The 57671-nt window shown below is 41.8% G+C and carries 51 protein-coding genes and 2 pseudogenes (1 of these 53 running past the window's edge); 25 read left to right on the forward strand and 28 right to left on the reverse strand.

Annotation, left to right across the window (positions count from 1 at the left end):
- Positions 1-194: 194 nt before the first annotated feature.
- On the reverse strand, positions 195-1352 hold the full coding sequence (gene queA / locus V7K46_RS10080) for a tRNA preQ1(34) S-adenosylmethionine ribosyltransferase-isomerase QueA (RefSeq protein ID WP_442939823.1): 1158 nt from the start codon (positions 1350-1352) through the stop codon (positions 195-197).
- A 272-nt stretch (positions 1353-1624) separates the two neighbouring features.
- On the opposite strand from queA, the gene V7K46_RS10085 reads away from it, so the two are divergent.
- On the forward strand, positions 1625-2014 hold the full coding sequence (locus tag V7K46_RS10085; RefSeq protein WP_012412259.1) for a hypothetical protein: 390 nt from the start codon (positions 1625-1627) through the stop codon (positions 2012-2014).
- A gap of 64 nt (positions 2015-2078) precedes the next feature.
- On the opposite strand, the gene V7K46_RS10090 is transcribed toward V7K46_RS10085, so the two are convergent.
- On the reverse strand, positions 2079-2609 hold the full coding sequence (locus tag V7K46_RS10090; RefSeq protein WP_335112633.1) for a YraN family protein: 531 nt from the start codon (positions 2607-2609) through the stop codon (positions 2079-2081).
- Between the two features lie 23 nt (positions 2610-2632).
- On the opposite strand from V7K46_RS10090, the gene V7K46_RS10095 reads away from it, so the two are divergent.
- Complete coding sequence (locus V7K46_RS10095; protein WP_442939826.1) at positions 2633-3229, forward strand: pentapeptide repeat-containing protein; 597 nt, start codon at positions 2633-2635, stop codon at positions 3227-3229.
- A 566-nt stretch (positions 3230-3795) separates the two neighbouring features.
- Positions 3796-4018, forward strand: a pseudogene (locus tag V7K46_RS10100) (Uma2 family endonuclease); the annotation flags it as partial.
- A 21-nt stretch (positions 4019-4039) separates the two neighbouring features.
- On the opposite strand, the gene V7K46_RS10105 reads toward V7K46_RS10100, so the two are convergent.
- Together V7K46_RS10105 and V7K46_RS10110 are read right to left on the reverse strand one after the other, a co-directional pair.
- On the reverse strand, positions 4040-4306 hold the full coding sequence (locus V7K46_RS10105) for a hypothetical protein (protein WP_335112635.1): 267 nt from the start codon (positions 4304-4306) through the stop codon (positions 4040-4042).
- A 45-nt stretch (positions 4307-4351) separates the two neighbouring features.
- Positions 4352-6106 carry an N-acetylmuramoyl-L-alanine amidase gene (locus V7K46_RS10110; protein ID WP_335112637.1) on the reverse strand — a complete coding sequence of 585 codons (1755 nt, stop codon included), beginning with the start codon at positions 6104-6106 and terminating at the stop codon, positions 4352-4354.
- 85 nt (positions 6107-6191) lie between these two features.
- Between V7K46_RS10110 and V7K46_RS10115 the strand changes: the two genes are divergently transcribed.
- Positions 6192-7829: a CTP synthase gene (locus V7K46_RS10115; protein ID WP_335112639.1), complete on the forward strand. Its 1638-nt coding sequence runs from the start codon at positions 6192-6194 to the stop codon at positions 7827-7829.
- A 125-nt stretch (positions 7830-7954) separates the two neighbouring features.
- On the forward strand, positions 7955-8377 hold the full coding sequence (locus tag V7K46_RS10120; protein ID WP_335112641.1) for a hypothetical protein: 423 nt from the start codon (positions 7955-7957) through the stop codon (positions 8375-8377).
- A gap of 2 nt (positions 8378-8379) precedes the next feature.
- Here V7K46_RS10120 and V7K46_RS10125 read toward each other — a convergent pair whose 3' ends face one another.
- The 4 genes from V7K46_RS10125 to V7K46_RS10140 all read right to left on the reverse strand — a co-directional run bounded on the left by V7K46_RS10125 (position 8380) and on the right by V7K46_RS10140 (position 11235).
- The gene (locus V7K46_RS10125) at positions 8380-9015 is read right to left on the reverse strand and encodes a type I restriction endonuclease subunit R (RefSeq protein ID WP_335112642.1); all 636 of its coding nucleotides are present in this window, start codon (positions 9013-9015) and stop codon (positions 8380-8382) included.
- 3 nt (positions 9016-9018) lie between these two features.
- Entirely contained in the window at positions 9019-9921 is a 903-nt protein-coding gene (locus tag V7K46_RS10130; RefSeq protein ID WP_335112643.1) for an ROK family protein, read from the reverse strand.
- An 85-nt stretch (positions 9922-10006) separates the two neighbouring features.
- Positions 10007-10216 carry a hypothetical protein gene (locus V7K46_RS10135; RefSeq protein WP_335112644.1) on the reverse strand — a complete coding sequence of 70 codons (210 nt, stop codon included), beginning with the start codon at positions 10214-10216 and terminating at the stop codon, positions 10007-10009.
- Between the two features lie 122 nt (positions 10217-10338).
- Positions 10339-11235 (reverse strand): ABC transporter permease, encoded by an 897-nt coding sequence (locus tag V7K46_RS10140; protein ID WP_335112645.1) that lies wholly within the window; start codon positions 11233-11235, stop codon positions 10339-10341.
- A 230-nt stretch (positions 11236-11465) separates the two neighbouring features.
- On the opposite strand from V7K46_RS10140, the gene V7K46_RS10145 reads away from it, so the two are divergent.
- Together V7K46_RS10145 and V7K46_RS10150 are read left to right on the forward strand one after the other, a co-directional pair.
- On the forward strand, positions 11466-11882 hold the full coding sequence (locus tag V7K46_RS10145; RefSeq protein ID WP_335112646.1) for an element excision factor XisH family protein: 417 nt from the start codon (positions 11466-11468) through the stop codon (positions 11880-11882).
- Entirely contained in the window at positions 11870-12205 is a 336-nt protein-coding gene (locus V7K46_RS10150; protein ID WP_335112647.1) for a XisI protein, read from the forward strand. The genes V7K46_RS10145 and V7K46_RS10150 overlap by 13 nt, the downstream gene beginning before the upstream one ends.
- A gap of 113 nt (positions 12206-12318) precedes the next feature.
- Here the strand turns inward: V7K46_RS10150 and trxB are convergent, their stop codons facing one another.
- Entirely contained in the window at positions 12319-13689 is a 1371-nt protein-coding gene (gene trxB / locus V7K46_RS10155) for a thioredoxin-disulfide reductase (RefSeq protein WP_335112649.1), read from the reverse strand.
- A gap of 54 nt (positions 13690-13743) precedes the next feature.
- On the opposite strand from trxB, the gene V7K46_RS10160 reads away from it, so the two are divergent.
- From V7K46_RS10160 to V7K46_RS10180, 5 genes are all read left to right on the forward strand, one after another.
- Positions 13744-13992: a hypothetical protein gene (locus tag V7K46_RS10160; RefSeq protein ID WP_442939824.1), complete on the forward strand. Its 249-nt coding sequence runs from the start codon at positions 13744-13746 to the stop codon at positions 13990-13992.
- 176 nt (positions 13993-14168) lie between these two features.
- Complete coding sequence (locus V7K46_RS10165; RefSeq protein ID WP_335112651.1) at positions 14169-14705, forward strand: type IV pilin-like G/H family protein; 537 nt, start codon at positions 14169-14171, stop codon at positions 14703-14705.
- Positions 14706-14907: 202 nt separating this feature from the next.
- Positions 14908-17079, forward strand: a complete 2172-nt coding sequence (locus V7K46_RS10170) for an O-linked N-acetylglucosamine transferase, SPINDLY family protein (protein ID WP_335112653.1) — start codon at positions 14908-14910, stop codon at positions 17077-17079.
- Between the two features lie 319 nt (positions 17080-17398).
- Positions 17399-17818, forward strand: coding sequence for a XisH family protein (locus tag V7K46_RS10175; RefSeq protein WP_335112655.1), 420 nt, complete (start codon positions 17399-17401; stop codon positions 17816-17818).
- Entirely contained in the window at positions 17806-18141 is a 336-nt protein-coding gene (locus V7K46_RS10180; protein WP_335112657.1) for a XisI protein, read from the forward strand. Before V7K46_RS10175 ends, V7K46_RS10180 begins: the two co-directional genes overlap by 13 nt.
- Positions 18142-18398: 257 nt before the next feature.
- On the opposite strand, the gene V7K46_RS10185 is transcribed toward V7K46_RS10180, so the two are convergent.
- The 3 genes from V7K46_RS10185 to V7K46_RS10195 all read right to left on the reverse strand — a co-directional run bounded on the left by V7K46_RS10185 (position 18399) and on the right by V7K46_RS10195 (position 24026).
- On the reverse strand, positions 18399-20063 hold the full coding sequence (locus tag V7K46_RS10185; protein WP_335112659.1) for an O-linked N-acetylglucosamine transferase, SPINDLY family protein: 1665 nt from the start codon (positions 20061-20063) through the stop codon (positions 18399-18401).
- Positions 20060-23449, reverse strand: a complete 3390-nt coding sequence (locus V7K46_RS10190; RefSeq protein ID WP_335112661.1) for a glycosyltransferase — start codon at positions 23447-23449, stop codon at positions 20060-20062. Before V7K46_RS10190 ends, V7K46_RS10185 begins: the two co-directional genes overlap by 4 nt.
- A 175-nt stretch (positions 23450-23624) precedes the next feature.
- Positions 23625-24026: a tetratricopeptide repeat protein gene (locus V7K46_RS10195; RefSeq protein WP_335112663.1), complete on the reverse strand. Its 402-nt coding sequence runs from the start codon at positions 24024-24026 to the stop codon at positions 23625-23627.
- A gap of 891 nt (positions 24027-24917) precedes the next feature.
- On the opposite strand from V7K46_RS10195, the gene V7K46_RS10200 reads away from it, so the two are divergent.
- Entirely contained in the window at positions 24918-25136 is a 219-nt protein-coding gene (locus V7K46_RS10200) for a DUF4327 family protein (RefSeq protein WP_012407469.1), read from the forward strand.
- A 315-nt stretch (positions 25137-25451) separates the two neighbouring features.
- Here V7K46_RS10200 and V7K46_RS10205 read toward each other — a convergent pair whose 3' ends face one another.
- The 4 genes from V7K46_RS10205 to V7K46_RS10220 all read right to left on the reverse strand — a co-directional run bounded on the left by V7K46_RS10205 (position 25452) and on the right by V7K46_RS10220 (position 31494).
- Positions 25452-26729, reverse strand: a complete 1278-nt coding sequence (locus V7K46_RS10205; protein WP_335112665.1) for a protein kinase domain-containing protein — start codon at positions 26727-26729, stop codon at positions 25452-25454.
- Between the two features lie 133 nt (positions 26730-26862).
- A complete protein-coding gene (locus V7K46_RS10210; protein WP_335112667.1) occupies positions 26863-28863 on the reverse strand; it encodes a serine/threonine phosphatase in 2001 nt (666 codons plus the stop codon).
- A 570-nt stretch (positions 28864-29433) separates the two neighbouring features.
- Positions 29434-30240 carry a basic amino acid ABC transporter substrate-binding protein gene (locus tag V7K46_RS10215; protein ID WP_335112669.1) on the reverse strand — a complete coding sequence of 269 codons (807 nt, stop codon included), beginning with the start codon at positions 30238-30240 and terminating at the stop codon, positions 29434-29436.
- 18 nt (positions 30241-30258) lie between these two features.
- A complete protein-coding gene (locus V7K46_RS10220; protein WP_335112671.1) occupies positions 30259-31494 on the reverse strand; it encodes a multidrug effflux MFS transporter in 1236 nt (411 codons plus the stop codon).
- 317 nt (positions 31495-31811) lie between these two features.
- Between V7K46_RS10220 and V7K46_RS10225 the strand changes: the two genes are divergently transcribed.
- Together V7K46_RS10225 and V7K46_RS10230 are read left to right on the forward strand one after the other, a co-directional pair.
- Positions 31812-32060 (forward strand): hypothetical protein, encoded by a 249-nt coding sequence (locus tag V7K46_RS10225; RefSeq protein WP_335112673.1) that lies wholly within the window; start codon positions 31812-31814, stop codon positions 32058-32060.
- A gap of 395 nt (positions 32061-32455) precedes the next feature.
- On the forward strand, positions 32456-33658 hold the full coding sequence (locus V7K46_RS10230) for an aminotransferase-like domain-containing protein (RefSeq protein ID WP_335112675.1): 1203 nt from the start codon (positions 32456-32458) through the stop codon (positions 33656-33658).
- Positions 33659-33882: 224 nt separating this feature from the next.
- Here V7K46_RS10230 and V7K46_RS10235 read toward each other — a convergent pair whose 3' ends face one another.
- The 4 genes from V7K46_RS10235 to V7K46_RS10250 all read right to left on the reverse strand — a co-directional run bounded on the left by V7K46_RS10235 (position 33883) and on the right by V7K46_RS10250 (position 37414).
- Positions 33883-34503 (reverse strand): J domain-containing protein, encoded by a 621-nt coding sequence (locus V7K46_RS10235; protein WP_335112677.1) that lies wholly within the window; start codon positions 34501-34503, stop codon positions 33883-33885.
- A gap of 200 nt (positions 34504-34703) precedes the next feature.
- Positions 34704-35315 (reverse strand): ATP-dependent Clp protease proteolytic subunit, encoded by a 612-nt coding sequence (locus tag V7K46_RS10240; protein WP_298920727.1) that lies wholly within the window; start codon positions 35313-35315, stop codon positions 34704-34706.
- Positions 35316-35421: 106 nt separating this feature from the next.
- Positions 35422-36084, reverse strand: coding sequence for an ATP-dependent Clp protease proteolytic subunit (locus tag V7K46_RS10245; protein ID WP_335112679.1), 663 nt, complete (start codon positions 36082-36084; stop codon positions 35422-35424).
- A gap of 457 nt (positions 36085-36541) precedes the next feature.
- Positions 36542-37414: a D-alanyl-D-alanine carboxypeptidase family protein gene (locus V7K46_RS10250; RefSeq protein WP_335112681.1), complete on the reverse strand. Its 873-nt coding sequence runs from the start codon at positions 37412-37414 to the stop codon at positions 36542-36544.
- A 621-nt stretch (positions 37415-38035) separates the two neighbouring features.
- Here V7K46_RS10250 and mnmG point away from each other — a divergent pair.
- The 3 genes from mnmG to V7K46_RS10265 all read left to right on the forward strand — a co-directional run bounded on the left by mnmG (position 38036) and on the right by V7K46_RS10265 (position 43437).
- Positions 38036-39958, forward strand: a complete 1923-nt coding sequence (mnmG, locus tag V7K46_RS10255; RefSeq protein ID WP_335112683.1) for a tRNA uridine-5-carboxymethylaminomethyl(34) synthesis enzyme MnmG — start codon at positions 38036-38038, stop codon at positions 39956-39958.
- Between the two features lie 231 nt (positions 39959-40189).
- A complete protein-coding gene (locus V7K46_RS10260) occupies positions 40190-41551 on the forward strand; it encodes a hypothetical protein (RefSeq protein WP_335112685.1) in 1362 nt (453 codons plus the stop codon).
- 908 nt (positions 41552-42459) lie between these two features.
- Complete coding sequence (locus tag V7K46_RS10265; RefSeq protein WP_335112687.1) at positions 42460-43437, forward strand: bestrophin family protein; 978 nt, start codon at positions 42460-42462, stop codon at positions 43435-43437.
- Between the two features lie 121 nt (positions 43438-43558).
- Here the strand turns inward: V7K46_RS10265 and V7K46_RS10270 are convergent, their stop codons facing one another.
- Both V7K46_RS10270 and V7K46_RS10275 read right to left on the reverse strand, forming a co-directional pair.
- Positions 43559-44179 carry a hypothetical protein gene (locus V7K46_RS10270; RefSeq protein ID WP_335112689.1) on the reverse strand — a complete coding sequence of 207 codons (621 nt, stop codon included), beginning with the start codon at positions 44177-44179 and terminating at the stop codon, positions 43559-43561.
- A gap of 266 nt (positions 44180-44445) precedes the next feature.
- On the reverse strand, positions 44446-45387 hold the full coding sequence (locus V7K46_RS10275; RefSeq protein ID WP_335112735.1) for a DNA polymerase III subunit delta': 942 nt from the start codon (positions 45385-45387) through the stop codon (positions 44446-44448).
- 415 nt (positions 45388-45802) lie between these two features.
- Between V7K46_RS10275 and V7K46_RS10280 the strand changes: the two genes are divergently transcribed.
- The gene (locus V7K46_RS10280) at positions 45803-46357 is read left to right on the forward strand and encodes a DUF411 domain-containing protein (RefSeq protein WP_335112691.1); all 555 of its coding nucleotides are present in this window, start codon (positions 45803-45805) and stop codon (positions 46355-46357) included.
- A gap of 122 nt (positions 46358-46479) precedes the next feature.
- On the opposite strand, the gene V7K46_RS10285 is transcribed toward V7K46_RS10280, so the two are convergent.
- Entirely contained in the window at positions 46480-47424 is a 945-nt protein-coding gene (locus V7K46_RS10285) for a tetratricopeptide repeat protein (RefSeq protein ID WP_335112693.1), read from the reverse strand.
- A gap of 247 nt (positions 47425-47671) precedes the next feature.
- Positions 47672-48061 (reverse strand): hypothetical protein, encoded by a 390-nt coding sequence (locus tag V7K46_RS10290; RefSeq protein ID WP_335112695.1) that lies wholly within the window; start codon positions 48059-48061, stop codon positions 47672-47674.
- Between the two features lie 226 nt (positions 48062-48287).
- On the opposite strand from V7K46_RS10290, the gene V7K46_RS10295 reads away from it, so the two are divergent.
- A complete protein-coding gene (locus V7K46_RS10295; RefSeq protein ID WP_335112697.1) occupies positions 48288-48488 on the forward strand; it encodes a hypothetical protein in 201 nt (66 codons plus the stop codon).
- Here the strand turns inward: V7K46_RS10295 and V7K46_RS10300 are convergent.
- Together V7K46_RS10300 and V7K46_RS10305 are read right to left on the reverse strand one after the other, a co-directional pair.
- Complete coding sequence (locus tag V7K46_RS10300) at positions 48437-50197, reverse strand: Rieske (2Fe-2S) protein (RefSeq protein WP_335112699.1); 1761 nt, start codon at positions 50195-50197, stop codon at positions 48437-48439. The genes V7K46_RS10295 and V7K46_RS10300 overlap by 52 nt on opposite strands.
- 423 nt (positions 50198-50620) lie before the next feature.
- Complete coding sequence (locus tag V7K46_RS10305) at positions 50621-50848, reverse strand: hypothetical protein (protein WP_335112701.1); 228 nt, start codon at positions 50846-50848, stop codon at positions 50621-50623.
- Between the two features lie 549 nt (positions 50849-51397).
- Here V7K46_RS10305 and V7K46_RS10310 point away from each other — a divergent pair.
- The 3 genes from V7K46_RS10310 (at position 51398) to metX (ending at position 55286) form a co-directional block, all read left to right on the forward strand.
- Positions 51398-52309: an SGNH/GDSL hydrolase family protein gene (locus V7K46_RS10310; protein WP_335112703.1), complete on the forward strand. Its 912-nt coding sequence runs from the start codon at positions 51398-51400 to the stop codon at positions 52307-52309.
- Between the two features lie 451 nt (positions 52310-52760).
- Positions 52761-54065, forward strand: a complete 1305-nt coding sequence (locus V7K46_RS10315) for an O-acetylhomoserine aminocarboxypropyltransferase/cysteine synthase family protein (protein WP_335112705.1) — start codon at positions 52761-52763, stop codon at positions 54063-54065.
- Between the two features lie 141 nt (positions 54066-54206).
- Positions 54207-55286 carry a homoserine O-acetyltransferase MetX gene (metX, locus tag V7K46_RS10320; RefSeq protein ID WP_335112707.1) on the forward strand — a complete coding sequence of 360 codons (1080 nt, stop codon included), beginning with the start codon at positions 54207-54209 and terminating at the stop codon, positions 55284-55286.
- Between the two features lie 310 nt (positions 55287-55596).
- On the opposite strand, the gene V7K46_RS10325 is transcribed toward metX, so the two are convergent.
- A complete protein-coding gene (locus tag V7K46_RS10325) occupies positions 55597-55794 on the reverse strand; it encodes a hypothetical protein (protein WP_335112709.1) in 198 nt (65 codons plus the stop codon).
- Between the two features lie 501 nt (positions 55795-56295).
- Here V7K46_RS10325 and V7K46_RS10330 point away from each other — a divergent pair.
- A complete protein-coding gene (locus V7K46_RS10330; protein ID WP_335112711.1) occupies positions 56296-56496 on the forward strand; it encodes a hypothetical protein in 201 nt (66 codons plus the stop codon).
- Positions 56497-56538: 42 nt separating this feature from the next.
- Positions 56539-56685, forward strand: a pseudogene (locus V7K46_RS32005) (tetratricopeptide repeat protein); the annotation flags it as partial.
- Between the two features lie 28 nt (positions 56686-56713).
- On the opposite strand, the gene V7K46_RS10335 reads toward V7K46_RS32005, so the two are convergent.
- Positions 56714-57671, reverse strand: the 3' portion of a protein-coding gene (locus V7K46_RS10335; protein WP_335112713.1) for a hydantoinase B/oxoprolinase family protein. The gene runs 605 nt beyond the window's last position; the window shows 958 of its 1563 coding nt (coding positions 606-1563); its start codon lies beyond the right edge, outside the window — the gene reads right to left on this strand; the stop codon is at positions 56714-56716.

Below are 57671 nucleotides of genomic sequence, written 5' to 3' on the forward strand. Positions count from 1 at the left end.
ACTTTCCTTAAAACTCTGCTTGCTGGAAGCATTGTCGGTTTTTCAAATGTGAAGAAATATTTCGCCAACAGCATCCATTGATACTCACGCCCCAAATCCCAATAACAGTTCAAACCTCAGGAGCATTTCTAGAAAACCTACAAATAATCGCAGTAGACGGATTAAAACTTTAGCGAACCGTATTGCCGTCACCCCTAACTTAGGACTCTTATGGCTGACGGCAAAATTAGCATGGCATCGCCGAATGAATAAAAGCGATACCGTGAAGCGATCGCTTCGTTGTATATATTCAATAACCGTTGTCTGCCAATTAGCGCACTTACTAACATCAGCAAACTGGAACGCGGTAGGTGAAAATTGGTAATCAGACCATCAACCACCCGCCATTGGTAGCCGGGATAAATAAACAAGTCTGTTTTACCACAAAATGGTTGTAAATTCCCAGATTGAGCCGCCCCTTCTAAAGCTCGTACTGCCGTTGTTCCCACAGCAATAATCCGACCGCCATCTGCTTTAGTGGCGCGGATTTGCTCTACTGTGGCAATGGGGACTTCAATCCATTCTTCATGCATGTGATGGGTAGTTACATCCTCCACTTCCACGGGGCGAAATGTGCCTACACCAACGTGCAGCGTTACAAAAGCTTGACTGATTTTGCGATCGCGCAACTTTTGTAATAATTCTGGGGTAAAATGTAGTCCTGCTGTCGGAGATGCGATCGCTCCTGGCTGTTTGGCATAAACTGTCTGATACTGATCATCAGCAGCTGACGAGGCAGTGATGTACGGTGGTAGCGGTACTTCACCAAATACCTCTAACAGTTCCACCAAAGACTTTCCCTCTGGCACATCAAATTGCAACAAACGCCCCCCGGTTGCTGTGTCTGTTTCTAGAACCGTAGCTGTGAGTTGGGGATTGGGGACTGGATAGGAATCTTCCCAATCACTAATGCCCAATTGCCTTGCTTCAAAAATAATCTTCGCTCCCTGTTTGAAGCTTTTTCCTGGCTTAACTAAAGCTAACCAACAGTTATACTGCCGTTCTTCCAACAGCAACACTTGGATTTTAGCACCAGTGGATTTATGGCCATAAAGCCGCGCTGGAATAACTTTTGTATTGTTCATAACTAACAAATCACCAGAGCGTAGCAGTGCAGGCAAATCATGAAAAATGTGGTGCAGGGGTGCTGTTTCGGTGGCTGTAGTAAGAGAATTAATCACCAGTAACCGTGAGCTATCTCTAGGAACTGCTGGGTTTTGGGCAATGAGTTCTGGAGGTAGTTTGTAGTCATAGCCAGCTACCGAGCAATCTAATTTCAAATCTTTTTCTTGTGGGTTAGAGGTGTCTTTCAAATTGGCTTGTACTAGTTTTTGGTTTATTTAGTATTTATACTCTCTTAAAAAAGCTGGTTTGAGCTTTCCCTTCTAAAGGAACTTTAAGGCATCTTCGCTCAATTTTCTCGCTAGGCTATAAGATTGATACTATTAAGTAACACGGAAAACTTAACATAAAAATTGGGTAAACCTCCCCATCTAAAAACGGGGGATTTTACCCTACCGGGAACAGGTACTGATTGACGAAGATAGATATGTAGGATTGGCTTTGATCCCAAGCACCAACAAACATGGAATACTTGTATTATCTGGCAAATGCCAGTCTAACCCTGAGGGTCGTTCAACACCTGCACGCTAGACCCCAGACACCAGTTTCTTTCGTCACCGTAATTCATCAAATTGATGGCTGGGTGGTTAGGATCAAACTCAAAGGTCAAGTCTCGCCTCAAGAAGATGGCGACTTTCGGGCTTTTCTAAATGAATTAGGAATTAGCTACGAGCCGCCAATGAGGGTACAAATGGCACTTTGGAGTTTGGAAGCGGGACAGTGCCCTGTAGACGTGATGCGTCGCTATCAAGTAGCGATCGTTTCTCATGGTAGTCCAGAGAGAGACGAAATCGAAGCCTTCCGGCAACAGTTTGTCCGGGGCTTGGGCTACTGTCCAGAAACTTTGGCGTGATCCGATCTTGGTTGTAACGCCGCTACAAAATTATTGGTAATCAAGATATTTTATCCATTACCAATTAACCATTATCAATTGAAGAGTCGAAAGCTGCCAGAATGTATTCTTGCAGCTTAAACTTATATCCGGCTGCTGATGAAGTAGCTAGAGCTTCCTGAGTTGCTGTAACCCCAGTCAGATTTTTTGATATCCTTTGACAGTAAACAATAGCAACATCAAATCGGCAAGAATAATCTGCCTTCTCAGGGCACTGGGCTAAAAATATTCCAGCTGTCCGCCAGATTTTTGCTTGCTTTTGAGGGGTGATTGCACTTCTTCCCCCTGCATCCCAACTACCTAAACTGCGAGTTTTGACTTCAACAAATGCCAGCATTGAGTGCTGAGTCCTGAGTTGTCCTACTGCTTTTCTGCTCTCCTGTTCCCCTGCTTCCCGTGTACTTCCATCATGTTGGGCGATGATATCGATTTCTCCCCAGCGGCTAGAAAAGCGGCGATGGAGAATTTCCCAACCTGTAGATTGCAACCATTGGGCTACTAGGTCTTCTCCTAAATGACCAATATCTGGATAATGAGATGGAGGAAGGTTAGCCATTGACTAAAAATATCATGAATTCTGTGAATTCTAGCTTAAGCGATACCTGCGGCGGGCTGCGCCTACGCACAGCGAGTTCTACGCTCGACTCATCCCGAACAAAACTGGGGTTGAAGCGTAAAACAGACCATCACATTTGGGCAATCATACTCAGCTTATTCCTGTGGGGAATAGTTGGCATCACTGCAACCGTAGGTTTTGCTCCAACAGCTTTGGCACTCGAATATAATAAAGAAATTTTGGTCGATACTGATTTCTCAGGACGTGATTTAACAGACTCCAGCTTTACCAAAGCTAATCTCCGCCAGAGCAACTTCAGCCACGCTAATTTGCACGGTGTCAGTTTCTTTGCAGCAAATTTGGAGTCTGCGAACTTGGAGAGATCTGACTTGACAAATGCCACTTTAGACTCAGCTCGTTTAGTTAGAGCAAATTTGACAAATGCACTATTGCAGGGTGCTTTTGCTGCTAACGCCAGATTTGATGGTGCAATCATTGACGGGGCAGATTTTACCGATACGCTGCTGCGTTCAGATGAGCAAAAAAAATTGTGCAAACTTGCCAAAGGAACTAATCCCATTACAGGACGAGATACGCGTGACACGTTATTTTGTCCTTAGTATTTTCTACCTGTACATTCGGTAGGGGCATTGGGCATTGGTTATTTCCCCTGTGCTCCTCTGCTCCCCCTACTTATAAAATAGTGATATATCTTTATGCATCTTGGGCGATTGCACTGCCATTACTCAATAAAATAGCGATCGCTCCCACTATGCCGCCTATTTTAAAAGACATCCACTTTCAAAATATAAGATTTCTAGGACTAGCCCTTTCAAGGTGACTCGAAAAATCTCGTTTTTTCTCTCTGCGCTACGGGCAGTTTGCTCAAGTCGGGAAACCCGCCCACGCAACTGCCCTCCTCTGTGCCTCTGTGGTTAAAAGTAATTTATCTAACCACACAGACGCAGAGAACACAGAGGTAAGAAGTTAAAAAGAGGTTTTTTGACTAACATTTTACCCACCTTGAAAGGGCTAGTCCTAATTTCATGTATTTCTATTCGCAATCCAAAGAATTCTGGCACTCTACAAGCACTGAAATCAAGATATAGCAAGGTGTTATACTAGCTCGTAATACCTTATGGGAAGCGTAAAGCACTACAAAAATAGCCGCAATACTTTTCAAAGCATGAGTGAAATACTTGCTGATATTGCCATACCGCCCCAATTTCCCGATCACACTCAACTACCAGAGTCTGATGGTACGTTTGTAAAAAATTTTCAAGAGCATCCCCAAACCATCATTCTCACAGACTCAATTGCTCAGGTTTTGCAACACCTGCATCCAGATGGACAGTATTGCATTGGTCAAGATTGTGGTATATTATTGGCGAGAAACTGACTTGCCTGAAGTCCAACTACAGTCCCGTGTATCACTGTGCCGTCCTAAGCAATGTACCACCAACTGCATAAACCGCATCAAAACCAATTCTTTCTCCCCAAAGTGCTGCATCGGTTTGCTTGGATCGTAATCGAAGACTCATTTCGACTAAATCATCACCAATTTCGTAATCTCCTGTTTCAACATTAATCGAGATAATTTTGCCAATGTTCTCTTGTGTCTCAACTTTGGCACGGATACTTCTTTGATAGAGTTCCTTTCCACTTCGGGCTACTTCTTGGCTACTGAGCGATCGCACTCCACCAAATACAATAAGGGCACAACACTAGTTGTACCTCAAAATTTATCTAACACTCATAAACCACTCAGCAATCCCCTGAGCGATCGCATTTGCTATCTTTTTCTGTTCCTCTGGGTTCACTATCTGCTCAAATTCATCAGGATTGCTCATAAAACCCAATTCCAGCAACACTGATGGCGCAGCCGTCGGACGTGTCAGCGCCAGGTTATCCCAAAACACACCATAGTCAGGTCTGCCGAGTTTTTTGATTACATAGTTATGTAAAAACATTGCAAGATTGTGGGCTTGGGGTTGATACCAAAAAGCGGCAAATCCCTTGGTTTTTTCGGCATCGCCATCATCGGGTAGTGAATTGTGATGTATAGAAAGAGCAATGCATGGTTCTTCTTGACTGATAATTGCCTGACGTTCTGCTAGGGAAACCTCCTTATCATCCTCCCGCGTCATCACCACCGTTGCTCCTTCTTTGACCAACTCATCGCGCAGCAACTTAGATACCACCAAATTGACATCTTTTTCTAAATATCCAGTTGGGCCACTGGCACCCGATTCTTTACCGCCATGCCCTGGATCGAGTACAATCTTGAAATTAGCTAAAGGCTTGTGTCTTGTGTTCCCGATTTTAGGCGGATGACGCAAAGCCAAAACCAGGGTTGTACCGTCGTATCTTAGCTTATATCCCCACTGTTGAGCTTTTTTGAGGTTGAAGGTGTATTTTACTTGTTCTGGAGCCACCTGTTGCCAGTCTAGGCGAGAAATTAGGGGGTCATCATCCAGGCGAATTATGTCCGTTTGGGCAGTAGTATTGTAGAGAGTGAGAGCGAGAGCTTGCTCACTTTGTTGTACGCTCACAGGTACGGGGACTTGCAAGGGGAAAACTATCTCTGTCGCACCAGGGAGTTGACGGTATCCGACACTGCGAATTATTGTCTGTGGCGGAATGGCACCAGGTAGAATGCGGGTTTCCTGACTATTAATCCAAGCGCCGTAGTCTAGGCGCAACCATTCACCTTCCCTACCTGTTACTGTTGCGCGTGTGCCTTTGGGCAGTGGTGTGAGTCGAGAATAATCGGTACTCGGGCCAGTCCGAGCAACGCCTGCGTCTGCCGTTACCTCAGAAACTGGCAACTGTGCTCTTGAGAGGATTTGAATTTTACCAGATCCTGGTTGAGTTATCGTCTTGCCATTGAGCGTCAGTTGAAACTGAGGTTGTCCCAGATCGGCGGCTGTTGCCACTGTGGTGCAACCTTTATAATTGCCTACGCTAGACTGGGCATGAGGCTGATTTTGCCCTGTCAGAGCTGCCAAATTACTTGGTAGTTGTGCCTGTTGAGGTTGGGGTGAAAGGGCAATAGTTTGATTAGCCAGGTTGACAGATACACTGGCATTGGGGGGTGCGATCGCGCTAAAACAAATTAGTTCTCCTGGTAATCTGGCAATGTCAGATGCAGGAGTCAGGGAATCTTTAGCAAAGGCTAACCCCTGTGGTAACTCAGGTACAGTGGTAAGCCTTGTCACTTTAATCTGGAGTTCTTGATTGTCGTGACGCACAGTAAAAAGATTCTCCCCCAACTGCAAGGGGAAACTAGGGGAAAAATGACCAGCCTTGCTGCGGGTAATTGGCTTACTATTGATCAAAACCTGACCATCTGGTGGTGCAGTGCCCAGAAAAAAGATTTTTTGGGCACTTGTCTGGTAGTTTGTTTGGGGAAAAATGACTATAAGAGATGGCTCGGCCAATGCTATTGAGGAGGTGAGAATACAGCCTAATATTACTAATCCTAGAAAGTTTTTCACAGGAAAATCATAGAAAACTACACCACAACAACTGTGGCACAATGACGGGATGTATTTTTAGAAGTTGTTAGAAATTCAAACGACTATGACTAAGTTTATCTTTGTAACTGGAGGCGTAGTCTCCAGTATTGGTAAAGGCATTGTAGCAGCAAGTCTAGGGCGTTTGCTCAAGTCGCGCGAATATTCCGTGTCGATTCTCAAACTTGACCCTTATATCAATATCGATCCTGGCACGATGAGTCCCTTTCAGCATGGGGAAGTATTCGTTACCCAGGATGGTGCGGAGACAGATTTGGACTTGGGGCATTACGAACGCTTCACCGATACCTCAATGTCACGATTGAATTGTGTTACTACTGGCTCGATTTACCAGGCAGTAATCAATAAAGAGCGGCGCGGAGACTACAATGGCGGTACTGTACAGGTGATTCCCCATATTACCAATGAAATAAAAGATCGGATTCTGCGAGTTGCTAAAAGTACAAATCCCTCTGTAGTGATTACAGAAATCGGCGGTACGGTGGGAGACATTGAATCACTGCCGTTTTTGGAAGCAATTCGCCAGTTCCGCAAAGAAGTGGGACGGCAGAATGTACTGTATATGCACGTAACGCTGGTGCCGTGGATTGCCTCTGCGGGTGAGATGAAAACTAAGCCAACACAGCATTCAGTTAAAGAACTGAGATCCATTGGCATTCAACCAGATATTTTAGTTTGTCGGAGCGATCGCCCCTTACCCAAGGGATTAAAGCAGAAATTGTCTGGATCTTGCGATGTGCCCGAAGAATGCGTCATCACTTCCCAAGATGCCAAAAGTATCTATGAAGTACCGCTAAATCTGGAATGGGAAGGAATGGCAGAACAAGTGCTGAAGTTGCTGCAAATGGAACAACGTAAACCAGATTTGACGCAGTGGCAAACCCTGGTAAAACGGTTACATAGTCCCAAGCACGAGGTAGAAATTGCCATCGTCGGTAAATATGTGCAGTTAAGTGATGCCTATCTATCTGTAGTGGAGGCACTGAACCATGCTGCAATTTCCACCTATGGCGAAGTGCGCCTACGTTGGGTGAACTCAGAAGATTTGGAAACTGAACCAGCCGAAAATTATCTTGCGGGTGTCGATGGCATAGTTGTGCCAGGAGGTTTTGGTATTCGGGGAGTGGATGGCAAAATTGCCGCCATTAAATATGCCCGCGATCGCCAAATTCCCTTTTTGGGTTTATGCCTGGGAATGCAATGTTCTGTAATTGAATGGGCCAGGCACGTAGGGGGATTAACAGATGCCAACAGTGCCGAATTTGACGCCTATACAACTGATCCGGTAATTAATTTATTGCCAGAACAGCACGAAGTGGTAGATTTAGGGGGTACAATGCGCTTAGGACTATATCCTTGTCGTGTTCTTCCTGATACTCTGGCTTTTAAACTTTATCAAGAAGATGTAATTTATGAACGACATCGACATCGATATGAGTTCAACAATGCTTACCGCGATCTGTTATTAAAGTCTGGCTATGTGATCAGTGGTACTTCTCCCGATGGACGCTTAGTTGAAATTATAGAATTACCCAAGCACCCATTCTTCCTTGCTTGCCAATTTCATCCAGAATTTCAATCGCGCCCCAGTACCCCTCATCCCTTGTTTAAAGGGTTTATTCAAGCAGCGATCGCTCTTTCTCTCTCGACATCTGGTAAACCAACACCATTAGAGGTGTCATAAAAATTCATAATTCATAATTATTTTTTTTAATTTTGAATTCGTGCATAGCAAAATTAACTTAAGGCTTCAGTAGACTTGGACATACAGGGTGCATCATTCGTAAATTTCGGACTTGAGGAGATGTTGTGGCGTACTGGATGAGAATCCTTTACGAGAGGAAAGAATATGTAGTGAATTTTGAGCGTGTCCATGCTTTTTGTTATGAACTGAATGGCAGGGTTACTTTTTGGTTACCCGATAGTGCAATTCCAGTAGTAATTAACCCGCAAAGTAACTTGGAAGATTATCAAAAGATTCTTGATTATTTACAATGTGTGACGGCGTTGGAAGTAGATCATGCCCACTGGGTAAAAATTATTTACGAAAAAAATGAATATGTAATTAATCTCAACTGCATCAGTTCTTTTTGTCATGAACCAAACGGCAGGATAACTTTTTGGTTGCCAGATGGTACTATCCCTATCATCATCAACCCTGTGAGTAATCCGGAATCTTATGAAAAAGTTGTGAAATACGTTAAGAAAGCGACAGGATATTCTTTGTCTTAGTATTACGAATTACGAATTACAATTAATTCTCCAAGGCGCTTCAATATACTGAGTACTTGGTGTAGTTCGGAATCACGTTCAATTGATAGGGCATAAGAGCGTGCATACCAAGGATGTTCTTGTTGAATCAATTTGATAAAAACAAATTCTCTACCGTTGATTAGTAACCCAAAAGTTGGTTGTGCAGGGTTTGGACGAGCAAGCATATAAGTGAGTGCTTGAGGTAGGGCTGTCATCACATCAAATTTACTGCTTTTAGATTCGATGACAAGTACCCAAAAACGTTTTTGGATGACAAGAACATCAATGTTTCCTTTAACGATAAAGCTCTCGTCTTCAGCAGAAATCTCAACAGAAGTCTCGGTTTCAATCTCAAAAGGAGGTTGATAAAATCCAGCTAAATCGAGTAAAGGAGATAGCACTACCATCTTTACCGCCTCTTCTGACATCAGACGGTGCTTATTCAAGTTTAAATAGTTGCTTTTCACTCGCGCGATCGCTTGCTGTTCACCATCAGTCAGAGTTGGTAAGTTTTCTGTCCATTCTGTAAAGAAATTGGTGTCTGTGGCAAGTTGCAAACCAAATTTTTCTTCTAATTCGTAAAGACTGATGTCTCTAGCTGGGATTGTTTGAACCATAATCTAAAATCCTGAATAGAGTTGCCATGCCAACTTTGCTGCACCTACTATCCCAGCAAAATTGCCTAACTCCGCTGGCAATATTTGTAAACCCGCTCGTGATAAAGGCTGCACTCGCTTCTCAATTTCTGCTTTCACTGCTGGTAAGAAAAACTCAAAGCTGCCACTTATACCACCACCAATGACGATCGCTTGCGGTGTGAGGACATAAATCAAACTTGTCAAACCAATTCCCAAATTCCTACCATATTCTTCCCAAAAAGTCAATGCTGTGGGATCTCCTTGTTGGGCAAGAACACCCAATTCGATGGGTTCCTTGAGAGTGCGGCGGCGAATTGCAGTCACACAGGCATATTGTTCCAAAGAGCCTTGATTGCCACTATTACAAATTGGCCCATCAGGATTTAATGAAATTAAACCCAATTCCCCGGCGGCTCCTTGATGTCCAATAAATAGTTTGCCATCAAGAATAATTGCGCCACCAACCCCAGTACCTAAAGTTAGCAGAATCAGATTTTGAAAGTGGCGACCGGCTCCCAGCCAAGCTTCTCCCAAAAGAGCGCAATTAGCATCGTTAGCGATCGCAGTAGGTTTGCCAGTTTTAGCTTCTAGCCAGTTTGCTAAAGGCACATCAAGCCATCCAGGTAAGTTAATGGCGATTTTGGCAATGCGTCCTGCTGCATCAGATGGGCCAGGAGTACCGACACCAATAGCAACAGCTTGATTATCTGGATCAATTTGGGCGATCGCATCTATCAGCACCGCCAGCACAGCCTCCGGCGTTGTCGGTTGGGGAGCTGCCACAGTCATAGATTGCAGACAAGTACCATCATCTGCAAAACGCCCCAGCTTAATTGCTGTTCCTCCGACATCAATGCCAATTACTTGAATTTTGTCATTTGTCATTTGTCATTTGTCATTGGGCATGGGGCATTGGTAATTATTGGTGAACAGCTATTCCCTATTCCCTATTATTGGGCGCGAGTCGTTTTCACCCCCGATTTGTTGGCGCAGTGTCTTCGCTTGGGAGAAGACGCGCAGCTTTCAACTCCGATTTCTGTAAATTAGCAAAAGTCGTGCTGCGGAAACTCGATTGCTCTTGCCAAGCTGTAATTGGCGCACCTCTTAAGATACCAGCAAGAGCAACGGAAAGGATAAACCCGCCAGTAGCGGCAGCAATTAACGTTAGATTATCTTTCATATAAATCTCTGTATTGTTTATTTGTCATTTGTCCATTGTCCATTGTCCTTTGTCTAAAACTAATGACCATTGTACAGACGCGATTAATCGCGTCTCTACTGAGCGTCTCTACTGACCAATGATTACTGTCGGATTCTATTTTCTCTCCGTAAACGAGGATTGACAAATTCGTTTAACCCTTCACCAAGTAGTGATAACCCTACCACCATGCATGTCATCGTTAAACCGGGGAAAAGCGTAGTCCACCAAATGCCAGTAGGTAGAGCTTCTAAGGCTTGTTTTAAATCATGTCCCCATTCTGCCACTTCTTCGGGAAGTCCTAGCCCCAAAAAACCCAAACCGCCCAACACCAAAATCGCATCAGCGGCGTTGAGTGTGAATAGGACGGGTACGCTTTGAATGACGTTGAAAAACAGATAACGAGAAAGCACAACCCAAGTGGAAGCGCCCATTGCTTGAGCAGCTTCGATGAAGACTTCAGTTTTCACGCTCACGGTGTGGTTGCGAACAACGCGGTAATATTGGGGGATGTAGGCAATGCTAATAGCGATCGCTGCATTTAATATCCCACGCCCCACCACAAACGCCAGTGTCACAGATAGCAGTAGTCCCGGTAGGGTGTAGATGCTATCCATAATGAACAGCAACACTTTATCCAATTTACCGCCGAGATAACCACTTAGCATCCCCAAAGGTACACCGATAATCATACTCAACCCTGTTGCCAAAATCACCACCTGCAAAGCAGCTTGAGCGCCGAACAATGTCCGGGAGAACACATCATAGCCCAGGCGACTAGTACCAAACCAATGTTTAGCTGAGGGTGGCTCGTGAATTGGATTAGAAAGAAAATCTTTGGGGTTTTGCAGCCATCCCCAAGCCTGGAATACGGGAGCGAAGAATGCCAGGAAGATGAAAAATAGGGTAATGGCTAACCCGATGAGCATGAGTTTCTGAGAAAGATTGGGACTTTTGGCAAACTGTAAAAATGTCGGTAGCCGCCGTTTTGTAATGGACATAAAGCGATCGCTTGGATCAAAGCTTGATACGCTGACCATTTTACATATTAGATAGGGGATTGAGTAAACATCCTTAATAAAAATCCGACTGTTTCGCGTGAATACAGAGCTACACTGAGGTAGAGGTGAGATTATGCTTATTTTTACTGGAGTTAACTAATAAATTACCAGCCAGTGTCGCCACAAACGTAAATCATTCCAAGTAAATAAAGATTTTAATATACTTTGATATGCCTGCAAGAGATATTTATCATGATGCTGTTAAGAATGCGTTAGTTCAAGAAGGCTGGATAATTACAGATGACCCCCTACATTTAAAGTGGGGTCAAAAAGATATGTATGTAGATTTAGGAGCTAAACAACTTTTAGCCGCAGAACAAGGAAGTAAAAAAATAGCTGTAGAAATTAAAAGTTTTGTTAGTCCCTCAGAAATGGCAGACCTAAAAGATGCTATTGGGGGATTTATCATGTATCGTGCTGTTATCCATCGCCTAGAACCAAAAAGAACATTATATTTGGCAGTGCGCGACAGCGTATTTACAGCTTTGTTTGAGGAACCAATTGGTACACTTTTAATAGAAACTGAGAATCTAAAGTTACTCGTTTTTAATCCAGAAACGGAGAAGATTATTCAATGGATACCTTAGATAATTATCGACGGATCATCAAAGAGGTATTAGTACCCTACACACAAATTCCTTATTCGCACGCAGTTATTGAATGTAAAGTAGTCTTTGATAGCGAAAATGACAGTTATTTGCTGATAAATTTAGGCTGGGATGGTGTTAAGCGAATTCACGGTTGCTTAGTTCATATTGATATTATTGATGGCAAAATTTGGGTGCAACGAGATGACACAGAAGATGGTGTTACCTACGGATTAGTAGCAGCAGGAATTCCTAAAGAGAAAATTGTATTGGGATTTCACCCACGAAATGTTAGGCAACACACAGGATATGCTATTGCCTAACTTATTAAGGCTGCCACTTAAGCGAATTGCAGGGGGTATTGGGTATTGGGCAGAGTCTTCCCCATTGCCCCTTATCCCCAGAGGGGGCTTTGAGTTTCCCAATACCCACTATCTCAAAGATTACTTTCAATTAACTGGCGGTATTCGCTCTTTTGCTTGACGCCTTTGACTTCCTTCACCAGTTCTTTATTTTTGAACAATTGAACAGTTGGCGTTCCTGTCACACCAGCATTTTCAGCAATATCTCGGTCTTTGTCGATGTCAATTTCCACAAAGTGAATTTTGCTGTCAAATTCATCCACCACTTTATTTAAAATTGGCTTCAGGGTATGACAAGGGCCGCAACCAGGAGAGACGTATTTAACAAGAATTAAGCGATCGCTTTCATGGAACAATTTCCGTAAGGCATAACCTCCCTCGTGGCGCGTCCCATTCAAATTAAATCCAGCTTCTTCCTCGGCTTCAGTCTTTTTGGCCGGCTGATGTTCTAATTCATTATCTGCTGTTTCTACCTGTTGATGGAATTCTTGAATCAAGCCAGTAAATGACAACCAACGTTCTGCCAACATCGCCGCCATACAGCCAGTACCCGCAGCCGTAATTGCTTGCCGAAACTCATGATCTTGCACGTCGCCAGCGGCAAAAACGCCTTCTACACTGGTTTCCACAGTACCGTGCTTGGTGACAACGTAACCGATTTCATCTAGTTCTAACTGACCTTTAAATAGAGAGGTATTGGGACTGTGACCAACGGCGTAGAATAAACCCTTAGCGTGCAGTTTGCTCTCTTCACCAGTTTTGGTATTGCGGACTTTCACCCCATCCATGCGACCGTTACCGAAGATATCCACGGCTTCTGTGTTCCAATGCACCTGGATTTTTGGGTTGCTCAAAACTCTGTCTTGCATGGCTTTAGAAGCCCGCATTTTATCGGTGCGTACCAACATATTTACCTTAGATCCGTATTTGGTGAGGTAAATTGATTCTTCCGCCGCCGAGTCGCCAGCACCAATCACAGCCAGTTCTGCGCCGTGAAAAATTGGTGTTGCACCATCGCAAATTGCACAAGCGGAGATACCCCGACTCCAAAATTCATGTTCGTTGGGTAAACCCAAACGCTTTGCAGTTGCGCCAGTAGCAATGACGATGCTATTAGTTTTTATTTCCCTTTCTTGCGATCGCACTGTAAATGGACGCTGACTCAAGTCAACTGATATAACATCTTCAGTATATAGTTCAGCCCCCCAGCGCTCCGCCTGCGCCTTCATTTGATCCATCAGTTCCGGCCCGGTAATCCCTTGGGGAAACCCTGGAAAGTTCTCAACTTCCGTCGTTGTCATTAGTTGCCCACCAGGCAATCCCCCGGCTTGGAAACCTTCAAATACAACGGGTTTCAGGTTAGCGCGTCCGGCATAGATGGCGGCTGTGTACCCTGCTGGGCCAGAACCGATAACTACTAAGTTTTCTACTGTAGGATTAGTCATGATATTTATATGAACTCATAACGACTACGTTTAATATAGCATAACAAACTGCGATTGGCTACGCCAAATGGTAAGCGATCGGAAAATGCCTACGGTACTATGCGGTCCGAGGAAATTGGCGGTCTAATTACCTTCTTGAAGAACTGGGTAATGTCGCGCAAGCTAGGACATATATTTGGTTTTAGCGCCGACTTTATCCTGCCGAGTATAGAAGAGGACGACTCGGAAAAAAGAAACCTGCGATCGCCTGATGTGTCTTTTGTTCGCGCTGACCTGAATAAAGCACTCTTACAAATGAAATAGAGAATCTAGCCCTTGGTCTACACCAGGGGCTTATTAATGTTTGTGCCATTTGGGATGTAAGGATTGTGTAACCGCATCTCGCCAAACTTTTTTTCTTAAGGTGATAGGAAAGCGATCGCAGGTGGGTAAGTTACATCTAGAACACCCAAGCACTTACTACCCCCTGGAAAACACTTATGAAAACCGAATTAAAAGCCAAATTTCTTCAACACATCCTTGCCAAGAAAAACGGAGATGAGGGTTTTACACTCATTGAATTACTAGTAGTAATTATTATCATCGGTATTTTGTCAGCTATTGCGCTACCCTCTTTTTTAAACCAAGCCAACAAAGCTAAACAGTCCGAAGCTAAAACCTATGTAGGTTCTTTGAATAAAGGTCAACAAGCTTTCTTTACAGAAAGAGGTTCCTTTGGGGCTCTTGCTGATTTAGGAGTTGGTATTAAATCACAAACTGTTAACTATACATATTCGAGTGTTGCTCAAAGTGGTACCGGCACAGCCGCGACTGCATACTCCAGCTCTTCTTTAACAGGAACTAGTAACGTAATTAGAAACTATAGCGGTAAAGTTTCCCTACTTACAGAAGGATCAAGCAGTGATGCAACTAGTATTGCCATTCTTTGTGAAACTACTACTGTTGCTGGAGCCGCTCTAGAACCCACTGATGGTCGAACCTGTGCTAGTGGTTCTACCGCGGTAGGTAGTAGATAAGTAATTAAGCAATCAAATAATCAGGAATGAGGATTGCATAAAAACCTAAAAGTTGAATTGAGAAAGTTAAAGCTGCTAATTTAAATCAACTTTAAAAGAGGTTAACGTATAATATCTTCATTCTCACCCAAAAAAAGTAGAGAAGTTCTATAGAACTTCTCTACAATAGTTGTTATTCATTATTCACTTTTATTACTATCAAATGCTACAAGATACACAACCAAAAGATTATGCTCAGGCTATTCAATATTATGAAAATGCTATTGAAACAAAACCTGATGTTAAATCTCATTATTGGCATTTAGGATTATATTTTTTACTGCAAGGTAAAGAGCAAGAAGCACAATTAACTTGGTTAATGGGTGTTGGAGAGGTAAATGAGGAAGAAAATCAAGATTCCATAGCAGAATTAAGTCAAGTTTTATTTCAAGAAATTCAGAAACAACTAAAATCAGAAAACTATCAACAAGCATGGATTATTAGTCAGCATTTGCGAGAAGTTAATCCCTACCATATTAATAATTTACTATTAAATTTATATTTATCACTCCAAATAGAGTTATTAGATCAAGAATATTTTGATCAGCTAAATCTGACTCATGTGCTACAAAAAATAGATATATCACCGGATATAGAAGTTTTTTCACAAGTGCTTTATAAACTTATAGAGTATCCTTCATTTCATAGTTTAACTTTAGAGTTTTCTAAAACTATTCTGGCATCGTTAAAAAATCTCAATGATTTTAACTATGTGATGGCATCTGTATCAGTAAAGTTAGAATATACTTTCAGAAATTCCCATTTTGCTGCTCAGTTATTGGAAACTTATATAGATTTAGATCCTGATGATCGAGAGCTTCTAATTCGTTTAGCTTTCTGTTATCAAGTTACAGGTCAGCATTTTAAGGGTATTAATACAGCTAAAAAACTACTATCTTCATCTGAGAATTTAGCTGATAAAGTTTTTTATAATCATTTATTAATTAGAGGGTTATTAATATCAGCAGGAGCTTGGGAAGAAGCTTGTTTAGCAATAGAAGAGCAAAAAACTTTAATACTATCTCTGATAAAAGAATCTTTAAGAATACCGGAAAATGGTGTAATTCTGAGGATTTACACTTCTATGTATTTCTTTCCATGTATAGTAGATACTCCTCAAATCATCAGACCAATACAAAATAAACTAATGGATTTATGTTTGAAAAATTTTGAGCTTAACCTTGGAGAAAAAATTAATCAGTATCGTTATCAAGAAATTTATCCAAAAACAAGTAAAAAAATTCTAAAGATAGGTTATCTTTCCCATTGCTTAGGACAACATTCTGTAGGTTGGATTTCTCGTTGGTTATTTAAATATCATAATCAAGATAACTTTAAAATTTATTCATACATTATTAATTCTCGTGTAAGTGATAGCTTACAGCAATTTTTTATTGAATCTTCTCATCAAGCTCATAGTATTAAATTAACAGATAGTATATTGCAATTAGCTGAACAAATTCGTAAAGATGAAATTGATATATTAGTTGATTTAGATAGTATTACTATCGATTTGGTTTGTGAAGTACTTGTCGTAAAACCTGCCCCTATTCAAGTTACTTGGTTGGGCTGGGATGCTTCTGGTTTACCCTCTATTGATTACTTTATTGCAGATCCCTACGTATTACCAGAAGAAAGTCAAACCTATTACAGCGAAAAAATTTGGCGATTACCAGAAACTTATGTTGCTGTAGATGGTTTTGAAGTTCAAACTCCGACATTAAGACGAGAACAAATTGATATTCCTGCGGATGGAATTATATATTTTGTTGGACAAAAGGACTATAAGCGTCATTTAGAAAATACTAAATTACAATTAAGAATAATAAAGCAAGTTCCTAATAGTTATTTATTAGTAAAAGGTTTTAGTGATTTAGCAGCTTGCCAAAAATTTTATGAAACCTTAGCTATAGAAGAAGGAGTAGATACTAGACAGTTGCGCTTTATCGGTCAAGATCCTAGTGAGCTAATTCATAGAGCAAATTTAGCGATCGCTGATATAGTTTTAGATACCTATCCTTATAATGGTGCAACTACTACTTTAGAGACGTTATGGCTTGGTATTCCTTTAGTGACAAGGGTAGGGCAACAATTTGCTGCTCGCAATAGTTATACCATGATGATTAATGCGGGAATTACAGAGGGCATTGCTTGGACAGATGAAGAGTATGTAGACTGGGGAGTGCGCTTGGGTAAAGATGAGAAACTCAGACAGGAAGTTTCTTGGAAATTAAGACAAGGAAGAAAAAATGCACCTTTATGGAATGCGGAAAAATTTACCCGTGATATGGAGCAAGCTTATCAACAGATGTGGCAAAGGTATGTTGATAGTTAATTGGCTCGTAGTGAGCGCTTGAGCGCTCAAAATAACCTCTTATAGGAATTTCCAGGTAAATGAACCACAGATTATCGTAACTTTAAGGAAGCCTATATCTCAATACGCTTGGTGTTAGTGATATTCAGTTTTCAGAGATCCCCCCAACCCCCCTAAAAAAGCTTGCTCATATCCCTCTTTTACCCCTTTTTAAGGGGGTCGCCGGAGGCGGAGGGATCTTAACCCAAGCGTAGTGGCGTATATCTATGAGATGCTTACCTATGTTGCATGGCGGGCTTAAGAGGTAATATAAAAATAAGAAATACAATTGTGGATAAGTATGTCTGCTAAAGATGTCTTTCATGAAGTTGTCAAAAAAGCTTTGCAGAAGGATGGTTGGCAGATTACTCATGACCCCCTCTCAATTAGCGTGGGTGGTGTGAATGTCTCTATTGATTTAGCTGCTGAAAAACTCATTGCGGCAGAACGAGAAGGAGAAAAAATTGCTGTTGAAGTTAAAAGTTTTTTGGAGAAATCATCTGCAATCTCAGAATTTCATACAGCATTGGGACAGTTTATCAACTATAGAGGCGCATTAAGGCGACGACAGCCAGAGCGTGTTTTGTTTTTAGCAGTACCTTTGACAACTTATAAAACATTTTTTCAACTTGATTTCCCCCAAGCCATGATTGAAGAGAATCAAGTCAAAATGATTATTTATGATGTAGAGCAAGAGGTGATTGTCAAATGGATAAACTAGCCCAGTATCGCCAGTTTGTACAGCAAATATTACAGGAGTATAGTGAGCAAAAACCCGCTGACGGTAATATAGACGTTGAGAATATTTTTGATATAGAACGTGACCATTACCAAGTAGTCCATGTAGGTTGGGAGGGGCAAGACTGGATACATAGTTGCATCATCCATATTGATATTAAAGGTGAAAAAATTTGGCTTCAGTGGAATGGTACAGAAGATGATATTGCAGTAAATTTGGTTACTATGGGAGTTCCTAAAGAGGACATTGTGTTAGGGTTTCAGTCTCCTTTCATGAGGAAGTTTACAGAATATGCAGTCGGTTAGGGCATTTATTGAAAAGCACTTTTAGAAAATGTTTACAAAGTTTTAAAGTATACTAAAAAACCCCTCTCCAAACCTCTCCGCGAAACGGAGAGAGGCTTTGAATCTTACTCCCCTTCCCTTGTAGGGAAGGGGCTGGGGGTTAGGTCTGTATTGGACTCAACCCAGAAGCGCTATAGACAAAACAACCCAAGCACAAATTCTTAAGTTTGTAGTCAGGACTTTAGTTCTTCTCCTCTTTAATTACAAATTTAAGCACTTCAGTGCTTAGTACAAACTTGTTTATAGAAGGCTTCTAAACCTACGACACAGGTTTTATCATCAAAGAGATGATCGTGATTTTGGTTCATTCTTTCCGCAATAGTGCCTCGCCAAGCCGGTTCTAGTCCTAATTTGACAGCAATTTCGATGTATTCTGCTTCATTTTCAGCTTTGGTATCTGTCACTCCTAGCATTTTCAGGAAGCTGTCAGAATGACGACCCCGCATAAATTCTCCGGGACAGGTGACAATGGGGAGATTACAAGCGATCGCTTCTAAGGTAGTATTACCACCAGACCAGGTGAATGTATCTAAATAAACGTCTGAAAGTAAGTTAATCATTAGATAGTCTAGTCGCTCTGGAATACTGATAAATACACAGTAATCCTCGCTGTTCAAACCGATAGCAGCAAAAGCACGTTTGAGACGCGGCTGAAGTAAACCACCACGCAGAAACACAAATTTAGCTTGCGGAATACGATGAGCAATTTCTGGAAAAATAAAATCATATTGCGGTAAATATTTAAAAGGAGCTTGGCAGCATAAATAGATGACTGCATTATCTGATAGCCCAAAATCTGAGCGAGTTTTGATGACTGGCGGAATATATGGTTTAGGGTAAGAAACGCCAATATTTGGTAAGCGAATTAATTTTTCTGAATAATGGTCTTGGGCATTTTCTGGTTCCATTAACTCGCTAGATAAAAAGTAATCAATTGTGGGTAAGCCAGTTGTCACCGGATGTCCCCAAGCCGTACATTGTACAGGCGCAAGCCGCAGACCTGCCATTTGCATAGTTTGCGGATTCATCCCAATTTCAGGAAAAACTAAAATGTGCAGCTTATCAGCAATTATCTGTTCACAGGCTGCTGATAAATTATCAGGAATATGCTGGAAAACATCACTGTACTCTTGAAACTGTTGGGTAATTGGATCTGGCTCATTTCCTATGTAGTAACAATAGATTTCAAAGCTTGAGCGATCGCAGTAACGTAACCACCCAGTTAACCAAAGCGTTCCACTATAAGAATGCAGGTAATGGGAAACGTAACCAATCCGAATTTTGTTATTAATCTGAAGCTTAGGCATAGATAAAGGAACGATCCATTGTGGATAGTTAGCTGCCATAACTTCATGTACTAGCTTTCCGTATTGGCGTTGCAAATCTATATCATTTTGTGCTTGATATGATAGGTAAAAATTTGTGAGGCGACCTATACCTGCTAAAGCACTATGTTGCTCTTCTGTAGTTTTAATAGATGTTTGCTCAATTAAATCTCGCAATCCTTGAGTGTAGCGTTGACGATAAAAGTTAATTTCCCCCTGATTCTCATATATTAATGGAACTGTTAAATATTTAAGAATTTTAAAAGTGTAATCATCAGGTAACGATTTAGCAGCATTATCTGAACATAAAATTGCTTCTTGAATACGTCCATTCTGGCGCAAATCGATGATTAATGAAAAATGTAGTCTTCCATCTGTAGGGTAAAGTTTAATTCCTTGCTGAAGAGTACTAAAATATTCATTTAGCCAATTTAACTGTCTATAGCAATAGCTTAAATTCCAATAAATTTCTGCATCACCTGATTGGCATTCAAGGAGTTTTTGATATTGCGCGATCGCTTCTTGCCATCTTCCCTCAAAAAATAATTTATTGCTCAAGCAAAAAAAAACTGTTTAGCTTGTGCTTCTTGAAAAATTTCTATTTCGTAAGATGTGAGAGTTTCTGCTTTTGCTTGACTCAGCGCGTTTTTATCTTCGTATTCCAAAACAATTCTTGCATGTATACGAGGTAGCAAAGCTTCCCACTGAATATCAGCCAAGTTTTCCACTAAAGAAATTTCTAATCTTTCGGTAACATCTAAATCTTCTTGTACCAAAAGATTCATAACCACACTAGATAAAAATAGTTCAGCATCCTCAACATCAAGATTTCCAGTGTTAATAAGTAGAGTAGTTTTTTTCCTATCCATATGAGTTGCTACCGTCTTCATCACTCGTTCCAATTCTAAACCGACTAACTCTTCTGGTTGCGACCAATCGGGGAAAATAATTAAATTAATCTCATTAATGTTTAAAGACAGAAGAGTAGCATCAATCATGGCAGAACTTACGGTTTGCGCCATTTTTGTCCATGAGAACTTTTTCGCCTGTGCCAAACCCGCAGTAATTAAAAAGTGACGAATACTAGGCTTTTGCACCTCACAGAGCGCATTTGCTAGCGCATTTACATCATCATCTTGAACATAAATAGCTGCGTCTCCTGCTACTTCTGGGATTGAAGAATTAGGACAGGTAATAACCGGACAACCACAAGCCATTGCTTCTAATATAGGCATTCCAAAACCTTCATATTTAGAAGGATAAACTAACGCCACAGCACCAGAATAAGCTAAGACTAATTCTTCATCACTAAGTTGGAGAAGATGTATAGTAATACCTAATGTATATGTTCTTAACTCTGGCGCTAACACTCCGCCAATACCAGTAAAAATAATATCAAATCCGTATCTACTGGCTAGTTTTGAGAAAGCTTGTAAGAAGAAAACACCATTCTTGTAACCAGATCCCGTGCCAACCAACAGGAAGTATGGTTTATCAATGCCATATTTATATTTAAAATCTTTAATTTCATCTACAGAAGCTGAAGAGAAAAGAGAATTTACTCCACAGTGAGCCACTGTAATTGATTCTAAGGGTATCTTAGGGAAACATTTACTTAAGTCTTTAGCTGTATTTTCAGAAATGGCAATAAAAGCAGAGGCATGTTTAATACTATTGTGCTTTTCACGCCACATAGGTTCATTTAAGTTTCCTCCTAATACTTCAGGAATCATGTCATATGCCAGAAATACGGAAAGGGTGTTAATGGGCGTGGTGTAATAGGAAGATATAAATAATTCCGCTTCTTCATCCTCACATATTTGTTGAAGCATCTGTTTATCAGCTTCGGTATTGTTATAGTCGTAGGCGGGAATTGTGAGATAACGAATACCATTAATTTTGGGTGCAGTATTGGCTCTATCTAAGACTAAAATATAATTAGCAAAATTACTATTTGCCCATTGTTCTAGCATACTTTGCCAAACTCTAGCAATTCCTGTTTTATAGAGTTGGAAAAAGACACCATCAATTAAAATATTACGATGAGGTAAAGTTTTTATTTTTTCTTTAGCTAACTTGTAAACTTTGATAATTTCTTGAATATATTTATCCCAACTAAATTTCTGAGCCTGCTGAAGAGATTTTTTAGCTAAATTTTCTCGATATTCAGGTTCGCAATATAGCTTAAATATGGTATCGTAAAGCCCTATTTCATCATTAGGAGCAAGCATAATTCCGGCATCTTCAACAACTTCAGGTAAGGAAGAAGTATTAGAGGTTATTACTGGAGTTCCACATTGCATTGCTTCTAATGGTGGTAAGCCAAAACCTTCATATAAAGATACATATATGAATGTTAATGCACCTGAATACAAAGGAGCTAAATCTTCATCGGGAACATAACCAGTAATAATAATTCGGTTTTTTAATTCTTTAACTTTATCTATTTCTGCAAAAATTTCTTCATATTGCCATCCTTTTGTACCTATCAACACTAGATTAAGATCATCAATATGCTGGCTTTTAATTAATCTAAAAAAAGAACGGATAACATGAGCTAGATTTTTCCTTGGCTCTAGGGTTGATAAAGTTAAAACATAAGGCTGCTCTGATATTTTATATTTTTGTTTTGTTTTGATAATTAATTCCTGATTATTGCAAGGATAAAATTTTTCTTTATCAGCAGCTAAATATGTAACAAATACTTGCTTTTCATTAAGATTTTGTTGATATGTACAAATATCTTGTTTTGTTGATTCAGAAATACAGCACACCAAATCATCTTTATCTATTTGAGTTATAGTATTTTTAACCATATGCTCTGAATTATGATTAAAATACTCTGGAAAAAGAATAGGAATTAAATCATAAACCGTGATAATTCTTGTAGCAAAGTAAATATTATTGGGCAAAGGATAATAAGTAGAGTGATAAATATCTATATTTTGATATTTCAGTTCTGACAAGTGAAATAAAGGAAGATTTTTATCTTCAATATTTTGATTTATATAAGTTTGACAAGCATCAAACAAATCAGGTATACTTGTACAAAAATAGATACAACAATCAGGGAACTTTATTAATCCTTTTAAAAGATGATCTGTTACTCTAAAAACTCCAGTTTTAGCAGTTTCTAATACAGTTCCTAAACCTAGTACTGAAATATCTAACGCTATTTTAATCTGCGTTCCCTTATTCACTAAAGATACTTTTTTTATTTTCTCAGGCTGACTGTGACACAAGTTCTTAAAAACATCAGGTGCTAGTTTTTTTTCTGTCAATAAATGTAAAGATATACCATTATTAGATGTATTACTAGAATAAAAGTTCAAATTGTACTTTTCTGCAATTATTAATAAAGAATTAACTGTATATATTGATACATGCTGCCCTTCTGAAGGTACATAGTACCACCATTCATTAGGTTTAGGATTATCTGTAGGCAAAATCTCTGTACTAAATAAAATGTTTCTAGAAAATCGCAAAATATTTTCTATCTCTTCAATAGGATTTATAAAATGCTCAAAAACTTCAAAAGCAGTTACTAATTCATAATAGTTATTTTTCTTTATTTCAAAACCTTTAGCAAAAAAATTATTACAGAATTGATCAAACCAATAAAAATCAAAACCTAATTCTCTCATTATACTAACGAACAGACCATAGCCGCCACCATAGTCTAAAAATTGAGCCTTATGATCAAAGAGATTAAAAATGATTTGAGATGCTTTTTGTGAACAATAATGATTGCGAAATACTAAACCAACATCGCTTTTTGCTATAGCATCATAATAAGCTTCCGCTAGCCAGTAAGGCTCTTCTGTTTGAACAAAACTACAATTAGGACATTGAAAATAATCAACTGTATATTTACTTAATAAAATACTTTGAGCAAAAAACCTTGAATTAGATTCACATATTTTACATTTAATTGAGATATCCATATTTGATTCCTCTGGTAACTTCTGCTAGCTAAATATTAATTGTTTTGGTTTTGCTATTTCTTCAAATTATTTAAAACAACTTTATAATCCTAACGAGTAGAATGCAAATTCACCAACTTCTCTATTAATGGGATTTAAGAGATAGTAAAGTTTCTACTGAAAAGAGTAAACAACTCTAATGGCGATCACCATTACCCTCTTGTTTTTTAATCTGCTCTAATACAACTTTGTAATCTTGCCGTTCGGGGTGCAACTTCACCAGCTTCTCTAATAGTTCCATCGCACCTTTAGCATCTTTCAATTGCAACCGCACCAAAGACAGTTTTTCTAAAGCAAGTTGGTTTTCTGGTTCCCGTTGTAAAATCAGATCGTAACCCCGCGCCTGTTGCTGTAATACTGACTCAGGAGAAGGAGACGCAATTGCTGGCTTAGGTTGACTCGCCTGTTGGATTGCTGGAATGACTGCAAATACCGTAGAACCAAAAAACGAGAACATCGACACTATCGTTACAATCTTTTGTCGCCGATCAATCTGCTTTTTGCGGGTGATTAGGTATTCTTCCCAGGAACCAGGCATGTATCAATTATTGCTGTGGTAAATAGTTAGGTGTCAGCAACCCTCCCGTTATCAGGTTACCCATCTGCCCAATAGAAACTAACATCTTGACTGGAAATTTTTTACACAAAATTCAAATGCTGACTCTGAAGACGAGGCAACTTTATGGTAAGCCCATACTGTAGCGACAATTTTGCCATGCGATCGCCCTGCTTCAAAGCAAAACCCTCTGCTGCGCCTAGACAGAGCCAACCCTCCAGGTCTTATGGGCAAAACATTACAATTATATAAAGATTTGCGATGATTTTGCCTAATGCCAGATGTTTACGATATTCTGAATAACGTTTAAATAGATAAAAACAGTAGACATTTCTACTCAATTGCAAATTTCCCTGTCAGTCAAAAACTTTCAAACTAGCCCGTGTCCTATAAGTTCTTCAACAAGCAAACATATTTTTCGTGATTCAAACAAATAGAATTTTCCTACTCGTCCTCAGTCACACTACTTAGTGCAACTTTCTAAAGGACTAATTATTATGCTCGGCGTCCACAAGATATCTCTTACAAAAGGTACTGTTGCACTCTAGTGGAGAAAGGATAAAGGTTAAGAGGAAAAAGAAGACGGGGAAAGTTTAAAGGGAAAAGGGGAAACAGAAACATCCTTTAGTCCTTTAACTTTGCCTGGTTTCTGCAAAAAGTTTAAGGACTGCTTGGTGAATTTAGAGTTTTGTGGTGGTAATTACCGTACAAAAGCGAATTTACCAGTAACTTAGTAGAGTTTATTATGGTATAGTTAGAAAGTTAAGACTAGCTTTACCAAATTACACCACTCTACGGGCCGGCAACAATTGCAGAATGGGAAGCAGTTTTGATTAAGCATTTACCAACAAATATCAGAATTCAATTGAGGTTATGACTCAGCAAGTGATTCACCCAATGGTGAAATTGCAGCGCAACGTGCAATCACTCATAGAATCGAACATTATCAAGCCAAGCGATAGCATCTGGAAAATCGCTTTGCTCTACGGCAATGAATGGCAGCACTGGAAACAGGAACTGCTTGACTTTGGCTTTAGTATGCAAGACCCAGTTAGTGAATTGCTAGCTGTAGAAACTTGGGATGAAGAATAGGTTATTGAGCATTAGGGATTGGGGACTAGTACCGCAAGGCGGAAGTTTGTCTACTAGACTTGAGGCAAAATCCCCTTGTTACAGCAGAATTCAAGTATTTGAACCACATCTGTCGTAAGGGCACAGCATTGCTGTGCCCCTACCGTGTGGTCTATTTACCTGAAAATAGCTGTAAGTTCCAAGTCTTGTTAATTGAGATGGTAGGTGGATTTACGCACCTGCTTTATTAGCGAAGAGGTGACAGGTGATAGGGAATAATTTGTACCCTGTAACCTGTACCCTATTCCCTTGTTCAGTTTCTAGTCCCCAGTACCTTTATTGGCAAGCAGCTAACGCCGCAGCTAACTCCTTTGCAGTTTGGTAGCGATCGCGTGGCAATGGTTCTGTAACGCGATCAATCACATTTCTTAATTGGGAACTAATGGTGGGAACCTTTGCGACATCAAACCTAAAGTTTCGCCCCTTTTGGCGGTAATACTTGAACGGGTTTTCGCTTGTGAGCAGAAAAATCAGCGTTGGCCCAATTGCATACAAATCAGATTGAGTTAAAGGTTGTCCTCGTTCTTGTTCAGGAGCGCAGTAACCTTCTGCACCAATCCGAGTACCGGGCGCTGTGCCAATTTCCTTAACTGCGCCAAAATCCAGCAATACTATGCGATTTAAATAACTTCGTACCATCAGGTTGGCAGGTTTAATATCGCGGTGAATAAGTGGAGGCTCTTGGCTATGAAGATAGTCTAAGATATCGCAGGTTTGGATCATCCAAGCGATCGCTTGGCTTGGCGTAACTGGCCCATTGGTAAAAATACGTTTCTCTAAATCTTGTCCGTGGATTAGTTCCATTGCCAAGTATTTTTTTCCGTCTTCTACAAAGAAGTCATAATACTTGGGAATTCCAGGATGGTTAAGGGATTTGAGAGTGTACGCCTCCCGCTCAAATAATTCTTGAGCTTTGGCAATTTTCACCATATCAGCATTCATTTGCTTCAACACCAGCAGTTGGGGGATACCCGCAAGACCAGCAGCATCCCAAGCGAGATAAGTAGTACCCATACCTCCTTGTCCGAGAGTTCGCAACACCTGATAATGGCGAATTTTCTGTTGCACTGAGAGAGGTTGACCGCAGTGGATACAAAACAGATTGTTTGGAGAATTGCCTTCGTGCGTGCAAGTAGAGGATGAATTTGCTCTAGCTTGGGCTGAATAGACTGTTGCAACGGCGTTTTCTTCTGTCGCTTGCATTTGTTGCGATCGCACACCAGTTTCCACTACTGTTACCTCCTGAATTTGGAATTGCAGTATTGGGCCTCCCTGTGCCAGTTGCAAAAGGGAATTATCTGGTAAGGAACTCTGAATTACAAGAACACCGTTGAGAAAAGTCCCATTTGTACCCTGACTAACCAGCCGCCAACCACCGCCATTGTCGGCAGAATCGACTTGTCTGAGTTCTAGATGATGCCGGGAAACTAAACTATCAGTTAAAACAACGTGATTATCTGCCGCTCGACCAATCCGAATTATGGAGGAGTTCTCAAAGCTCCACTGCTGGAGGGGCGTTTTCTGCTGCGGTTCTAACAGAGTCAGACTAACCACAATATAACCTACAAGTTAAGAGGGAGTGGGGAGTGGGGAGTAGGGAGTAGGGAGTAGGGATTAGGTATTAGGAAAATCATTTCTCAGTCCTGATTCCCCATTCCCAATTCCCCATTCCCCACTCCCCATTTTTTTAACTTTCCAGATTTGGGCGTACTTTTGCCCGAATAAGTATACCAGTAATGTTGTCATGACCATTCTGTTGATTCGCCAAATCAATTAAGTCTGTAACACCCTGTTCTAAGTTAACGCCAGAACTAAGTAAGGGTTCTAAGTGAGTCTGCCAATGGGTTTCTATTAAATCATTATCTGATAGACCGTCCGATGCCAACAGCAGAAGGGTATCTTCATTGATCTCGAAAAAGCCGACATCGGGATTAATCGAGTTTTCGTCACGGGGGCCCAAGGCTTGGGTGAGTTGGTAGGCATCGGGACGGGCGTAAGCTATGCTTGCTTCCACTCCTCGGGTTATTTCCCGTTGCCCAACTTCGTGATCTACTGTGACTTGTTCTAGTCGCCGCTTGCGCGTCAAGCGATAGAGACGGCTGTCTCCCACATGAGCAACTGCTGCTTCAGTATCTTGAATTAAGAGCATTACCAGAGTTGTACCCATGCGCCCCACTCCAGAACGGGCATCTTGTTGATTAAGCTTGTAAATCGCCTCATTAGCCAAAAACACTGCCTCACGAATGCTATCTTCTGTTGGCAGTTGGTTGGTAATCCAGTGTTCTTGAAAGTATTCCCGTAGGGTGTTGACTGCTAACTCACTGGCTATCTCGCCGCCAGCATGTCCACCCATACCATCACAGAGAATATACAAACCATGCCCTTCCAGAACTCGATTTTTAGGCAACTCCAACTTCTGAATTTTGGTTTCAATGCCAAAGTAGTCTTCATTATGATGGCGTTGACGCCCCACATCTGTGCGTCCTGCATCTTCTAAGCTACTTAACTGCATCGCCAGCACAACAGTTGGCATATCATCAGTTTTGCTAATGATATCTTCTGGCTCATCTGATTGCGGGATAGTGGGCACAGCAGTATTTTTCTCCTTTATTGGGGGCAAAGTTGCGGTTCCTAGTGCTTCCAGTTCAACAGAGATTTCCTGTAAACGCGATCGCAATTGTGCGATCGTGTGAATCTTACCTACATCTAAATCCCCCAACATCTGGACTACAGAGCCAAATTGAGTCCGTTGAGACTGCCTAAATAGCGCTTGCCAAACCCGCCCCAAAGCTTGGATAGTTAACGGCTCCTCTGGAATAGCAAATGTTTGGGCTTCGGCATCTTCTGGGGACTCGATAGCAGGCTGAGAACTTGATGATTCCACATATAACCTTTGTAGCGCCAGCGTTTGGTCTTCATCCAATCGCAAATTTGACAAATCTAAAAGGCTTTGACGACAATTCACTGGTTCCAATACTGCCCAAAGTTGGGTCATTTGATAACACCAGTGTAAAATTTTTAACGAACTCGTTGTTTCTTCTTGCCATCGGTCGAGTAAAGGCTGCCAATGTGAGCGGTCTTCAATTATTACTACCTGCATATCCCCCTGCTGCCATGCATCATGAATCGGCGGTATCTCCTGCTGACCTTGGGATTGTAAGGCAATATAAAGTTTAGCAAGGCGAGGAATTCCACTTGTTTCCACTGATGGCGTTAGCAAATCTGATTGCTGACTTGCTAGTATTGCCTCAATGGGTGATATTTGATACGGCTGGCAATCTAGAACTCTGACACCTACATCAGTCATGGTGGTAGTTTCGGTTTGTCCAGGTAGCATATATAACAATTGATAGCGCTCTTGGGAGTCTAAATAGGAGCCTAATGCAATCTGAAAACTAGGGGGTAGAGGAGATGAGGAGTATATTGCTCCCTCATCTCCCTCTACTCCCACATCTCTCTTTTCTCCCTGATTTTTCTCTACTCCCAAAGCTTCCCCATTTGTTTCCTTAGCAATAATTGCCCAAAACACTGTTCCACATTCTGTGCCACAGTTATGACAACGTAGTGCATTTATAGGTACATCAATACTGCATTCAGGACAGACCTTGTGGGTCAGGGACGTGCCACAGTTTTGACAGAATTTGTTGCTATTGGGGTTTTCAAATTTACACTGAGGGCAAATCAGCATAGTGGAAGTTCCTTAATTCCCGTTCCAAGGTGCTTCTAGCCACTAAGATCCAAGGTGCCACAATTGGCTATCCCTGACCACAGTAGACCTACAAGAGATTGTAGTTTATCAATGAATTTTGGTGGCAGTATTAATTGTGACGCATATTAGATAAATATTTAATATATTGGCAGCCAATTCCTAATAAATGGGTGAATAGGGAGTGGGGAGTAGTAGGGAAAGAAAAACTATTGATTATAGGACTTAGGCAAAAAACCTCTCAAACTCTTATTCCTCGGTGTCGCGCCAGTTGCTACAACGGGGGGAACCCCCCTTCGGGTGACGCTCGAAGACTCGCTAACGCTGCACTAACACCAGTCGCCTACGGCGGGAAACCCGCCTACAGCGCTGGATTCACCGCAACGCCCTGGCTTCTCTGCGTCCTCTGTGGTTCGATTTTCCGTTACCTGTGCGTAAGTCCTGGATTATTGACTTATGCCCAATGCCCCATACAACTCTTGGAGAGGCTACGCCCTAAGCGTAGCTATGCCACAGGCTTTACGACGCTGCTCAGTACAAGTGCCCTATGCCCTATGCCCCATGCCAAGAGTCTGCCAATTGTGGAGGTTCAGTGTTAAACCATTTTTGATAAATTTGTTTGTAAGTGCCATTGGATAACAAAGTCGTTATAGCTTTGTTAATTGCATCCAGATGGGGGGAGTCTTTAGGTGTAGCAATCCCGTAGTATTCTTGGGTGAGCAAATCGGCAACAACTCTGATGCCTTTGAGTTTGTCATTTTTAATCGCATACAAAGTTGCGAAAGCATCGCTAACCACAGCATCAACATTGCCATTGAGCAAGTCTTGGAAAAACTCTGAACCAGAATTAAAAGTACTAATTTTGGCATTGGGGATGGTTTTGGCAAAATCCGCCCCAGTTGAACCAATTTGTACAGCAATTTTTTTACCTTTGAGACTATTGAAGTCTTTAATATTTTGGTTGTCTTCGCGGACAGCGATCGCTAGTCCGGCTTTAAAATAAGGTCTGGAAAAAGCAATGGTTTTCAGGCGTTCGGCGGTAATCGTGATTCCACTAATTGCTGCATCGACTTTTTTAGCTTGCAAAGTCGAGATCATGCCATCAAAGGGCAGACTTTCAAACTGAACTGCAAAACCTGCTACTTTAGCGATCGCATTCATCAAATCAATATCAAAACCTTCCAAGTGACTACTAGCCGTTTGGATTTCAAAAGGGATAAAGGTGGGGTCTGTCGCCACCTTGAGAGGTTGAACACCTGGATTTGGATAAGAATTGTTACAGGCAATGAACAGTAGCAAACAGCCTAAGCTCAGAATTAGTTGCCGCCACTTAAAGTTAATCAAATTCCCTTTAGTCATTAGTCATTAGTCAAATACCTAATTTCTCGTTTCGTGTAGTGCTTGAGTCCGAGCAAAGCGACGCTCGGCAGGGCGTGCAAGTCCAAAATAAGCGGCGAAGGAGGCGATCGCAAACACTGCCATTAAACTAGACATGGCGATCGCTGTGCGCCCATCATAGAAGAAAGCAACTAGCCCACTCGCTAACGCCCCACATAACATTTGCAGAAATCCCACCGTGGCGGCTGCAACTCCAGCTATCTCTGGCAAAGGCTGAATGGCACCCTGGATTGCATTGGGGGAGATTATCCCCAGGCAGAAAGTGTTAAGTATTAGAAGAGGCATTAGCGTAGTAACTTGTGCAGCACCACTTACTGACAGCATCGCAAGGGCAACAGATGAGGCAACGGCACTCACCAGCCCAAAGGTGAGCAACCTTGACGGAGATACGCCACGCATACTCAGATGCCCATTCAGAAATGAGCCTACCATGATGCCAAAAGCGGTCGATGCAAAAAGCCAGCCGTAGGTTGTAGTCGGGACTTTAAATACATTAAGCAGCACGAGTGGCGATCCCGCAACATAGGTAAACATGCACCTAAAGCTTAGTGCATTGACGAGGGCGTAGCCAAGACAAATCCGATTGCTGAGAATGCGCCCATAATTTTTTATCAACCGACGTGGTTTAATCGCATCTAGATCATGGCTAGCTAGCGACTCACTTAGTCCAAGGGCAACAAACAGCAAGAGTAAGAACCCTCCTACAGCCAGTGTCCCATAGATAGTCCGCCAACCAGCGATTGCCAGCACCCAACTACCGATTGTAGGTGCAATCATCGGTGCTACGCCCATCACGAGATTGACATAGGAGAGTTGGGCGCGTGCTGCCGAACCATCAAATAGATCGCGGACAATCGCTAGTGTCATCACCATACCTGCACCAGCGCCGGCACCTTGAACTAAACGCCAAGCAATCAGAGTATTGATGGATGGTGCAGCAGCACAGCTTGCACCTGCTAGGGTAAAAAGTCCGCAGCCGATAAGCAAGATTGGTCTGCGTCCATAGCGATCCGAAAGCGGGCCGAAAATCAGCTGGGCAACAGCAAACCCAAGCATAAATAAGCTTAGGATTAGTCCAACAGATCCAGAAGATGCCCTGAAAGCTGCGCTGATTGTGGGAAAAGCTGGTAGCCCCATGTCAATTGATAGGGGCGGTAGGGCAGAGAGTGCCCCTAAAAGAAGCGTGAAGCTCAAGGTGTTGGGTCGAATTCGCATTATTTTAACTTGTAAGATTCACGGTTATCCAAGTAGGTTTCTTGATTTTTCTAGCTAAGTGTGAGATGTTCTTACTCATCTGATATTACGGCAAGTCGATAAAAATACCGTATTTAAATAACTTTAGGAAAATTTCCAGCTTCTAAACCCCAAGATAAAGCTTTAGTAGATTACAACAAATTATTAAAAAAATTTCAAAAGACTAAAAAACAAGAGTTTTAAATTCTGCTTTTGCCGACACCAGTTAAATATGCATTTTTTAGCTGCCAGATTGCTCTATATAAATTTTGGATTTTAATTCCCGGAAGGGTTGATTAATGTCACTTGCGTCAAGTTTGCAGCGATCGCTATATACATATGTACTACTTTCACCTCAGTTAATCTGCATGGATCAGCCAATGATGGGTCTTTCACCTTTGTATATCGAGCGTGTTTTAAAATTAATTCAGACGATTAATCAGCAGGGTGTGACTGTTTTTATGGTTGAACAGAATGCCAATTTAGTACTGCAAATTGCTCATTATGGTTATGTACTTCAAAATGGTCAAATTGTGCTGTCTGGGTGATCTAGCGAATTATTGAATAACCTGCAAATTCGTGACGCTTATTTGAGTTGTGAGACGGTTTCGCAAATATGATGTGGTTGAACTTTTCCTAAAAGCGATCACACCAATTCAACTTACAATGATTTTTTTATCTCACGGAGAGGAGCCAGTAAGTTGCGCGGGTTAAGAGCGTTGTAGCATCTGGTGTCGCGCTCCAGGCGCAAAGATAAGGTTATAAACACTCGATTAAAAAATTATTTAAAATTTTTAATTCTTAAACTATTGATGATAAATTAACCAAACTTTACTTATTCAAATCACGATATCATTGTTCGGATTTAGAATAAAGCTGACTATCAGTATTTCTTCCCTAAAATACTGATATACTCATAAACTTAGAAGACAACTCGCCCTTTATGGCTCCTACCACTTCTGCCTACCAAATTGCTGATTTGTTCGCCGAAAGAGCTAGAAACCTCGCACCACCAACTTACGGCACTGAGTTAACCAAAATTATTACTGTCAGCTTTGCCTACGGTTTAGCTGACCCAATTCTCTTTCCCCACGCCGACTTGGCTGCTGCAAGTGCGGCTGTGCTGGCAGAAGAAGCTCCGATCGCCCTCAATTACGGGCCACCTTCAGCTCAACTATATGAGCAAATTATCCTCCGCTTGCAGGCTAAAGGAATTACTGCTGATCGCGATCGCCTGGTCATTGGCTACGGTTCTGGTCAGATTCTCGGCTTGCTACCAGATGTGTTTGTCGAACCTGGTGATGTGGTAATTGTGGAAGGGCCGACCTTCCTGGGAGTGGTTAGCAGATTTGTCCACGCTGGCGCACACATAATTACCATTCCTGTGGATGAGTTGGGGATGGATGTGGACGCCCTAGAAGAAACTTTGAGCGACTTGAAGAAACAGGGCATCCGACCCCGATTTATTTACACCATCCCCACCTTTCACAATCCCACAGGCGCTACTATGCCCTTATTTCGCCGCCAAAAACTGGTAGCATTAGCGGCTGAGTATGGCGTCCTAGTGGTGGAAGACGATGCTTATAGCGATTTGCGGTTCCAAGGAGAAACTGTGCCCCCTCTGGCGACTCTTGACCAAGAGGGATGGGTATTATATGTGAGTACCTTCTCGAAAATTATTGCGCCTGGTATCCGCCTGGGCTGGGCTTGTGGTGATCCAGCGATTATTGAGCGGCTAGCAATGTTCAAAAGTGAGGGGCCTGTGGGGCCATTTGTCAGCCATGTGGTCGCCCGCTACTGTGCTACAGGCAAACTAGATAATCACATTCAACAGCTAATCGCCTGTTACAAGCATAAGTGCAATTTATTGTTAGAGGCGATCGCTCAAGAGTTTCCCAGTGATATAGTTGCTTTGCGACCAGGTGGGGGCTTTTTCGTTTGGTGTAAATTGCCGCCAGACATCAGCGCCAAAGCACTTCTAACAGCTGCCAATGAACACGGCATCAGCTTTCTGCCAGGGACTCGCTGTTACACCAATGGACAGGGAGATGATGCCATCAGGTTAGCTTTTAGCTTTCAGCCAACACAGAAGATTGTTGAGGGAATCGCTACATTAGGAGCAGTGTTGCGCGGATGGCAGCGATGATCGTGCCAATTTTAGATTTTGGGTCGCACCTTTGGTGCGCTGACAGCGCAACTTAGATTTTAGATTTTGAATTGAAGATATATTTACCTCGTTCCCAGTCTCAAACTGGGAATGCTCAATGGATGGCTCCCGCCTTCCGTCTGGGCGGCAGCAGCCCAATGAAGACCATTTCCTTCTTAGAAGTTGGAAAAGAGATTTTGATTTTCAATAAATTTTGTAAACTTTTAAAAAATTTGTTCTAAGCGTTGGAAATCGCGTTGCACTTCATCCCAGAGACTTTTATTATAGGGATCTGTCTTCAAAGCTTTTTTGAGATAAATTCTGGCTTTGAGCAACTGGTTTTCGGAAATCAGCGCCCGTCCCCAAATTTGATAAGCGATCGCTTGCCATTGACGGACTTCTGCATCTGTTGACAACCGATCTGCTAAAGCTTCTGCCAAGGCGATCGCTTGCGGAAATCGTCTTTCTTGCAAAAATCGCTGCAATTGCTCATAAGTTTTCCACTTCAGCCGTTCTTCTATTTCCAACAGATTCGGCGGCTTTGGTTTCGGTGCTTGTTGGCTTGTCACCGTTGCTACTGGTGTTTTCTGCCAATGCATTGCTTCGGTGTCATCATACACAGTTGACACCTGACTTGAATGTGCGGCAGTTTCTTCTGGCAATACTACCGTCAGCAAGAGTTTATAAGCCTCTGTCAAGGCAATAAACTTATCTTTGGCTTTGTTGTCATCTGGGTTCATATCGGGATGATATTGCTGCGCCAGTCGTCGGTAAGACGCTTTGATCTCAGCAAAAGAAGCTCCCGACCTTAAACCCAATAAACGGTAGCAATCTCCAAGATCCATCTTGAGCTATGAGCTATCGAATATCCAGCTAGAGGCTATCAGCTATCTGCTTTAAGCCTGAACTATTAATGATAAAGGCTAATTTTCTATTTTAAAGTTCAATGTTGACAGTTTGTTTAGGAAAGCGAGTGGAGAGTGGGGAATTAGGAGTTAGAAGTTAGGAATTATTTCTCCCCTGTAACGCCAGCTTCCCCTACTCCCTACTCGCCTACTACTATAGAGGTTCGGTCTTCAATCACACGGTCAATTAAACCGTATTCTTTAGCCTCTTCGGCAGACATGAAAAAGTCACGATCCATATCTTTTTCAATTTTTGCTATCGTCTGACCAGTTTTATCGGCATAAATCCCATTCAGCTGGTGACGAATCCGCAGAATCTCTCTAGCTTCAATTTCGATATCGGTTGCTTGTCCACGGGTGCCACCTGAAGGCTGGTGAATCATAATCCGTGAGTGAGGCAATGCTATGCGTTTCCCTTTGGTGCCAGCTGCCAGCAGGAAAGACCCCATTGAAGCAGCTAAACCCACACAAATAGTCACCACATCTGATTTGATATGTTGCATGGTGTCAAAAATAGCCATGCCAGAGGTGACCATTCCACCGGGGGAATTGATGTATAAATAAATATCTTTACCTGGATCATCTGAATCCAGATACAGCATTACAGCGATAATTTGATTGGCAATTTCATCATCAATATCTCGCCCCAAGAATATAATCCGTTCCCGATAAAGGCGATCGTAGATGCTAATCCAATCTGTATATTGTCCTCCGGGCATCCGGTAAGGAACTTTAGGAACGCCTATAGGCATAATTTGCTCCGTTATTAATAAATTGGGGATGATCGGAGAGTGAATGAGGAGTTAGGAATGAGGAAGGAGTATTAAATAACTCATAACTCATAACTCATAACTGAATTTAAAGGACACTGGCAGGGAGTGGGGGATTTGCGAGTTCTTCTTTCTCAAAAACTCGGTCAATCAGACCGTATTCCTTCGCTTCGTAGGGTGTCAGATATAACAGCCGATCCATATCTTTAATAATTTTTTCTGGAGGCTGTCCGGTGGTATGATTCAAGATATCAACTAGCGCCCCTTTATTTACCAAAACTTCCCTTGCGCGGATTTGAATATCCGTTGCTTGACCTTGGGCATAGCTTTTGGGCTGATGCAGGATAATCGAGGAGTGAGGCAAACTGGCGCGGCAACCTTTTGTACCAGCACTAAGAAGCATCGCTGCCATACCCATCGCAGAACCAACGCAGATGGTGTGGATAGGAGGCTTAATATATTTCATGGTGTCATAGATAGCGAAGGCTTCGGTTTCAAAGCCAATGGGTTCGCCACTATAACCGGAAGTGCCGGTGGAGTTGATATAGATTTTAATCGGCTTTTCGGGGTCGTCGGACTGCAAAAACAGCAACTCGGCCACGATCAATTCCGTGACAGCAGGCACAAGTGGCATCCCAAGATAGACAATTCGCTCCTTTAATAAGAGGGAAGGTAAATCTGGTGGCGGTGTCCGGTAAAAGTTATCGCCGTAATAAGGGGCTTGAACAGCCTTGATGGGGGAAATGTCCATAGCAACTGATCGCCTGAAACTATGCCGTTAACTGTAATACATCCTAGCGCGATGCTAGCGTTCCTCAAGGTGCGGATTTCTCCCTAATGCTTAAGGCGGCTTCGCATCTGCCAATGCTTGGCTTGTCAAGTACCTACACTCAACGCTTGCCTTGAGTGTAAACTTTCGGTTTGATTCGCTGTTGCCTCCTTGTACAAGTACAAATTGGTCGAGGCAATAGCGTCTCTCGTCAATAATAGACGTTTACTAGGTCTTACAGCTTTGCTGGTTCTAATTCCGGTTGTAACTGCTCAGTTAATATATTGATTTGAGTCTGGGTTTGGACAGTCTGCTTCCGAAGTCCCCCAATGGTTCTGGAGAGAATATGTTGGCGTTACTGATAAGCTGTTACCAAAGCTTGCTGAACGATATCCCACTTTTTAGATTAAGATTCCCAAGTTTTCATGCTATCTAACAATTAAAGTGGTGTAATCCAATAAGTAATGCCCCGGATAACTTGTTTGTTAAAACCAAATAGAGGTAAATTCTCTTCAGGTAAACCCACATAAGTCCAATGTGGAACATCATTTTCTACAGTTTGAAACCAACAATTTTGATTAAGAGCTTTTCTTTGTTCTTTACTACTTACGCGTAAATCAATTGCTAATCCCCACAGATGTTGTGAAGTTCCAGGAGGTGCAACCAAACCGAGAATTTTTATTTCTTTGCCCTGTTGAACTTTTGTTAAAATTTGATTGTTAGCATATTTGTACCAAAATCTTAAATTTGTGTTGAAAGTGCGAGTACAATCACCAGAACCATAACCAGATTTTAGCGGGATATGTTCTTGAATTCGCGCTTTATTTAAAGCATCAGCCGCTGATTTTTGTAAGTAACAGTCATTAGTTTTATCAACATGACCCATTGTCAAAGTAGCTTGAAACTCTTGGGTTTCTTGTTCATTAGCAAAAATATCTTTTGGCGGCAGTTTAATCCCAACATCTTGATTTACAAAGACTGCACCATATGTCCGCAATAAAGTATATTCATAAGTACCAGGCTGGGGAATTGTGGGTAATTTCTGGCTAATTGCAGATAAAAAACGCTGCTGCTCATTTAATTTGGGGTCAGGAATAAATGGTTTTGATGTTATCTCTTTAGAGGTATCTTTACAAGCTAATGAATCTGTAGTCAAGCATACATTTAATGGTTGGGCAGTTCTACCCAATTGGTTCTGGGTAATCTCATTACTAGCGACTAAGACAAATATCATCATGATAACTATACTGATGAAAGTTGTCTTTTTGATAACCTTAGTAATAAAATTTTTCTTCCTGATGAGGATTTTCATTTTTAAATAATTGCTTAATTGATTTAAGAATAAAAGTAATCAGCTTATTGCAAATATCTGTTATTGATTAATACACTTTGGTTAAAGCTTGATCCTCCTTGAAATTAAACCCCCTTTTTTAAGGCTTGTCATTACTCACATTTTTGTAACAATTAAAGTGTCGTGTTGACCGACATCCCGCCCAGAGCTTAAGTTCAGCAGATCATAGCAACGAAGTGGGGATTGTCATGTGTAGGTAATGACAAGCTTCTTAAGGGGAGTTGAGGGGATCTTGTGAGGAAAAATATCATTAACACCAAGTGAATTGTGTTATTGATGAATTGAAAACACAGATAAGTCATCGTGTTGATAAATGGTTCTATATAAATTGTGCAATATATCTAATGTATATCCGTAATAAATCAACTTTTTTTGCCTAAATATGTGATCAGCAAACCGGAATATTGCCACAATTGTTAAAAAAAATTATATTTTTTACTGAATACTCAAGTAAAGAAAAAGAAATTTATCTGTAATTGAATAATAATAAATTTGATAACTTTTTTCTCAGAATGTTACATCCATGAAACCACTGGAACAGTTAAAATTGAAAAGAACTCTAAGCTTGCTGATCCTGTAAGTATGACCATGCACAATTCCGTTGAATTCCAAGACGCTTTTGATGTCATAGTCGTCGGTGCAGGTCACTCCGGTTGCGAAGCAGCTCTCGCCTCTGCACGCCTCGGTTGTCGTACCCTGTTATTGACGCTCAACTTGGATAAAATCGCTTGGCAACCTTGTAACCCAGCAGTGGGTGGCCCAGCTAAATCCCAGTTGACGCATGAGGTAGATGCACTCGGTGGAGAAATTGGTAAAGTAGCAGACCGCACCTACCTGCAAAAACGTATCCTCAACTCTTCACGAGGTCCTGCTGTGTGGGCATTACGCGCCCAGACGGACAAGCGCGAATATGCAGCGGTGATGAAAAATATTGTCGAGAACCAAGAAAACTTGACAATCCGCGAAAGTATGGTGACAGATTTGGTGCTGGATGCTAATGATCAAGTCATCGGCGTTGAAACTTATTTTGGTGTAGGGTTCCAATGTAAAGCAGTCATCTTGACAACTGGCACCTTCCTGGGAGGCAAAATTTGGGTAGGTAACAAATCAATGCCGGCGGGACGGGCTGGAGAATTTGCGGCTGAAGGATTGACACAAACCCTAAATCGCCTGGGATTTGAAACCGGAAGACTCAAAACAGGAACTCCAGCACGGGTAGACAAGCGATCAGTAGATTATAGTAAAATGCTAATCCAGCCAGGAGATGAAGATGTGCGCTGGTTTAGCTTTGACCCGGATGCGTGGGTAGAACGGGAACAGATGCCTTGCTATATCACCCGCACAACTGCCGAAACTCATCGCCTAGTTCAGGATAATTTGCACCTGTCACCAGTTTATGGCGGTTGGGTGGAAGCCAAAGGGCCGCGTTATTGTCCCAGTATTGAAGATAAAATTGTGCGCTTTGCTGATAAGGAAAGCCACCAAATCTTTATTGAACCAGAAGGAAGGGATATACCCGAACTTTATATCCAAGGGTTTTCCACAGGGTTGCCAGAAAATTTGCAACTGCATATGTTGCGGACTCTCCCCGGTTTGGAAAAATGTGTAATGCTCCGTCCAGCGTATGCTGTGGAATATGACTATTTACCTGCAACTCAGTGTTACCCCACACTGATGACTAAGAAGATTGCCGGACTGTTTTGTGCTGGGCAGATTAACGGCACCACAGGTTATGAAGAAGCCGCAGCCCAAGGGCTTGTAGCCGGAATTAACGCAGCTCGATTTGTTTGCTCTCAAGAAATGATTGTCTTTGCCCGCGAGCAAAGTTACATTGGGACGCTAGTCGATGACTTGTGTACAAAGGATTTACGAGAACCTTACCGGATGCTTACCAGCAGGTCAGAGTATCGATTGATATTGCGTTCTGACAATGCTGACCAACGCTTGACACCCTTGGGACGAGAAATTGGTTTAATTGACGATCGCCGCTGGGATCTATTTACCCAAAAACAAGCCAATATTACCACAGAAAAGCAAAGATTGCAAGCCACACGAGTCAAAGAACATGATGAAATAGGAATAGCGATCGCATCTAATACCCAACAAGCAATTAAAGGTTCAATTACCCTTAATGACTTGCTGCGGCGTCCAGGATTTCATTATGTTGACCTCGACAGATTCGGATTGGGAAACCCCAACCTCAACCGCGCCGAGAAAGAAGGCGCAGAAATTGACATCAAGTATTCTGGCTATCTCGCTAGGCAACAAAATCAGATTGACCAAATTGCCCGCCAAGCGCACCGCCAATTACCTGGGGATTTAGATTACACAAAAATTGATACTCTTTCCAAAGAGGCACGGGAAAAGCTGACTCACGTAAAACCACTCACTCTTGGTCAAGCCGCACGTATAGGTGGTGTAAACCCAGCGGATGTTAACGCTTTATTATTATATTTAGAATTGCGTAGAACCAAGAGCCAGTCACAGTTTCCAGCGTTAGCTTAACACAAACTTCATAAAGACTGAGTATAGTAGTAGGAAGGGAAATTGGTATGATAGATGACAATAAGTATTAGTGCTGCCATCATCAACAATCCCCAGATTAAAGTTGATTTTAATACCAACGCTCAACCAACTCGTCTCAATTAGACGGCGGATTGGATATTTCATCTGTAATCCTAACTCCCAGGCAGTAGGCGCGGCGTTTCCTCGTCCTAGCAACAACCCAGAACGTCTATGTTACAAGAAGCCAGCACCCGTCTCATACTACCGGAACCATTAGAAGACTTAATCGCCAACGAATCTTGGTCGATAGAAAACTATGCTGATGGTCTAATGGATGAACTCTTTGCCGATATCGACTACATTCTGGATGTTACTGGTAATTTGCCTTCTCAAACCGTTAGGCAGAGTAGGCAGAACAAATCGAGCCAGTCTGTAGCTGGGGTTTCTTCCCCCCAACCTCAACGCCAGTCGCCTTCAGAATCCGTTCCTCTGCAAACAGTTACGATACCGCAGATTATCTTACCGAACACATTGAACCAACCAGTAGAGTCAGTAGCTCAAGATAACCACAAGCAATTGAGTACTGTTGTGTTTGACACCGCCACCCTTAAACCAGTTAGTAGAAAGCCTCAAAAAAGTAATCGTAATTTGGGCAAACTACTGATTGTGGGAACAACTTTAGGTGTGGCGATCGCTGGTATTATCTACCTGGTACAGTCTGGAGTCGTATATCTTTTAAATACCAAATTGCCTGAGTCAGCTCTTCTAGTGCCGCAACCGCAGTCACAGTTGCCAACAAAAACAGAAATTGAGGCAGAGTTGGTTGATTACATGTTGGGAGCGCTGGCAGTTATAGACAAACAAGAAGCAAAAAGCAATCAAAAATCTGGCATACTTGGATTCTCCAGTCAGGCAAATACTAATCAAATAGCCCTTGGGAACGGGCAAACAACTGGTAATCTACCAGCACTTCCACTTCTAGCTAATAATACGCCACTAGCCCCTAACCGCTCTGGAAGCGTTGTTGAGCGCATCTACGTTCCCGTTTATCAAGCGCCGTCGCCAATGCACTACGGGCTGCCGGCGATTCCTGGTACTCCTACATTTATACCACGAATTGCCAGTGCGTTACAGGGATATCAACCTAATGTTGTAAAAAATGCCCTGAATACGGTGCGACAAGCTGCCAAGCCTGTAACCGTCAACATGTTAGCTGCGGCTGTGCAAGCAGAACTCAAACCTGTAGCTGGACGAACTGCACCCATTACCGTGCGGCAAACACCCAACCCTCTGCCTGCATTACCAGTAGTTCCATTACGTGCAGCACTCGCACCATCAGAACCAACTATTACCCATGAACAAGTATATGCGCCAACTGCGATCGCAGATACTCCTGCTAGCACCTTAGAAGGGTTGCTAGAGTTAGGTAACAAATCTGCTGCTTTGTTTAAAATTGATGGCGTGACTCGCCGCATTAACATGGGTGAAAGTATCGGCTCAAGCGGTTGGATACTAGTAGATGTTAGTAATGGTGAAGCTGTCATCCGGCGTAACGGCGAAGTGCGATCGATTTACGCAGGGCAGAAATTGTAAAAGTTCTTTTCTTTGCAACTCTTCTACGCATCAAAATATTGCAATGATAAACGGCTTTGTTGCACATTGCTATCTTGCCTAATTATACTGTTTAACGCAATAGCTGATATAGATAGATAGGTAAAGGTGTACACCTGTACGCCCCTACAGTCAGTTTATGTGTTGCAAAAATTTGGGAAAATTTATCTCGGTAACTTTTGTGGTTTCAATGCCAACTTGGGTAAAAATTATTACTAAATCTTTATGAGGAGAATTGTTTAGTAATAACATATTTTTTTCCAATAAGTCTTTTAATACTAATTTCAACGAACTAGTAATACGAAAATCGAGAGGTTCAGATTCCCAACTCCAATACTTTTGGGGTTTTGGGGGAAAGGGGAATGGGATTGCGGTTTGAATTCACCTTTATCCCTTGTCCTTTAACATGCACCCAGACCAAAATGGAGTAGTTTACGCTTATCTGAAAAGTATTCTTCCCGACTTCTCTAAAAAATCAGAAATCTTTTTGTTTACAAATGATTTAAATAGAAGTGGAGAATCAATGAGCGATCGCAGTTCATGAGGCAAAGTCTACTTACAGCAGGTTTCAAGTTGCCAAAAAGTACTCAATATAATGATAAATGTTGAAAATCATAGTTAAATAAGAAAAATTATTGTTTTAGTTCACCCCAATAGGTAATTGCTTCGTTACAAAGAAAAACCAAATTGATGGTGAAAAATTGGAAGACAGTCATGAATTTACCTACCTCAAGAGGGTTCACAAAAATAAATTTAAATGTTACAAGTATAATTTATGTTGATTAGAGTTGTACGACGGTCGCTATCTGGAAACCTACATCTTGCACTTATCTTGACTTTAGCTAAAAAAGCTAGTTTGCTAATTTCTGTAATCGCCAAACCTTACCAACATGAAACAACCTAACTATTTTAAAAACAATTCCAAAAACTCTTTAATAGACAAATATCACCTTTACAAAGGCGAAAAATTGAACTGGCTTCAAGTAACTCTTCGGCTTGAAAGGTCAATTATTTCTATCATTCTCCCTTGGGTACTTTTTTGTACTGCATATGGTATTTTTATATCATTTTTATATTATTTAAAATTACCAATAGCATTTTCAAATTCAAACAGTATCCTTACTAATGCTGTTTTAAGTTTTAATATTGGTTTTACATTACTATTAGTTTTTCGGACGAATACAGCCCATGATAGATTTTGGGAAGGTCGTCAATTATGGGGAGGTTTAGTTAATACATCTCGTAACTTAACTCGGGGAATTTGGATAATAGTTAAAGATAAGACACCGCAAGATAGAGTAGAAAAAGAGGCAATACTTCGGTTAGTAACTGCTTTTGCAGTTGCAATGAAGTTACATCTAAGATCAGTACCTTTAGACACTCAGTTAGCATCCTTAATGTCTGAAAAACAATATTTACAACTCCAAGATAGCAATCATCCCCCACTACAAATTGCTTACTGGATAGGAGATTACTTGCAGTATCAGCATGACCGGAATTGTCTAAATGTCTATCAACTGACTACTCTACATAACTGCGTAGATGATTTAGTGGATATTTTAGGTGGTTGCGAACGCATTTTAAAAACGCCACTGCCTTTGATATATACTATTAAACTCAGACAACTGTTATTAATTTTTTGTCTAATATTACCTTCAGAAATTGTTAGCTTTTTATATTGGTGGACTGGTATAGTAATGGCTTTTGTAAGTTTTACATTATTAAGTATTGAACAAATTGGCTCAGAAATCGAAGAACCTTTCGGATTTGATCCTAATGACTTACCTTTGAATACGATTTGCAATACAATTTCAAACAATGTTGAAGAATTAATCAGGCTTGCTTCTAAGAATGTTCCTTCTTTTTAAATCTTTAAACAACCTTTACTAAATAAATTCCTGATGAGAGGTGAGAAATTTTTACTTTCTTAATATATAGATAATACTTGGGTTGAAAATGCACAATAAGTAGCCTGTCCTTAGACATCGCTTAATAAATCTTTCGCCAAGATTTTACCGTCTCTTTGCCAATTTCACTATCAATAGTTTGACCTCCTTCCAATAGTAGTCTGATGTCTAAGTTCTCATCTGGAGCCTTTTTCAAAGCAGTGGCTAATTCTTGACTGACAGCAAAGGTGCCGGTTGAACTGTCTAATTGAAAAACTTTTCCCCTGACCTTAAGTAAAAGTTTATCGACTTTCTTGGTAGTAACAAACCTCTGATAGTCATATCTGGGATACACACGACCTGCGGTGTAGAAAGAAGAACTTGCTTGATCCGAATTTACTGTTACCAGGACTCGAATGCTCGAAGGAGTCCACAAACTAATAACTTGTTTTGAATTCTCACGGTACAAATAGCCACCTAAAGAGTTGCGGTCAAAAACCCCAACTAATTCCCCTTCAAAAGGATCAATGATTCTCACGGGTTTCGACCAAGGCACATCCATATCGGGGGACAGTCCTGCTGATTTGACCACTGGCAAATCGCTTGATGCTTTAGCAAGGCTAGCTACCTCTTGAACAGTGAAAGCAGTACAAACTTGAGGAGAAAGCACAGCCAAGCTTGTTCCTAAAAGAAGAACTGGAATTGTCTGCTGTAAGTTAATCATAAGTCAGGGATACAATCTTCAAAAACAATAATCGGACAACCTTTATTAGTCATCCCCTACAAGACTTTTGTTTAAGAGAAGCTTTGGCAATTGAGCAAATCCCAATGTCTTGAGGCGATGTCTGTTGACTTGCCGCATTCTCTACGAAACGCTTTGCGTAGCTTTACTATAATACATTAGTACTAATATGTCCGGTTACTTAAGTAATATTATTTAATATAGCTAAATAGTTTGAGGTTTTTGGGCAAAAATTCATGAATGCGATTTTATTTTTGGTATACAGATAAAAGCAGACATTCCCAAACCAGCCGGGGTTGAGCGTAAGCAAGTAAGTATTTACGAGCTTGTTCTAGCTGGTGAATTATCGTGGGTTGATGCCACTGCTGCCAGTAGAATTGCTGAAGATAATCAACTAACCACAGTTGTGCTTCTGTATCTAAATCTTTATCAATTTTTTTAGCTAACTCCAAGGCTTTGTGGTAGGAAGCAGGGGCTTTTTTCAGGTCTTCGAGTAACTCATGGGGAATAGCTTGTAATTGCTCGTAAGATGCGATCGCACTTCCGGCACTGCCAGCTGCTATACTCAATACTGCCTGATTTGGCAAAATTTCCTGATGACCTGTTTGTGTGAGTACAACAGCCAAAGACTGGGCATCTAAGCGATAAAAAGGAATGCGTTGACAGCGTGACACCAAAGTTGGCAACACAGACTCAGGTGTAGGTGCAATTAAAATTAACGTTGCCTGTCCCGGTTCTTCCAAGGTTTTAAGTAAAGCATTGGCTGCGGCTTCTGCCATTGTTTGGGCTTCTTCCAGTATCACCACATTCCTCGGCGCTTCCAAAGGCGGACGACTCAGAAACTCGGTAATTTCTCGAATTTGCTCTAATCGAATTACAGGCGGTGCTTTACGCTTAAGTCCTTTCTCAGCCGCTTCTGCTGGTGTTAATCGTTGTCCCTGGTATTGGTACGTTGGTTGCACCCACAATAAAGCTGGATGGTTGCCTTGACGCAAACGGTTTTGTAAAGTCGCAGTGACTCCCATCTCACTAGAAAATAGCAATTCCACAAAGCACTTTGCTGCTAAACTTCTTCCTACACCATCTGGCCCCACAAATAGATACGCTGGAGCAACCCGGTTTTGTCTGACAGCCTGAGTGAGTAATTCTATAGCTTGCTGTTGTGCTACGAGTGGTGCAAATGCGTTAATAGTTCAGTACCTTCGTCAAAACAAGAATATGAAAATAGAGGGCTGATGCAGTAGACTTATATCTTCCAGAAGGACAACTTAGAAGCTACAAAATGCCCATGTTCGATATACTAGCACTGTAGCCTCTGGCAATGTGAGAAGGAGAGACGCGCAAGGGACAAGTCGGGAAACCGCAGACGCTCTCTATGAGACGCTGCGCGAACGCAGGCTCGCTACCCCTGCGCTATCGCCCTTGGCGTCTCCCCTTCTCCCATTCGTGAGAGGCTAACGCCAAGGGAGAAGGGCGCACTGCTCCTTTTATGCTGGGAAACCCGTTTACCGCAGTGGCTCCCCATGAGCGACTGCCGTCGCAGAGTGTTTTTGCAGAGAATTTGTTACAACAAATTTCTGGAATGTTGTACTTAGGAAGTCTCAGATGTCGCACAAACAATTTATTTATTGCTGGCAAAAATGGTTCCTTCCCATCTTGGTACGTGCTGCTGTGCAAGTAGTGGTAATGATTTGTCTAACTGTAGGGGTGTTGGGCATCTTGGCAAGCGCTGCTCCGATGAGTCATGCTCAAGCTGTTTTTCCTAGTTCTGTTGCAGGCGAACTAAATGCTACTGTATATCACAGTCCCGATTGTAACTGTTGTGGCGGATGGATTGATCACTTAAAGGCACAGGGTTTTCAAATTACAAACTTTCCTACGCCTGACATCGAAACAGTTAAACAAAAGTACAATGTACCGGATAACTTGTCATCTTGCCACACAGCTATTGTTAATGGATATGTCATCGAAGGACATGTCCCAGCAGATGACATCAAACGTCTGCTTCAAGAAAAGCCAAATATTGTTGGTTTATCTGTTCCCCAAATGCCTATAGGTACTCCTGGGATGGAGATGGGAAATCGAAAAGACCCGTTTTCTGTATTATCTTTTGATCACAACGACTCAGTTGCGGTATTCCATAAGTATCCATCCTCTTGATGTAATCTAACTGCATTCAGAAGATGTTTTAAAAGTGGATTTTCATGTATTTTGGCGATGATAAATCACCAAAAGCTTTTAAAACATCCTTACATTATCTGAATCAGTGGTGGGAGATATTACTAGTTAGAATCAGCTTTGAGCAACTGCGACAAATGACTTAACCATCTCCCAAAATCGAAGTGAGATACTACGATCGCAACATTTTGAGAAAGAAGCTCAATCGCATGGTTACAATCTTGCAGACTTGCATCGAGTCCGATTGCGTGGTAGATTTCGCGGGCATTACAAAAGGCATCCATCGCTTCTGATTCTCGATTGATTTTTTCTAACACCAAACCCAAATTAAACCAGGCGTTTGCTTCCCCATTTCGGTCATCGAGATCCCTTGTGATTTCTAATGAATAGTGATGAAACTCAACCGCTCTTTGGTACTTTCCCAGAGCCTTATAAGCATTACCCAACCCACACAAGGCCATTGCTTCCCCATTGCGATCGCAGATGAATCTTGCCAGTTCTAACCATTGGTGGTAAAACTCAATTGCCAGTTGGTAATCCCCCAATGATTCATAACTATTGCCCAAACTTCCCAAGCAAATGCATTCCCCAGTCCAATCGCCTATTTTCTTCGTTATACTCAACCACTGCTGATAAAACTCAATAGCTTGCTCATACTTGCCCAGGTATTCATAAGTATTACCCAAACTTCCTAAACAAATGCCTTCCCCAGTGCGATCGCCTATTATCCTGGTGATACTTAACCACTGCTGATAAAATTCAATCGCTCGCTGATATTTGCCCAGTGATTGGTAAGCGTTACCCAACCCAGACAAAGACTTGGCTTCCTCGAAGCGATCGCCTATTTCTCTAGCTATATCCAACCACTGCTGATAAAACTCAATTGCCAGCTGGTACTCCCCAATTGACTGGTAAGCATTCCCCAAACTTCCTAAACAAATGACTTCCGCATTGCGATCGCCTGTTTCTCTGGCTTTGTGCAAGCACTGCTCTTCAAACTCAATGGACTCAATGCTATTTAGGCTTTCGGATCTAATTACTTCTGTCATTCTCTATAGAAAACGAAATTTTTGGTTGATGGCTGTTGATTATACAATTTTCTGTGGCCTCAACACTAGAAGTGCAACTTATATGCACAACTTCTCTCAAAATATAAAAATTGTTCTTCAATATCAAATTTTATTTTATACACAGAGATTGCTGTGTATAAAAGGCTTTTATTTATATTAGTAACAAGCGCCCGAATATAGGATATTGAGAAATTTAGCTTTCTAAAAAGAGACAAGAAAAACCAAATCAATCAGCAGCTGCATAATCAGGCAATGCTTTGAGTTGCAAATTAACAGCACTTAGATAATTTTGGTCGTTTAAAACTTGTGATGGTAATTTATTTGCATTAACAGCAGCTTTCACCAAATCTTTTGCAATAATATTTCTGTTCTGAGTTTCAAATACTAGGGCTTCTCCACTAGGAATCCCGTGTTGCTTCAGACCTCCCTGATAAGCAAAACTAACTAGATTAAAAGGCTGGAGGTAACTAACAGAAGTAGAGTTCCTGGATAAATTGTTAGAGTTAATAGCTATTTCGCTGCTGCTGATAGTAGCTGTTTGAGCGCCAGCGATTCCAGGTACAAGAGTAATAGAAGCAAAAATAAGTGCAGAATTTATTAAGGTAACAAGTTTCATCAGGCTATTCTTTGGTAAAATGCGATCGGTGTTCTTTAGTAATAGAATCCTCTTTTTTATTAATCTCAACTTCCTTCAGTCAGGTCACCTGATCGGTTGATATATGACTCACCCAAAAGGGTGAGCTAATTGAGGGGCATAAAGAGCAATGGATACTCCCGAAACTCCACACACAGAAGATATGGGTTGAAATTTTCAAGTACTTAACTGAGGGAGTTGAACATTTATGCAATTTTTAATTCGCCTCTTGAGTTTCCCTAATCAGCAAGAAAAACAAGATTGGAAATCTAGTTACAAAGCAGAAATTGCCGCGATCGCACAAATTTCTGCATTAGGCGATCGCAGCAATTATCGAGTCTTCCCAGATGAGCTAAATTACGATTCCTCAAATAGGCGATCGCCTTTATGCAACCGATCAGCAATTTGATAGGTTTGCCCTTGCGATCGCATCGTGGGCGCGTGTGCTGCTAAATAACGAGCAGCAGCAACTAGTACATGAATACCAGCAGTTTCACCCAGCAGCGAGTATTGTCTAAAAGCTGCTTCCATTTCCTGAATTACATGAAACTCACGATTTTCACGCAGCATCAACTTACCCAACATTGCCATCAGTCGCTTAACACAGCCGCCATTGTACAAATAATCAGCAACCAATTTACCTGTTTGATTTACTTGTTGTTGGCGATTTAATAAATCTGGTAGTTGGTTGAGCAATTCTTCAGGATTTTGAGCAGAGTCTTTTGGTTCTGGAAGTCGTGCTGGTGGCACATTCAAAAAACGATTCAGATATACACTCATAGCAGCATCAAACACACCTCGTAGTAATTCAAGCGTTGGCACTCGTCGCAATCCTTGATGCACTGCATTGGCAAAAGTGAACGGATGGTGCGCCGAATTCCAGTCGCCAAAGTCGTTGTTAGTGTGGAAGCGGGCTACCCTAAGTGCTGCTGTGTAAGTAACTACACTTGCCAATTGTTCTTCAGTACAACCAGCTTCCAAAGCAGTCAGAAGAGAGTTGGTAATTTTCTGTGGGTCTTCCCCTAACAAAATCGGCACTAATTCTTCCTCACCTGACCAAGTTCCTTGTCGAGGTCGTCCTGTTGCCAAAGCCGTAGGTAACTGCTCAAAGGCAGATTCTAGAATTGCTACTAAATCCACAGGGTAGCGCCAAGAATTGGACTCTTCCATGCGGTCAGCAGTTGCTAAACCAGAAACTAGACTCGCCAAAACTGACTCTGCCCTTTGCCAACCGACAGCATCCAGGGCTTCCAGTGCCTTGTTAATGAAGTCGAGTGCATGACCGCTATCGATAAAACGGTGGTCTGTGGCAGATGTGAACAGCATGTCTGCAAGTTGCTCAGAATTAGCTCCCGCCCGAATTGCAGATACCAAACATCTCTCTGCTGCTTCACTATCCCGCACCTCAACAAACTGGCAAAACCAGCTTTTGAGGGTATCTAGGTCAACAGTAGAATTGGGCAATGGATGAACTACAAAGTGAGGTGGCGCTCCAGCACTATCATTAGCTACTGCTGAAAGTCCTTGGAAAAGAGCGCGGGGTTTGTCTTCTGCATCTAGATAAGGTAGCAAATTCATCATGCAGGTGTGGATGGTTAAGCCTGTACCCCAGCCTGCTTTGTTGTAACGAGTGCCAAATTCCAGTCCCACCTGAAATGGTTCGGTAAAATCTGCCCCCATATCCAGTAAAGCGATCGCTGATTTGGCAATAACTAACGAAATACTTTGTTCTAAACCATCTTGAAGACGTTGGCTGTGGTGGGCGTGGAGGTCAACTGGGGGATCTAAATTTACCCAAACTTCCCCATCGCGGATTTCTACACCAAAGGAGGGAACATCATCCGCCCAAGAGTCAAATGTTCCGCCACTAGCGAGATCGAAACGGGCATAGTGCCAAGGGCAAGTTACAATGCCATCTTTGCAAGTGCTACCGTGGAGCGGAAAGCCCATATGCGGACAACGGTTATCAATTGCATAGACTTTATTGTCTGAGTAAAACAGAGCAATGGTGTGTTTTTCGCTGCGAACCAACAAACTACCTGCTGCTTGAACATCTGCAAATTTAGCAACACGGATGTATTTGTCTGTGTGAGTTGGGGCTGCAAATTTTTGAATCATTTTAGTTTCCCACAAAAGTGATGTAAAAACTCCTACTACTACTCTGGCGAACTTTCAACGGTTTGAGCAACGATTTAAGTCTAATTTTTGTTAACTATAGTCATTTGTTAAGAAAAGTTAGCCACCGCCTTATCGGTTATTGATGACGAGGTTACAAGGCACAACGCCACTGCATTACACCAATTTTAAGTTAAGTAGTTTTTATGTATTTGAACCACATCTGTCGTAGGGGCACAGCATTGCTATGCCAGTAGAGCGTGGTCTATTTACCTGAAAATAGCTGTAAGTAGACAAAAAGACCTAACCCGCTACTCCCTTCCCTACGTTCGCGCAGCGTCTCGAAGAGAGGAAAGGGGGAAATTTAAAGCTTCTCTCTTTGAAAGCTACCGTGTACACACAAGTCTTTTAGAGTTGCTGCGTAGGTTAATTTTTACAGGTCGATGCATTGCCATTGTAAGTCGATACATTAGCATTGTAAGTCGATGCATTGCCATTGTAAGTTGATGCATTGCCATTGTAGGTCGATACATTGGCATTGTAGGTCAATACATTGGCATTGTAAGTCGATGCATTGGCATTGTAAGTCGATGCATTGGCATTGTAAGTCGATGCATTGCCATTGTAAGTCGATGCATTGCCATTGCAGAGCAAGATTTAGCGCAGCTTTAAGAACAATACAGTTCAGTTAAGTATTTTTTCCTTCTCTTTGCGTCCTTCTCTACGAGACGCTACGCGTAGCTTGCTTCTCCGTAGGAGTATGCGTCCTTGGCGGTAGCCTGCGGCAAGCCCTCCGGGTTCAGCAGTCGCTCATGGGGGAAACCCCCATCGCCCTTGGCGTCTCCCCTTGGGAGAAGACCGCGCTGCTTCACCGCTTTGCGTCTACGTTAAAAAAATTGACTTTGACAAAGAGTTTTAGCCTTAACCCAAGCGTATTGAGCTTTAAAAGACTTGTGTACACCACTATAGCCTTGAAGGAGAGAGGAATGGAAGCAAGGTCTGCGTGTGGTTTATTCATGTGAAAACTGCATTAAGACAATTGGCAAAATCCACACCTGAAAGTATCCGGTTTTGCTCACCACCTCTGAAGCTAGCTTGTTAGCTTAGAGAAGTACTCAATTGCAAGCTCAATCTTTACTCACAACAATAATCATCAACAACAGTTGTAAAAACTGTAGCCTTTAGGCTTTGCAGAAAAGTTTAATGCCAAAAAAAAAGTGGTTTTTAACAACGGGACTTGCTCTCCTAATTTTTATCATGGTTGTAGCGGCAAAATTTATGGATAAAACTCATCCGATTACAGAACTCTACGTATTTGGGGACAGTCTTTCAGATACAGGGATGGTATTTCGGGCGACAGGAGGAATGTATCCACCTAACCCAACTTACTATCAGGGGCGTTACTCGAATGGTCGGGTTTGGATTGAGTATCTTGCCGAAAGCCTCCATCTTTCCTCCAAGCAAACTAACAATTTTGCTTACGGAGGAGCAACTACTGGCAGCGTTGGCAACAGCTATGTACCTAGCTTGCTAAATCAAGTGCAGTCGTTTACTCAGACACATCAAAAGACGAATTCAGATGCTTTGTATGTGCTGTGGGCTGGGGCAAATGATTATTTGCAAGGGGTAAGCAGTGCAACTGTTCCTGTTAAAAATTTGACAACAGCCATCAACTCTCTAACTGATGTGGGTGCTAAAAAGATTCTGGTAGGAAATTTACCAGATTTAGGACAGTTACCTGCCACTAGAACCAGTACGAATTCTGTGAATCTTAGTGCATTAACCCAAGCACATAATCAAGGCTTGAGGCGATCGCTCAAAATCCTAAGTCAACAGCATTCCGATCTGGAGATTGTGGTATTAGATGCCAACACCCTGTATCGAGATGCGATGTCTGCGACGGGCTACGCCAACGCAAATCCGGCAGCCTTTAACTTTACCAATGTCACCACTCCATGTCTGTCTGGCTCTAGCATCTGTAGTAACCCAGACCAGTTTTTGTTCTGGGATGGCATTCATCCGACGGCTGCGACTCATCGCATCATCGGGAAAACTGCTTTTTCAACAATTCAAGAGGCAGGGATGATTAATCCGGGTTTAATGTTGGTTCCCTAAGTTACTTGATTATAGGACTTATGCACTGTACCTATGTATCGTGATGTGAATTAACGATGCATAGGTTGTTTCAGGCTTTTCTTAATTATCCTGCAATCGGAAATAGACCATGTTGTAGGGGCACAGCAATGCTGTGCCCTTACGAAAGATGTGGTTTTTAAACTAATTCATATTTTGCATTTTTTGTCAATGCGTAAATCCTAGATCAGTTTTTGCAGGCATAAAACTCTTTGTGTCACAAATGTTTTAGATTACAGCGTTTTTCATCTATTTGAACCACAATCCTTGGTAGGGGCGCATAGCTAGCTGTGCGCCCTTACAGTATGTTTAATCAACTAAAAATAGCTGTAAAATACGGTAAGTCTAACGAATTACCGTTGATTTATCTCACAGAACGCTCAATTGTTATATTCTTTGCTTATATAATAATTGGAAACTAAAATAACTGCTTATGTCTGAACAATATCGTTTTGAAACCCTGCAAGTTCATGCTGGACAAGAGCCGGCTCCGGGAACTAATGCTCGTGCTGTCCCAATTTACCAAACGACTTCCTACGTCTTTGATGACGCCGACCACGGAGCGCGGTTATTTGCTCTCCAGGAATTTGGTAACATTTACACCCGGATCATGAACCCGACGACGGATGTATTTGAAAAGCGGATTGCTGCTTTAGAAGGGGGTGTAGCAGCATTAGCAACAGCTAGTGGGCAGGCGGCGCAATTCTTGGCAATCAGTACGATCGCTCAAGCTGGGGATAATATTGTTTCCACTAGTTTTTTGTATGGGGGAACATATAACCAGTTTAAAGTATCTTTACCACGCTTAGGTATTAATGTCAAGTTTGTTGAGGGAGATGATCCAGAAAGTTTCCGTCAGGCGATCGACGATCGCACCAAAGCCCTATATGTTGAAACCATTGGTAATCCTCAATTCAATATTCCTGACTTTGCCGCTTTAGCTCACATTGCTCACGAAAACGGCATACCTTTAATTGTAGATAATACCTTTGGTGCTGGTGGGTATCTAGCTCGACCGATTGAACATGGTGCAGATATTGTAGTGGAATCTGCAACTAAATGGATTGGTGGTCATGGTACTTCCATTGGTGGCGTAATTGTCGATTCGGGTAAATTTGACTGGGGTAATGGCAAATTTCCCCTGTTTATTGAGCCATCACCCGGTTATCATGGGCTGAATTTTCAAGAAGTGTTTGGCTCTGGTGGAACATTTGGCAACATTGCCTTTATTATTCGCGCCAGAGTTGAGGGGTTACGGGATTTTGGCCCATGCTTGAGTCCATTTAACGCCTTTCTTTTACTACAAGGATTAGAGACTCTCTCCCTACGTGTAGATCGGCATGTGAGTAATGCCCTAGAATTGGCTCAGTGGTTAGAGCAGCAAGAGCAAGTATTATGGGTTAATTATCCGGGACTTCCCAATCACCCCTATCATGAACGAGCGAAGAAATATCTCCGGCATGGGTTTGGGGGAGTTTTAAACTTTGGCATCAAAGGTGGATTGGAGGCAGGTAAAGCTTTTATTAATCATGTGAAATTGGCGAGTCATTTAGCAAATGTTGGTGATGCTAAAACCCTCGTTATTCATCCCGCTTCCACAACCCATCAACAGCTAAGTGATAATGAACAGCTTTCAGCAGGTGTGACACCCGATTTGGTGCGGGTATCGGTGGGAATTGAACATATCGACGATATCAAAGAAGATTTTGAGCAGGCATTTCGGCAAGTTAGGAGTTAGTTTTCAATAAATTGGGCATTGGACACTTGTACTGAGCGTTTGCGTAGCCTCTCGTAGAGAAGTATGCGGCATCGGCCAATAATCAATAGTTCTGCTTCCCTGCTCCCCCATGTCTACTGCCTCTTGAACACAATCCTAGATATGATTTACTCAAACTTCATCTCACCGCAAACCCAGTTTTACCAACTGACGGTGCCATTTCAACTGGAAGGAGGCAAAACATTAACTGGGGTTCAGGTTGCTTATCGCACCTGGGGACAGTTAAATGCTCAAGGCAATAATGCGGTACTAATTTGTCATGCCTTAACTGGTTCGGCTGACGCCGATGATTGGTGGGAATCTTTGTTTGGTTCAGGGAAAGCCTTCAATCCAGAACGCGATTTTATTGTGTGTATCAACATCTTGGGAAGTTGTTACGGTACAACTGGGCCAACTACTATCAACCTCATAACGGGAAAGGCTTATGGTGTTTCCTTCCCTGAGATTACAATCCGAGATATGGTTCACCTGCAAGCTGCACTACTAGAATATCTGGGTGTTCAATCTCTGCGGTTAGTAATTGGCGGTTCACTCGGTGGAATGCAAGTATTGGAGTGGGCGTTATTATATCCAGAAAAAGTGAAAGCAATTGCACCCATCGCCGTTTCTGGAAGACATTCTGCTTGGTGTATTGGATTAAGTGAAGCCCAAAGACAGGCAATTTATGCCGATCCAAACTGGCAAGGAGGGAACTACACTCTGGATGCACCCCCAAATCAAGGATTAGCAGTGGCGCGGATGATGGCGATGAGTACTTACCGTTCCTGGGATAGTTTTACAAGCCGCTTTGGGCGGCAGTATGATGCATCTGAGCAGTTTGCTATAGCCAGTTACTTACAGCATCAAGGTCAAAAGCTGGTAGAGCGATTTGATGCTAACACTTATATCACCCTCACCCACGTAATGGATTGCCACGATGTTGCACGCGATCGCACAGTTGCTAATTTATCAGATTATGAATCTGTTCTACAAAGCATCCAGCAACCGACTTTAGTTGTCGCAATTGATTCTGACATCCTTTATCCTCCAGTAGAGCAACAAGAATTAGCAAATTTAATCCCTAATGCTCAACTGGCGTGGCTAAAGTCAACCCACGGACATGATGCATTTTTAATTGACATGGATGCATTGAATGAAATACTAATCTCTTTTCGGCAAAGTTTAGATTTATCAGCCTCCTAGCTCGGCCTTGCGAGTTCTGAGCTTGAACTTCCGAGCAAAAAGGTCGGACTTGCGAGTTCTGAGCTTGAACTTCCGAGCAAAAAGGTCGGACTTGCGAGTTCTGAGCTTGAACTTCCGAGCAAAAAGGTCGGACTTGCGAGTTTTGAGCTTGAACTTCCGAGCAAAAAGGTCGGACTTGCGAGTTTTGAGCTTGAACAACGACGTTTAGAGGTAGAATGATCAAGTTGAAAAGGCAATCGCACTTGAAATGAGTAGTGCGATCGCACAAAATCAGCCCATCAAAGCAGACTTTTGTTGTATAATTGCACCTTTAAGCATTGGGTTTATTTCTACTGTTCTTTGCGTCACTAATATAAATTATTACCAAGCAGTAAATAACTACAGGAGTTAGTGCGTAGGCGTAGCCCGTCGTAGACATCGCAACAGGCGGGTAAATCGTGTAGAAAGTAGCCACAACTTCAGCAACACCCAATACTGTCAGAATAAATTCGGCTTGTTTACGTTTCATCAGAATTGCTTTTAAATGGTTGACAATTCCATCAAACAATGCTCAATCACAAGTTCAGTCCCAAGCTGTCTGAAGTTATTACCGAGTTATTTCCTAGTTATTCCCAATTCCCAAGTTATTCCCAACTTACAGTTATTTTCAGGCAATTGAACCACAGATTTTTGTAGGGGCACGGCATTGCCGTGCCCCTACTCCGTGGTTTATTTACTTGAAAACGCTGTAATACCTACCCAGATTGCTAGACTCTAAATAAATGTATTGTCCTAAGCTATGCCGAGAGGGATTAAGGTTCGCAAAGAGGAAATTGAAAACGTCAGTCAAGCTAGCACTCAAGCGTAATGGTTTCTTGCGACAGCTAGATTTAGCTGAAGAGTTAGGGATTTCTAAAAATACTCTCAAACTTTATTAACCAGTCGAGAAGTACCAGCAGATTTAGCTGATATCCGCTATGAAGGTGCAGAACCAGATTCAGAATTGGTGTATATCGAGAGAATTTCTGGAGTGGCGACAGTCGCGGGAGTTGAGATTTTGCGACAGCGCCAACTGAAAGATAGTGTAGCAGATTTGTGGTGGATATCTGAGCGCATTGAGGGACAGGTTTTTTTGTTAACTCAACTGGCGGCTATTGGTAAGGGTAAGCCTGAGTATCTGCGGAAGCATCCAAAATTGGTGACGAAAAAGGCTGAACCCATTCTCACATAACAACTGGCAAGGCAAAGTAATATTGCATATTGCAATGGATTGTTGGGAAATATTGAGCGCAATCGCGGCAACTGGGATGCAGCCGAAACCCTGTATCAGCAAGCTTTGACAGTGAGAACAGAATTAGGCGATCGCTCTGGTATGGCTTATTCTTATAGTTGTTTAGGAGAAAATGAACTTCATCGCGGTAATCTCGAAGCAGGAGAAATTATTGGTACTAGGATTTACCAAATCCGCCTCCTCCAGGAGTTTCTATCACAAAAACATCCCCAGGTTTCATCTCTACTGTTGCTGTGCTGTCTAAATTCTCTTCAATTCCATTCTGACGTTGTATCCAGTTGCGTCCTACAATCCCGGCTTCCCCACCATTTAATCCAAAGGGAGGGACAACCCGATGGCCAGAGAGAATATTAGCTGTCATGGGTTCTAAAAACCGGATGCGGCGGACAACTCCATTACCGCCGGAATATTGCCCTTTACCACCGCTATCGGGACGAAGGCTAAAGCTTTCTAAAAGTACAGGATAACGGGTTTCTAAAACTTCTGGATCAGTCAACCGGGAGTTAGTCATGTGAGAATGAACACCATCAGTTCCATCAAAATCAATTCCTGCACCAGAGCCGCCGCAGATAGTTTCATAATATTGATATTGCTCATTACCAAAAGTAAAATTATTCATCGTTCCTTGAGAAGCAGCCATGATACCCAAAGCGCCATATAAAGCATCAACAATGGTTTGAGAAGTTTCGACATTACCCGCTACTACTGCTGCTGGATAAGTTGGATTCAGCATACAGCCAACCGGGATAATAATTTCTAGAGGATTAAGACACCCAGCATTAAGTGGAATATTATCATCAACCAAAGTCCGAAAGACATATAAGACTGCTGCTTGAGTTACAGCTTTTGGAGCATTAAAATTACTATTTAGTTGCTCATAAGTGCCAGTAAAATCAATGGTAGCACTACGACTTTCTGGATGAATCGTCACTTTAACTTGAATTCGTGCCCCATTATCCATTTCATAAATAAATGAGCCATCCTTGAGAAGATTGATAGCCTTTCTCACCGACTCTTCAGCATTAGCTTGCACAAACTTCATGTAAGTTTGAACAGTCTCAAGCCCGTATTGGTAAACCATTTTACGAAGTTCTTGTACTCCCCGTTCATTTGCG

Origin of the sequence: Nostoc sp. (assembly GCF_036917395.1) — a bacterium.
Taxonomy (GTDB): Bacteria; Cyanobacteriota; Cyanobacteriia; order Cyanobacteriales; family Nostocaceae; genus Nostoc.

Bases quoted from the DNA above. Each gene is read 5' to 3' on its own strand.
- V7K46_RS10085 (WP_012412259.1), top strand. From the start codon at position 1,625: ATGGAATACTTGTATTATCTGGCAAATGCCAGTCTAACCCTGAGGGTC.
- V7K46_RS10090 (WP_335112633.1), bottom strand. From the start codon at position 2,609: ATGGCTAACCTTCCTCCATCTCATTATCCAGATATTGGTCATTTAGGA.
- V7K46_RS10115 (WP_335112639.1), top strand. From the start codon at position 6,192: ATGACTAAGTTTATCTTTGTAACTGGAGGCGTAGTCTCCAGTATTGGT.
- V7K46_RS10125 (WP_335112642.1), bottom strand. From the start codon at position 9,015: ATGGTTCAAACAATCCCAGCTAGAGACATCAGTCTTTACGAATTAGAA.
- V7K46_RS10130 (WP_335112643.1), bottom strand. From the start codon at position 9,921: ATGACAAATGACAAAATTCAAGTAATTGGCATTGATGTCGGAGGAACA.
- V7K46_RS10135 (WP_335112644.1), bottom strand. From the start codon at position 10,216: ATGAAAGATAATCTAACGTTAATTGCTGCCGCTACTGGCGGGTTTATC.
- V7K46_RS10140 (WP_335112645.1), bottom strand. From the start codon at position 11,235: ATGTCCATTACAAAACGGCGGCTACCGACATTTTTACAGTTTGCCAAA.
- V7K46_RS10145 (WP_335112646.1), top strand. From the start codon at position 11,466: ATGCCTGCAAGAGATATTTATCATGATGCTGTTAAGAATGCGTTAGTT.
- V7K46_RS10150 (WP_335112647.1), top strand. From the start codon at position 11,870: ATGGATACCTTAGATAATTATCGACGGATCATCAAAGAGGTATTAGTA.
- trxB (WP_335112649.1), bottom strand. From the start codon at position 13,689: ATGACTAATCCTACAGTAGAAAACTTAGTAGTTATCGGTTCTGGCCCA.
- V7K46_RS10165 (WP_335112651.1), top strand. From the start codon at position 14,169: ATGAAAACCGAATTAAAAGCCAAATTTCTTCAACACATCCTTGCCAAG.
- V7K46_RS10170 (WP_335112653.1), top strand. From the start codon at position 14,908: ATGCTACAAGATACACAACCAAAAGATTATGCTCAGGCTATTCAATAT.
- V7K46_RS10175 (WP_335112655.1), top strand. From the start codon at position 17,399: ATGTCTGCTAAAGATGTCTTTCATGAAGTTGTCAAAAAAGCTTTGCAG.
- V7K46_RS10180 (WP_335112657.1), top strand. From the start codon at position 17,806: ATGGATAAACTAGCCCAGTATCGCCAGTTTGTACAGCAAATATTACAG.
- V7K46_RS10190 (WP_335112661.1), bottom strand. From the start codon at position 23,449: ATGGATATCTCAATTAAATGTAAAATATGTGAATCTAATTCAAGGTTT.
- V7K46_RS10195 (WP_335112663.1), bottom strand. From the start codon at position 24,026: ATGCCTGGTTCCTGGGAAGAATACCTAATCACCCGCAAAAAGCAGATT.
- V7K46_RS10200 (WP_012407469.1), top strand. From the start codon at position 24,918: ATGACTCAGCAAGTGATTCACCCAATGGTGAAATTGCAGCGCAACGTG.
- V7K46_RS10210 (WP_335112667.1), bottom strand. From the start codon at position 28,863: ATGCTGATTTGCCCTCAGTGTAAATTTGAAAACCCCAATAGCAACAAA.
- V7K46_RS10215 (WP_335112669.1), bottom strand. From the start codon at position 30,240: ATGACTAAAGGGAATTTGATTAACTTTAAGTGGCGGCAACTAATTCTG.
- V7K46_RS10220 (WP_335112671.1), bottom strand. From the start codon at position 31,494: ATGCGAATTCGACCCAACACCTTGAGCTTCACGCTTCTTTTAGGGGCA.
- V7K46_RS10225 (WP_335112673.1), top strand. From the start codon at position 31,812: ATGTCACTTGCGTCAAGTTTGCAGCGATCGCTATATACATATGTACTA.
- V7K46_RS10230 (WP_335112675.1), top strand. From the start codon at position 32,456: ATGGCTCCTACCACTTCTGCCTACCAAATTGCTGATTTGTTCGCCGAA.
- V7K46_RS10235 (WP_335112677.1), bottom strand. From the start codon at position 34,503: ATGGATCTTGGAGATTGCTACCGTTTATTGGGTTTAAGGTCGGGAGCT.
- V7K46_RS10240 (WP_298920727.1), bottom strand. From the start codon at position 35,315: ATGCCTATAGGCGTTCCTAAAGTTCCTTACCGGATGCCCGGAGGACAA.
- V7K46_RS10245 (WP_335112679.1), bottom strand. From the start codon at position 36,084: ATGGACATTTCCCCCATCAAGGCTGTTCAAGCCCCTTATTACGGCGAT.
- V7K46_RS10250 (WP_335112681.1), bottom strand. From the start codon at position 37,414: ATGAAAATCCTCATCAGGAAGAAAAATTTTATTACTAAGGTTATCAAA.
- mnmG (WP_335112683.1), top strand. From the start codon at position 38,036: ATGACCATGCACAATTCCGTTGAATTCCAAGACGCTTTTGATGTCATA.
- V7K46_RS10260 (WP_335112685.1), top strand. From the start codon at position 40,190: ATGTTACAAGAAGCCAGCACCCGTCTCATACTACCGGAACCATTAGAA.
- V7K46_RS10265 (WP_335112687.1), top strand. From the start codon at position 42,460: ATGAAACAACCTAACTATTTTAAAAACAATTCCAAAAACTCTTTAATA.
- V7K46_RS10270 (WP_335112689.1), bottom strand. From the start codon at position 44,179: ATGATTAACTTACAGCAGACAATTCCAGTTCTTCTTTTAGGAACAAGC.
- V7K46_RS10280 (WP_335112691.1), top strand. From the start codon at position 45,803: ATGTCGCACAAACAATTTATTTATTGCTGGCAAAAATGGTTCCTTCCC.
- V7K46_RS10285 (WP_335112693.1), bottom strand. From the start codon at position 47,424: ATGACAGAAGTAATTAGATCCGAAAGCCTAAATAGCATTGAGTCCATT.
- V7K46_RS10290 (WP_335112695.1), bottom strand. From the start codon at position 48,061: ATGAAACTTGTTACCTTAATAAATTCTGCACTTATTTTTGCTTCTATT.
- V7K46_RS10295 (WP_335112697.1), top strand. From the start codon at position 48,288: ATGCAATTTTTAATTCGCCTCTTGAGTTTCCCTAATCAGCAAGAAAAA.
- V7K46_RS10300 (WP_335112699.1), bottom strand. From the start codon at position 50,197: ATGATTCAAAAATTTGCAGCCCCAACTCACACAGACAAATACATCCGT.
- V7K46_RS10310 (WP_335112703.1), top strand. From the start codon at position 51,398: ATGCCAAAAAAAAAGTGGTTTTTAACAACGGGACTTGCTCTCCTAATT.
- V7K46_RS10315 (WP_335112705.1), top strand. From the start codon at position 52,761: ATGTCTGAACAATATCGTTTTGAAACCCTGCAAGTTCATGCTGGACAA.
- metX (WP_335112707.1), top strand. From the start codon at position 54,207: ATGATTTACTCAAACTTCATCTCACCGCAAACCCAGTTTTACCAACTG.
- V7K46_RS10325 (WP_335112709.1), bottom strand. From the start codon at position 55,794: ATGAAACGTAAACAAGCCGAATTTATTCTGACAGTATTGGGTGTTGCT.